Raw genomic sequence first — 55,651 nt, 5'->3', positions numbered from 1 at the left:
TGGAAGTCGATCGGCGGGGAGGCGAGCAGAACGCCCGTCAGACCGCCGAAGAGGAAGGTGACCAGGAAGCCGACCGTCCAGAGCATCGGCGTCTCGAAGCTCAGCGAGCCCTTCCACATGGTGCCGACCCAGTTGAAGAACTTCACACCGGTCGGGACCGCGATCAGGAAGGTCATGAAGGAGAAGAACGGCAACAGCACTTGGCCGGTGACGTACATGTGGTGCGCCCACACCGTCACGGACAGACCGGCGATCGCGATGGTGGCCGCGATCAGGCCGGAGTAGCCGAACATCGGCTTGCGGCTGAAGACCGGGATGATCTCGGACACGATGCCGAAGAACGGCAGCGCGATGATGTACACCTCGGGGTGGCCGAAGAACCAGAAGAGGTGTTGCCAGAGCAGCGCCCCGCCGTTGGCCGGATCGAAGACGTGTGCCCCGAACTTTCGGTCCGCCTCCAGGGCGAACAGCGCGGCGGCCAGGACCGGGAAGGCCAGCAGGATCAGCACGGCGGTCAGCAGGACGTTCCAGACGAAGATCGACATCCGGAACATCGTCATGCCGGGCGCGCGCATGCAGATGATCGTGGTGATGAAGTTGACCGCACCGAGGATCGTGCCGAAACCGGAGAAGGCCAGACCCATGATCCACATGTCGGCGCCGACGCCCGGCGAGCGGACCGCGTCCGACAGCGGGGAGTAGGCGAACCAGCCGAAGTCGGCCGCACCCTGCGGGGTGACGAAGCCGGCCACCGCGATGGTCGAGCCGAACAGGTACAGCCAGTAGGCGAACATGTTCAGACGCGGGAACGCCACGTCCGGGGCGCCGATCTGGAGCGGCATGATCCAGTTCGCGAAGCCGGCGAAGAGCGGCGTCGCGAACATCAGCAGCATGATCGTGCCGTGCATCGTGAACGCCTGGTTGAACTGCTCGTTCGACAGGATCTGGGTCCCGGGACGAGCCAGCTCGGCGCGCATGACCAGGGCGAGGATGCCACCGATCAGGAAGAAGGCGAACGACGTGCCCAGGTAGAGGGTGCCGATCGTCTTGTGGTCAGTGGTCGTCAGCCACTTGATGATGGTCGAACCCGGCTTCCGGGTCCGCTGCGCCCCGACCGTGACGGCCCCGGCGCCCCCGCCGGCCGCGGCGGGCTCGTTGAGGATGGTCACTTCTCTTCACTTCCCATGGTCGTGATGCCGGAGGGCACCGCGCCGGTCTGACCCTTGGCCCGGAGGTCCGCCAGGTGCTTGTCGTACTCGGCGCGGTCGACGACCTTGACGTTGAACAGCATGCGCGAGTGGTCGACGCCGCAGAGCTCGGCGCACTTGCCCATGTACTCGCCCTTGACGGTCGGGGTGACCTCGAACTTGTTCACCACGCCCGGGACGACATCCATCTTCATCATGAAGCTGATGGGCCAGAAGTCGTGGATGACGTCCCGCGAGGTGAGGCGGAACTGCACCGTCTCGTCGACCGGCAGGTACAGGGTCGGCACCTCCTTGGGGGTGCCCACGTCGTACGCGGCGTCCTTGTTGGCCGGGTCGGGGGTCTCGGTGTTCTCGTAGTTGAACGCCCAGCTCCACTGGAAGCCCACCACGTTGACGGTGTGCTGCGGCTTCTCGGAGACGGCGATCAGCTTCGTCTCGTCGCGGGCGACGAAGTAGAAGAGAACCGACACGATGATGATGGGGACCGCGGTGTAGAGCGCCTCGATGGGCACGTTGTACCGGGTCTGCGGGGGGACCTGCACGCCGGTGCGGCTGCGCCGGTGGAAGATCACGCTCCAGATGATCAGACCCCACATCAGTACGCCGACCACCAGCGCCGCGATCCAGGAACCCTGCCACATCTGGAGGACCATCGGTCCTTCCTTGGTGACGGGGCTCGGGAGGCCAAGCCTGGGGAGGTCGTTGGCCGAGCAGCCGGTGGCGGTCGCGATGACGAGGCCCAGTGCCAGCGCCTGAGGCAGCTTCCGCCGCATCGTGCGCCGCGGCGAGCGGTCGGAGCCGTTGGGACTCACGTAGCGCCTTCCCGAAGTCTCGCCCGCCTTCGCGTCGCCCCGCGGAGGTTTGTGAGCCTCCCCGGCGACCCGTCCACGGGCACGGTTTGAATGCTTATGCGGGCCAAACCCTACTCCAGCCTTATGCGCTGCTGACGGGCAGGTCCCGGTAACGCGCCGCCCGGCCACCCGATCAGGCCCCGCAAGGGCTGCGTCGCAGGTCATCGTAGGCATTAGGGGTCCGTACGCCCGATCGGGGGATGACCTCGGACAACGCGGGTGACGGTCCGTCGGAAGCGGACGAATCGGGCATTCGGGGTGATCGACTGACGGCCGTTAAGCGGCGGTGGGAGGCCGGAATGCGTTCGGGTGTGTCGTTAAATGTGACCGTGTACTTCGATGTGGCTTCCACCGCGCCGCTCCACCCCGTCGCGCGGCAGGCGTTGACCGCCGCTCTGGACGAGGGGTGGGCCGATCCGGCCCGGCTGTACCGGTCCGGGCGGCAGGCCCGGATGCTGCTGGACGCGGCCCGCGAGACGGTGGCCGGGGTGCTGGGCACCCGGGCCGACGAGATCGCGTTCACGACGAGCGGGACGCAGGCGGTGCACCTGGGCATGCTGGGCGCGCTGGCCGGGAACCGGCGGCGCGGCGGGCACCTGGTGCACTCGGCCGTGGAGCACTCCAGCGTGCTGCACACCGCCGAGCGATGGGCGCACCTCCAGCCTCCGGCCGGGGCGGCCGGCGGCCCGGTCTCGGTCGTCCCGGTGGACCGGTTCGGTCGGGTCTCGCCCGAGGGGTTCGCGGCGGCGCTGCGGCCGGACACCGCACTCGCCGTGCTGCAGTCCGCCAACCACGAGGTGGGGACGGTCCAGCCGGTGGCCGAGGCGGCCGAGGCCTGCGGGGACGTGCCGCTGCTGGTGGACGCCGCGCAGAGTGCCGGAAGGGTGGACGTCCCGGGCGGCTGGTCGCTGCTGACGGCCAGTGCGCACAAGTGGGGAGGCCCGGCCGGGGTCGGTGTGCTGGCCGTGCGCAAGGGCGTCCGGTACGTCTCGCCGCTGCCGGCCGACGAACGCGAGGGCGGCCGGGTGCCCGGCTACGTCAACGTGCCGGCGATCGTGGCCGCGGCGGCCTCGCTGCGGGCGGTACGGGCCGAGGCGGAGCGGGAGAACGCCCGGCTGCACACCCTGGTCGAGCGGATCCGGGCCCGGGTGCCGCAGCTGGTGCCGGAGGTCGAGGTGGTCGGCGACCCGGTGCGGCGGCTGCCGCACATCGTCACCTTCTCCTGCCTGTACGTGGACGGCGAGGTGCTGCTGACCGAGCTGGACCGGGCCGGCTTCGCCGTCTCCTCCGGTTCGTCCTGCACCTCCTCCACCCTGACGCCGAGCCATGTGCTGGCCGCGATGGGCGTCCTCACCGAGGGCAACGTCCGGGTCTCGCTGCCGTTCGGGGCGGCGGAGGCGGACGTCGAGCGCTTCCTGGCCGTCCTGCCCGGCCTGGTGGCCGGCGTCCGTGCCCCGCTCGGGCTGGACCTGCCGGCCCCGGCGGAGGCAGTGACGGCAGTGACGGCAGCGCAACCGGAGGCGAGTGGGCAGGTCACTCTTATCAACGCCCTGGGCAAGCGCTGTCCTCTGCCCGTGATCGAGCTGGCGAAGCGGATCGGCGAGGTGCCGGTGGGCGGGACGGTCGCGGTGCTGGCGGACGACGAGGCGGCGCGGCTGGACATCCCGGCCTGGTGCGAGATGCGCGGACAGGAGTACGCGGGCGAGGCCCCGGCCGCCGACTACGGCGGCGACCGGGGCTCGGCCTACCTGGTCCGGCGCACTACTTGAGCAGGTGCGCCCGGATGTCGGCGGTCGCCTCCGGACCGTAGGCGCCTTCGAAGCGCTGCAGGAACGCGGTCGGGCGCAGCTCGTACTCCTGGGTGCCGACGGTCTCGATCACCAGGGTGGCGAGCATGCAGCCGAGCTGGGCGGAGCGCTCCAGCTCCAGGTCCCAGGAGAGGCCCGCCAGGAAGCCGGCCCGGAAGGCGTCGCCGACGCCGGTCGGGTCGGTCTTGCTCTCCTCGGGGGCGCAGCCGACCACGATGGGGGCCTCGCCCTTGCGGTCGATCCGGACACCCTTGCTGCCGAGGGTGGTGATGCGGGTGCCGACCCGGGTGAGGATCTCGTCGGCGTCCCAGCCGGTCTTGCTCTCGATCAGCGCGGCCTCGTACTCGTTGGTGAACAGGTACGCGGCGCCGTCGACGATCTCGCGGATGTCGTCGCCCTCCAGGCGGGCCAGCTGCTGGGAGGGGTCGGCGGCGAAGGCGTAGCCGCGGGTACGGCACTCCTGGGTGTGGCGGACCATGCCCTGCGGGTCGTCGGCACCGATCAGTACGAGGTCCAGACCGCCGACCCGGTCGGCGATCGGCTTCAGCTCGATGTTGCGGGCCTCCGCCATGGCTCCGGTGTAGAACGAGGCGATCTGGTTGTGGTCCTCGTCCGTGGTGCACATGAACCGGGCGGTGTGCCGGGTCTCGGAGATGTGGACGGAGGTGCAGTCCACGTTGTTGCGCTCCAGCCAGCTGCGGTACTCGGCGAAGTCCGCGCCGGCCGCGCCGACCAGGATCGGGCGCAGTCCGAGGACGCCCATACCGAAGGCGATGTTCGGCGCGACACCGCCGCGGCGGATGTCGAGGGTGTCGACCAGGAAGGACAGCGACACGGTGTGCAGCTGCTCGGCGACCAGCTGGTCGGCGAACCGGCCGGGGAACGTCATCAGATGGTCGGTAGCGATCGAACCGGCGACGGCGATACGCACGGAAGGTCTCCTCAGGATGGCGGCATGGCCACGGAAAGCGGGCGGCGAACCCACTCACGGTACCGGGCAGAGGGCGGGCGACAGCAAGACCGCCTGAATTGGCACCGGTCGGCTCGAACGGGTACTACCTCCCGGTAGCTCTGGTGGCGGCCCGGCGGTCCGGCCTAGGGTCGCGGCAGGGGCCGGACCGGCCCTTCCAGGTCCGTGGCGGTGCGGCCACGGCACGGTGGATCGGAGCGATGGCCGATGATGCCCAGTCACCACCCCCTGCGGGTCCCTCCCGTCCCGCGGGGCGACGCGGACGGCGAGACGCTCGACGCGCTGGTTGACTCCTCCCGGCAACTGCGGCGGTTCTGGCCGCTGCTGGCCACCGGCCCGGAGCCCAGCGCCCCCGCCCACCCGGGCTTCCGCGTCCCGTCCGGGGCGCAGCGTGTGGTCGCCGGGATGGCCGACTACGGGATGTGAGCAGGCCTCGCGAGCGGCTCGGCGCGGGCACGGCGGGCGCGGGGGAACCGGAATCGTCCCGGGCACGTCGGATCCGCGCGGTGCGGCCGTGAAGGCGGCGCCGCTGAGCCCTCGGGAGGAAGTTCAGATGGATCTGGAGACGATGCCCCGGCGCCCCGGCGGTGCGCGTGCCGTCCGTCCGCGCGGACGGCGGATGGTGGCGCTGGCCGGTCTGGTGCTGGCGGCGGCGACCTCGGTGGCCGGGTGCGGCGGGGACAGCCGGGCCGCCTCGGACGCGGCCGCCGGATCGGCGCGGCCGTCGGCGAGCGCCCCGCCCACCGACGGGGCCGTGGCCCCGGCACCGGTGACGACCCCGCCGGCCGATCCCTCGGCGGACGCGCCCGAGCCCCGGCCGACCGGCCCCGCGCCGTCCTCCGTGCCGTCGGCACCGGCGCAGTCCCCGGCGCCCACTCCCCCGGGCAACGGCATCGCGGTCGGCGAGCCGGCGCCGAACGGTCCGGCGACGCACCCGGCGATCACCTACCGGGTGGACGGCGCCCGGCTGACGGTCTGGTTCTACGGCGGGATCTGCGAGAAGTACGCGCTCAAGGCGGACGAGTCCAGGCCCGGGCGGGTGGACGTGCGGGTGACGGTGGCGGCGCCGGTCCCCTCCGGGCAGGTCTGCGCCCAGGTGGCCAAGCGGCAGTCGGTGACCGCCGATCTGAAGCAGCCGCTGGCGGGCCGGGCGGTGACGGACCTCGCGACCGGCGAGGCGGTGCCGCTGGAGGCCGACCCGCACGTCGGCCCGGACCCGGCCGGGCCGGAGACCGGCGGCCGGTAGCGCGGGCCACGGACATGACGAAGGCGGCCCCGGGAGATTCCCGGGGCCGCCTTGGTGTTCACCGCCGAGCCGCTGCTCAGCTGAACGAGTCGCCACAGGCGCAGGACCCGGTGGCGTTCGGGTTGTCGATCGTGAAGCCCTGCTTCTCGATGGTGTCCACGAAGTCGACGGTGGCGCCGCCGAGGTACGGGGCGCTCATCCGGTCGGTGACGACCTTGACACCGTCGAAGTCCTTGAGCACGTCGCCGTCGAGCGAACGCTCGTCGAAGAACAGCTGGTAACGCAGGCCGGAGCAGCCACCGGGCTGGACGGCCACACGCAGTGCGAGGTCGTCGCGGCCCTCCTGCTCCAGCAGGCCCTTGACCTTGGCCGCGGCGGCATCGGTAAGGAGGATGCCACTCTCGACGGTGGTCTCGTCCTGGACGGTCATCTGCTTTCTCCCGGTCTTGACGACGGTCTGCCGCCAGTGCCAACCAGCAGCCGCCCGAATTCATTTCCGGGACGGCGGGTGGATTTCACAGGTCTCTGGCGGCGGAATTTCCGTGGGCCGGGTGTGCTACCCGCTCCCTACGTTCCCCATGCTCGCACAACCGGCGGGGCTCGGTCACCGCCCGAGGTGCCGATCCGGGCGAACGGGCCCCGCGCGAGAGGCCGGGCGGCCAGGATGGTGGGCATGATCCTGCGCCTGGTCCAGGACACCACCGCCGACGCGGAGGCCGTCCAGCACATCGCCCGCGCCTCGTTCGCCTCGCTCGCCGATGCCCCCGACGGCATGCCCGGCGCCCCGCCCTCACCGGTCTACCAGGCGGCCCGGACCAGACATCTGGTGCGCACCGACCCGCAGGGCTGCTGGCTGGCGGAGAGCGGCGGCGAACCGGTCGGCGCGGTGCTGTCGCTGCGGCGCGAGGGGCTGTGGATGCTCGCGCTGTTCGTGGTGCGGCCCGAGGCGCAGGGCAAGGGCGTCGGGCGGTTGCTGCTGGAGCGGGCCGCCGCGTACGGGCGGGGCTGTCTGCGCGGGATGCTCTGCGCTTCGCCGTCCCCCGCGGCCGCCCGCCGCTACCGGCTGGCCGGCTTCACGCTGCACCCGACGATGCGGCTGGCCGGCCGGGTGGACCGGTCCGGGCTGATCGACCCCGGGGACATCCCGGTGCACCGCGGCAACTCCACCCACCGGCATCTGCTGGACTCGGTGGACCGGCGGCTGCGCGGCGCCGCGCACGGACCGGACCACGAGCTGATGCTGGGCCACTTCGAGGAGCTGCTGGTCGCCGACGCGCTGGCGGGCAGCGGCTACTGCTACCGGGACGGCGCCGAGGTGAAGCTGCTGGCCGCGACCTCGAAGCGGATAGCCGTCCGGCTGCTGCGCGAGGCGCTGGCCCGGGTGCCGGACGGGGAGCAGGCCCGGGTGGAGTACCTGACCGCCGAGCAGGAGTGGGCGCTGGACGTCGGCCTGGAGCTGGGGCTCACGCCGCAGACCCGCGGCTATCTGGGCCTGCGCGGGATGCGCCCGCCGGCGCCGTACCTGCCGAACGGCGCCCTGTTGTAGCCGTCGTCCGCGGCCCGGACCCCCGACGCGTGAACCCCCGCCGGGCGGCCCGGCGGGGGTTCACGGAGCGGTCGGCCCGGAGGGGGCGGACCACAGCGGTCAGACCATGGTGTCCAGGATCTCCCGGACCATCTCCATCGTGGTGCCCGGGTGCAGGAAGGCGAAGCGGGCGACCGTCTCGCCGTCCCAGCCGGTGGGGGTGACGAAGCCGACCTGGTCCGCGAGCAGCTGCTGCGACCAGCGGTAGTAGTCGTCGTTGGTCCAGCCCTTGCGGCGGAAGCAGACGGCGGACAGCTGCGGGTCGATCAGCAGCTCCAGGTGTTCGCTGTCACGGATGACCTGGGCGGTGTCCCGGGCCAGCGTGAGGCCGGCCTCGATGGCGTCGGTGTACGCCTGGGTGCCGTGCACGGCGAGGGAGAACCAGAGCGGCAGGCCGCGGGCGCGCCGGGTCAGGTGGTAGGCGTAGTCGGTGGGGTTCCACTCGTCGCCCTCGGTGTGCAGCACGTCCAGGTAGGAGGCGTCCTGGGTGTGCACGGCGCGGGCGAGCTGCGGGTTGCGGTAGATCAGCGCGGCGCAGTCGAACGGGGCGAACAGCCACTTGTGCGGGTCCACCACGAACGAGTCGGCGTGCTCGATGCCGTTGTAGCGCTCGCGGACGGAGGGGGCGAAGAGGCCCGCGCCGCCGTAGGCACCGTCCACGTGGAACCAGAGGCCGCGCTCGCGGGTGACCTCGGAGAGGCCCTGGAGGTCGTCGACGATGCCCTCGTTGGTGGTGCCGGCGGTGCCGACGACTGCGATCACCGTCTCCGGGTGGGGGTCGGCGGCCAGGGCGGCGCGCAGCGCCTCACCGGTGAAGCGGCGGTCGACGGTGGGGACCTTGAACGCCTCGACACCGATGATGTTGAAGGTGTTCTTGACCGAGGAGTGCACCTGGTCGGCGACGGCGATCCGCAGCCGGGTCTCCGGCCCCACGCCCAGGCGGCGGCGGGCGGTGTCGCGGGCGACCACCAGGGCGGAGAGGTTGCCGGCCGAGCCGCCGGAGACGAAGGTGCCGCCGGCCGTGTCCGGCAGGCCGGCCCGGTCGGCGATCAGGCGCAGCACCTGGTTCTCGGCGGCGATGGCGCCGGCCGCCTCCAGCCAGGAGATGCCCTGGAGGGAGGCGCAGGAGACGACCATGTCGAAGAGGAGCGCGGCCTTGGTGGGGGCGCACGGGATGAACGAGAGGTAGCGCGGGCTGTCGGCGGAGATCACCGCGCGGGAGAGCTCGTGGTCGTAGAGCTTCAGCACGTCGGCCGGGCTGTTGCCGTCCGGGTTCAGCAGGCCGGCCAGCTGGGCGCGCAGGTGCTCGCCGTCGCCGGGGTGGTCGAGCGGGACGGGGTCGTACTGCAGCCGCTCCCGCATGTAGTCGAATACCAGGTCGACCAGCTCGTTGTCGGGCCGGTGCATGCGGTCGGGGGCTGCGGACACGGATGTCCCTCTCGGCTGTGGGGTGTCGGGGGAGGTCCGGTCGCGCGGGACGTTCCCACCGCGCCGCCGGACGTGATCAGCGTAGGCAGCCGGGGGCCTTCGCCGCGCGTCGGAACGCGGCTGGTCAGGCAGGTTTCGAGCGTCTTCGCCGACCCTCGCGCAGGTTTCCTGCGCGAGCGGTCGGGCGCCCTTCGCGGGCCGTTCTCCGGGCCGCTGCCCGGTCAGCCGATGAGCTGGGAGAGGACCACCGAGGATCGGCTGCGCTGGACGCCGGGCTCCTTGCGGATGCGCTCGATGACGGCCTCCAGGTGCCGCATGTCGGGGGCGCGCAGGTGTACCAGGGCGTCCGGGTCACCGGTGACCGTCCAGGCGGCGACCACCTCGGGGAACTGGCGCAGGCTGGCGAGGATCTCCTCGGGGGCGGTCCGCTCGCGGCAGTAGACCTCGACGAAGGCCTCGGTCTGCCAGCCGAGCACCGAGGGGTCGAGGACGACGGTGAAGCCGCGGACCACGCCGCGGGCCCGCAGCCGGTCGATCCGGCGGCGGACGGCGGTGGCGGAGAGGTTGACCTGCGCACCGATCTCGGCGTACGAGGCGCGGCCGTCGCTGCCCAGCCGGGCGAGCAGGAGGCGGTCGGTCTCGTCCAGGGCGGCCCCGACCGTCTCGTGCGCTGGGCTGCTGCTCATCGGTGCGGGGCTCCACTGGTCGTACGGGATCGGCGGGGCTGGGGCCGCCGAAACGGTTCGCCACCATTCTGGCGGATGACAGGAGTGAGTCCACCGCTGACAGATGACGGGCCGCGGTACGCCGCCGCTCAGCCCGTCAGGAGAACGATCTTGCCCCGGGTGCGGCCCTCGGCGCTGAGCGCCTGGGCGGAGGCGGCCTGGGCGAGCGGGAAGGTCGAGGCGACCGTGACGGTCAGCCGCCCGTCGTCGGCCAGGGCGGCGAGTTCGGCCAGGCCGGCGGCGTCGGGGCGGACCCAGACGTAGCGGCCGCCGCGCGCGACGACGCCGTAGTCGGCGACCGAGGCGATCCTGGCCGGGTCGGCGACCAGGCCGGCCGAGACCTCGACGGCGCCGCCGCCGACCAGGTCGAGGGCCGCGTCCACCCCGCCGGGGGCGAGCGCCCGGACCCGGTCGGCCAGGCCCTCGCCGTGGGCGACCGGCTCGGCGCCGAGCCCGCGCAGATAGTCGTGGTTGCGCTCGCCCGCCGTGCCGATCACCCGGGCGCCGAGCGCCCTGGCGATCTGGACGGCCAGGTGGCCGACGCCGCCGGCCGCGGCGTGCACCAGCACGGTGTCGCCCGCCGTGACCCGCAGCGCCTTCAGGCCCTGGAGGGCGGTGAGCCCGGCCAGCGGCAGGCCGCCGCTCTGCGCCCAGTCGAGCGCGGCGGGCCTGCGGGCCAGGGTGCGGACCGGGGCGGCGACCAGCTCGGCGTAGGTGCCGTGCTCGACGGCGTCCTTGCGGATGTAGCCGTAGACCTCGTCGCCGGGGGCGAACTCGGTGACCCCGCCGCCGACCGCGCGGACCACCCCGGCCGCGTCCCAGCCCATCACCAGCGGGAAGTGGACGTCCAGCAGCCCGTCCAGGTGCCCTTCGCGGATCTTCCAGTCCACCGGGTTCACACCGGCCGCCCTGACCTGCACCAGCACCGAGTCGGGCCCGACCTTGGGGTCGGGCAGATCGGTGTACTCGACCACCTCGGGGCCGCCGTAGCGGCTGATCGCGATTGCCTTCATGGCGACAGCCAACGCGATCGGGCCCGGATATCGATTCGGCCACGCCGGGAAGCGTCCGAACCGGCGAGCGGTTCTCGTCACATCGACAGGACGGCCATCGTCAGTCTGACGCTAACCGGTTATCATAGATAACGTCAGATAGACGAGAAGGCTGCACCGACCGATCGGCCGCACAGAAGGGCACCCGCCCGTGACCACCACCACCGAGACCTACGGCGTCGACCCCACTCCGACGCCGCTCGCTCTGCTGCTGCTCGGCCGTGAGGCCGATCCGAACAGCGAGCGCGGCGTCGAGTGCCCCGGCGACCTTCCCGCCGCCTCCGACCCGGACCTCGTCGAGCGCGCCCGCGTGGCCAAGGCCGCACTCGGTGACCGCGTCTTCATCCTCGGCCACCACTACCAGCGCGACGAGGTGATCGAGTTCGCCGATGTCACCGGTGACTCCTTCAAGCTCGCCCGCGACGCGGCCGCCCGCCCGGAGGCCGAGTACATCGTCTTCTGCGGCGTGCACTTCATGGCCGAGTCCGCGGACATCCTCACCGGCGACGCCCAGCAGGTCGTACTGCCCGACCTCGCGGCCGGCTGCTCGATGGCCGACATGGCCACCGCCGAGCAGGTCGCCGAGTGCTGGGACGTGCTCACCGACGCCGGCATAGCCGACGTGACCGTCCCGGTCTCGTACATGAACTCCTCCGCCGACATCAAGGCCTTCACCGGCCGGCACGGCGGCACCATCTGCACCTCGTCCAACGCCCAGCGGGCTCTGGAGTGGGCCTTCGAGCAGGGCGAGAAGGTGCTCTTCCTGCCCGACCAGCACCTCGGCCGCAACACCGCGGTGCGCGAGATGGGCTACTCGCTGGACGACTGCGTCCTCTACAACCCGCACAAGCCGAACGGCGGACTGACCACCGAGCAGCTGCGGAACGCCAAGATGATCCTCTGGCGCGGCCACTGCTCGGTGCACGGCCGGTTCTCGCTGGACTCGGTGAACGACGTCCGCGAGCGCATCCCGGGCGTCACCGTGCTGGTGCACCCGGAGTGCAGGCACGAGGTCGTCTCGGCCGCCGACATGGTGGGCTCGACCGAGTACATCATCAAGGCGCTGGACGCCGCCGAGCCGGGCTCCAAGTGGGCCATCGGCACCGAGCTGAACCTGGTCCGCCGGCTCGCCAAGGCGCACCCGGACAAGGAGGTCGTCTTCCTGGACCGGGCGGTCTGCTTCTGCTCCACCATGAACCGGATCGACCTGCCCCACCTGGTCTGGGCGCTGGAGTCGCTGGTCGAGGGCCGGGTGCCGAACGTGATCACCGTCGACCCGGAGACCGAGAAGTACGCCAAGGCGGCGCTGGACCGGATGCTGGCCCTGCCGTAGCCCCGGTACGGGCGAACGCGCGCCAAAGGGCGGGCCCCCTCCGTGACGGAGGGGGCCCGCCCTGTGTCTGGCGTCCGGCGCGAGACGGCAGCTACTCGGGGATGCCGGGGATCAGGCCGTCACCCTCGGCCCGCAGCAGCTGCCGGACCTCGTCGATCGTCGCGTCGGCATTCGGAAGGATCAGGTCGGACGGATCCAGCGAGTCCAGCGGCACCGGGGTGCCGAACTCCTTCACCGCGCCGAGCAGTTCTGCGAGCGCCCGCCGGAAGTGTTCCTCGTCCCCCGACTCCAGTGCGGCGAGAAGCTCCTCGTCGAGCTCGTTGAGCCGGTTCAGATGGTCGTCGCCGACCCTGAACTGCCCCTCACCCATGACCCTCATGATCATGCCGTGCGTCTCCCTGGTTCGTGGGGTGAAGCTCAGATCACTTGTTGTAGTTGATGCGCGGGGTGTCCTGCGGATGCGCGTCCTGCGGCTTGCCCTGCTCGATGGCCTGCGGACCGGCGGACGGCGAGCCGCCCGTCAGCTCGGCCTTCATCCGGGCCAGCTCCAGCTCGACGTCCGAGCCGCCGGCCACCCGCTCCAGCTCCGCCTCGATGTCGTCCTTGCGGCCGAGCCCGCTGGCGTCGTCGAGCGCGCCGGAGGCCAGCAGCTCGTCGATGGCGCCCGCACGGGCCTGCATCTGGGCCGTCTTGTCCTCGGCCCGCTGGATCGCCAGGCCGACGTCGCCCATCTCCTCCGAGATCCCCGAGAAGGACTCGGCGATCCTGGTCTGCGCCTGGGCGGCGGTGTAGGTGGCCTTGATGGTCTCCTTCTTGGTACGGAAGGCGTCCACCTTGGCCTGCAGCCGCTGGGAGGCGAGCGTGAGCTTCTCCTCCTCGGCCTGGAGCTGCTGGTACTGCGTCTCCAGGTCGGTGATCTGGGACTGCATGTTGGCCTTGCGGGTCAGCGCCTCGCGCGCGAGGTCCTCGCGGCCGAGCGACAGCGCCTTGCGACCCTGGTCCTCGTACTTCGCGGACTGCTGCTGAAGCTGGGTCAGCTGGAGTTCCAGGCGCTTGCGCGAGGTGGCTACGTCCGCGACGCCGCGACGTACCTTCTGCAGCAGCTCGAGCTGCTTCTGGTACGAATAGTCGAGCGTCTCACGCGGATCCTCCGCCCGGTCCAAGGCCTTGTTCGCCTTGGAGCGGAAGATCAGCCCCATACGCTTCATGATTCCGTCGCTCATGGGCCTCGGGTGCCCCCTTCTCCGGCCTGCGGTCTCTATCTCGTTACCAGACACGACGAGTGTATGTGCAGCGAGCCCTTCGCCGCAGTGCACCTGCCTGCAACAAGAGTGCTACAGCAATCCGCGCCACTGCCTCATCCCCGGGGTGGATCCGCCCCTCATTCCACCAACCGTCCATCGGAGTGATCCCCTACGGGAAGGCACCCTGAACCTCGCGTCGGACACGGGCCCCGGGGATCGATATGCGTTTGGGTCCAAGGGCACCGGAAGAAGCGCGCCCGCACCCCGTACGCTGGGGGTGTGTTCCGACGCCGTTCAGATGATGCCGCCGCCTCCGCCGCCGTGCTGGAGAAGCAGGACGAGACCACCCAGCCCCGCGACCCGCAGGCGAAGAAGGGCAGGCCCACGCCCAAGCGCAGTGAGGCCGAGGCTCACCGGCGTACCCGCGTGAGCGTGCCCAAGGACCGCAAGGAGGCCGCCCGCCAGTCGCGCGAGCGGATGCGGGCCGAGCGAGAGAAGCAGCGCACCGCGCTGCTGGAGGGTGACGAGCGCCACCTGCCGGCCCGTGACAAGGGCCCGGTGCGCAAGTTCGCCCGCGACTACGTGGACGCCCGCTGGTCGCTCGCCGAGTTCTTCCTGCCCGCGGCCGTGGTCATCCTGGTCCTCAGCATCGTGAAGGTGCCGGCCCTCCAACTGCTCTCCACCCTGCTCTTCCTGCTGTTCTTCGTCCTGGTGATCCTGGACTTCGTCCGCCTCGGCTTCGGTCTGCGCAAGCAGCTCGCCGAGCGTTTCGCCGGGCAGAACACCCGCGGCGCGGTCGCGTACGGCCTGATGCGCATCCTGCAGATGCGCAGGCTGCGGCTGCCCAAGCCGCAGGTGCGGCGCGGGGAGAAGCCCTGACCGCCGAGCCGGTGGACTCCGGCTGGGCCCCCCCGACCTGGGAGGGGCCCGGCCTGTACGCACTGCCGGGCCAGGGCGGCGGCGGCCACGACCGTCTCGGCGCCCACGACCGGCAGGCGCACGAGCGGCTGCCCTCGCGCAGCGGCTCCTTCGCCGGCGGCACCGGCCCCTGGCTGGAGCGACTCGGCGGCCTGCGCAACCTCGTCCGGCAGGAGCTGGTCGCCCGGCAGCTCACCGAGCAGCTGGCCGGCCGGACGACGCAGCGTGTTCTCGACATCGGCTGCGGCCAGGGCACCCAGGCACTGCGCCTGGCCCGGGCCGGCCACTTCGTCACCGGTATCGACTCCGACCCGGTCGCGCTCGGTGTCGCCCAGGGGGCGCTGGCCGAGGAGCCGCCCGAGGTGCGCGGCCGGATGCAGTTGCTCAGCGGTGACGGCCACCAGTGCGGACGCTGGTTCGGGCCGCGCAGTTTCGACGTGGTGCTCTGCCACGGCGTACTGATGTACCTGCCGGACCCCGATCCGATGATCGCCTCACTGGCCCGGCTGCTGGCGCCGGGCGGACTGCTCTCGCTGCTGGTCCGCAACCGCGACGCGCTGGCCCTGCGGCCCGCCGCCGCCGGGGACTGGCGGGCCGCCCTGCACGCCTTCGAGAGCGACCGCTACTACAACCGGCTCGGCCTGGCCGCCCGCGCCGACCGGCTCTCCGACCTCTCCGTCACCCTCTCCGAGGTGTCCGTCCCGCTGAAGCACTGGTACGGCGTGCGGGTCTTCACCGACAACGCGCCCGACGACGCGACGGCACCGGTGGACGGGCGGCAGCTGGCCCAGCTGCTGGAGGCCGAGGAGCGGGCCGGCCGCACCGACCCGTACCGGCAGGTCGCCGCGCTGCTGCACGTCCTCGGGGCGAAGTGAGCCGTTACGCCTCGTGCAGGCTCATCGCGTAGACCACCCGGTCGTCGTCGAGCAGCACGGCGGTGTCGACGCCGTCCTCGACCAGCTGCTTCCAGCTCTCCCCGATCCAGGTCTCGGCGTCGCCCTGGCCGGCGAACTCCTCCTGGCCCTCGCCCGGGGCCACCACGGTGCCGTCCGCCTTCTCGTACCGCCACGTCCAGACCATGACCGGTTCTCCTCACCCGACGACGCTACCGACGCTTGTGACGCTGTGTGCTGTGTGCTGTGTGCTGCGCACCTTAGCCTGCCCGGTCCGATCTTCCCTATGCCTCGGCGCGGTGCCGGCCGGGCGGCTCGGCGGCCGGCCGGACGGCGCGGTCGGGCAGGATGGGGCGCATGGCAGCCCACCCCGCACTCCCCCGCACCCTGATCCTCGGCGGCGCCCGCTCCGGCAAGTCCACCCGGGCCGAGCAGCTGCTCGCCGGCGACCCGGATGTCCTGTACGTGGCCACCGGCGGCACCCGGGACGGCGACGCCGAGTGGGCACAGCGGGTCGCCCTGCACCGCGAGCGGCGGCCGGGGAGCTGGCGCACGGCCGAGACCTGTGAGCTGGAGGCGGTCCTGGCGGACCGCGCCGACCCGGCACCGGTCCTGATCGACTGTCTGGCGCTCTGGCTGACCGCGGTGATGGACGAGTGCGGCGCCTGGGACGACGAGGTGTGGGCGGCCGGCGGCGAGGCCGCGGTCGGGCGGCGCTGCGAGGCGCTGGCGCAGGCCTGGGCGGCCACCGGTCGCCGGGTCGTGGCGGTCAGCAACGAGGTCGGCATGGGCGTCGTCCCGGCGACCGCCTCGGGCCGCCGCTTCCGCGACACCCTGGGCCGGCTGAACATGGCGGTGGCGGACGCCTCGGAGCGTGTGCTGCTGGTCGTGGCCGGGCAGGTTCTGACGGTCAAGCCCGCCGCAGACCGATGACCGGCTGCGTGTAGCCTTCCGACCGATGGACACGACCGTGGATCTCGATACGTTCTCCTCGCTCGTCGAGCGCCCCGACGAGAGCGCCCGGCGGGCCGCCGAGGAGCGCTGGCAGGCGCTGGACCGGCCGCGCGGCGGGCTCGGCAGGCTGGAGGAGCTGGGCAGCTGGCTGTCGTCCGTGCAGGGGCGCTCCCCGGTGCGGCCGCTGTCGGCGCCCAAGGTGGTGCTGTTCGCGGCCGACCACGGAGTGGCGGCCCTCGGGGTGTCCCGGCTGCCCGCCAAGGGCGGCACGGCCGCCCGGGTGCAGGCGGTGCTGGACGGCACCGCCCCCGTCGCCCTGCTCGCCCGGCGCTTCGGCGCCGAGGTGCGGGTGGTGGACGTGGCGGTGGACGCGGACCCGTCGGACTTCCCCGACGAGGTGGTCGCCCACCGGGTGCGGCGCGGCTCGGGCCGGATCGACGTCGAGGACGCGATGACGCCCGAAGAGACCGTCAGGGCGTTCCGGGCCGGCATGGCCGTCGCCGACGAGGAGGCCGACGCCGGCACCGACCTGGTGGTGCTGGGCGACCTCGGGGTCGGCGCGACCACGGTGGCGGCGGTGCTGGTCGGCGCGCTCTGCGGGACGGACGCCGCCGCGGTGACCGGGCGCGGCTCGGGCATCGACGACCGGGTGTGGATGGTCAAGTGCGCGACCGTCCGGGACTCGCTGCGGCGGGCCCGGCCGGTGCTCGGCGACCAGCTGGCGCTGCTCGGTGCCACCGGCGGCGCCGACTTCGCGGCGATCACCGGCTTCCTGCTCCAGGCCGCCGCGCGCAAGCTGCCGGTGGTGCTGGACGGCGTGGTCTCCTCGGCCTGCGCGCTGGTCGCGCAGCGGATCGCCTTCCGGGCGCCGGAGTGGTGGCGGGCCGGGCAGTCCAGCGGCGAGCCGGCCCAGGCCAAGGCGTACGACCGGCTCACCCTGACCCCCTTGCAGGAGCAGGGGATCATCATGGGCGAGGGCGTCGGCGCGCTGATGGCGCTGCCGCTGTTGCAGGCCGCGGCGGACACCCTGGCCGAGCAGACGCCCGTGCCGTTCGTCCCGGCGGCGCCGAAGGAACTGCCGAAGCTGCCCTCGGCGACCGAGCTGCTCGGCCGGCTCTGACCTCCGCCGCCACCCTGACGACGGTGCGGGGCAAGGCCGTTGACGGGGTGGTGGAAGACCGGGGCGCGCCCCGGCGAACGAACGGCCCCCGCGAGCGGGCGTAAGGAGCGGTGGGCGATGCCGGACAAGATGCCGGACAAGTCGCCGACGGCACCGGCCGGCTGGGGCGAGGGGCTGCGGTTCGCCTTCGGCACGCTGTCGGTGCTGCGGGTCCGGGTCGAGCGCTGGGACCGCCCGGCGGCGGCCCGGGCGATGGCGGCGGCCCCGGTGGTCGGGCTGGTGCTGGGGGCCTTGGCGGCGGCCGTGGGGGCGCCGGCCGCCTGGCGGGCCGGCGGGCCGCTCGGCGCGGTGGTCGCGGTGGGCGTACTGGCCGCGCTGACCCGGGGGTTGCACCTGGACGGCCTCGCCGACGTCGCCGACGGCCTGGGCAGCGGCAAACCCGCCGAGGACGCACTGCGCATCATGAAGCAGTCCGACATCGGGCCGTTCGGCGTACTGACACTCGTCCTGGTCCTGCTGGCCCAGATCGCCGCGCTGGCCGGACAGTTCGACGCCGGTGCGGCGCGCGGCGCGCTCGCGGTGCTCGCCTCGGCGACGGCCGCGCGATGCGCGCTCGCCTGGGGGTGCGCGCGGTCGGTGCCGGCCGCCCGGCCGGGCGGGCTCGGCGCGATGGTGGCGAGCACGGTGCCGCCCGCCACCGCCCTGCTGTCCTCGGCCGCCACGGCGCTGCTGCTGGCCGCTCTCGGCGCGCTTGACGGATGGTCAGTTCTCCGGCTGCCGACTGCCGTTGCGGTCGGCCTGGGCTGCGCCTGGCTGCTGCTGCGGCGCTGCGTCCGGCGGTTCGGCGGGGTCACCGGGGACGTCCTCGGGGCGATGGCGGAGACCGCCGCGACCGGCTGCCTGCTGACCCTGGCGCTGCTCGGCTGAGGCCGACGGCCGCACACCCTACCGAAAGGCGGGATACCGGGCGACGCGTGATCCCAGCATGCGGACTACCATGCGGGGAGCACCGCAGCCCTGCACCGTCGCAGGTCCTGCCCGCCCGGCGCGCGTTGAGGAGCCGGGGCCTCTGATGTGTGCGGCCGCCGCGACCGGCGGGCGCCCGCGCCAGGGGCCCCGGACCCGGCGCACGGCGGGCGGAACGACCCGCGCGGCGGCTCCGGGCTGTGCCGGTGCGTCAGCCGCGCCGTGACCGGCCGTGGACCGCGAAAGAACAGGACGCATTACGTGACTGCATTGTCTGTGAGCACCTCCTCCGCCGCCTCGCTGCGCGCGGACGCCCTGGTGATCGGTGTGGCGAAGGGCCCGAAGGGCATTGTGCTGGCCCCCGGCTCCGAGGCCGTGGCCGAGGCGTTCGAGGGCAAGCTGGCCGAGGTCCTCACCACCCTGGGCGCGACCGGCGCCGAGGGCGAGGCCGTCAAGGTGCCCTCCCCCGCCGGCCTGAAGGCCGCGCTCGTGCTCGCGGTCGGCCTCGGCGAGGCCGCCGACGGCGGCTACCCGGCCGAGGCGCTGCGCTGCGCCGCCGGTGTCGCCGCCCGCACCCTGGCCGGCGCCAAGAAGGCCGCGCTGGCACTGCCGGCCGAGTCCGCCGACGAGGTCGAGGCGGTCGCGCTGGGCGGCCTGCTCGGCGCGTACACGTTCGGCACCTACAAGAACAGCGGCGCCAAGGAGCCGGTCGGCGAGCTGGTCCTGCTCGTCGCCCGCAAGGGCAGCAAGGACGCCAAGGCCGCGGTCGAGCGCGCCCTGGCCGTCGGCGAGGAGATGAACCGCGCCCGCGACCTGGTCAACACCGCCCCGAACGACCTGAACCCGAAGGGCTTCGCCGCGATCGCCCAGGCCGCCGGCAAGGAGCACGGCCTCAAGGTCGAGGTGCTGGACGAGAAGGCGCTGCTCAAGGGCGGCTTCGGCGGCCTGCTGGGCGTCGGCAACGGCTCGGCCAACCCGCCCCGGCTGGTGAAGGTGGCGTACACCCACCCGAAGGCCAGGGCGAGCCTGGCGTTCGTCGGCAAGGGCATCACCTACGACTCGGGCGGCATCTCGCTGAAGCCGGCCGGCCACAACGAGACCATGAAGTGCGACATGGCGGGCGCCGCCGCGGTGTTCGCCGCCGTGGTCGCCGCCAAGCGCCTGGGCCTGGCCGTCAACGTCACCGGCTGGCTGGCGCTGGCGGAGAACATGCCGTCCGGCTCGGCCACCCGCCCGGGCGACGTGCTGAAGATGTACGGCGGCAAGACCGTCGAGGTGCTGAACACCGACGCCGAGGGCCGTCTGGTGCTGGCCGACGCGATCGTGCGGGCCGGCGAGGAGAACCCGGACGTCATCGTCGACGTGGCGACGCTGACCGGCGCGATGATGGTGGCTCTGGGCAACCGCACCTTCGGTGTGATGGCCAACAACGACGAGCTGCGCGAGACGCTGCACACCGTCGCGGGCGAGGCCGGCGAGCCGTCCTGGCCGATGCCGCTGCCGGCCGAGCTGCGCAAGGGCATGACCGAGTCGACCATCGCCGACCTGGCCAACATGGGCGACCGGATGGGCGGCGGCCTGGTGGCCGGCCTGTTCCTGCAGGAGTTCGTGGCCGAGGGCATCGACTGGGCCCACCTGGACATCGCCGGCCCGGCCTTCCACGAGGGCGCGCCGTTCGGCTACACCCCCAAGGGCGGCACCGCGACCGCGGTGCGCACCCTGGTCCGCTTCGCCGAGCAGACCGCGGCGGGCGCCAAGGCCTGATCCGAAGCCTGAGCGGACGGGGCCCGGCGCGGTTGCGCCGGGCCCCGTCGGCTTCCCACCCGCGGTTACCTGCGGGTAGGGAACGAACCCGCGGTGTGCACTCTTGTTCGCTACTGGCGAAACTTTGTTCCACAGTGCGGAACCCGCCACGCCCCGGCCCGCCGGGGGCGTCGGCACCACCGCCGTCAATACCGCCGTGAGCTGCGGTGATGTCCTTCCGTCGGGGGTATTCCCACCCCGGTGACCGCCCTGACGGACACCCCTGGAGCGGACCCGGACATCAGCCGCCGTGAACAAGTGCGAAGATGTATTTCCGGCACGACTGGGCGCCCCACAAGGGCTTCCCGACCCACCGGACCGTGACCGGCCCGGCGATCCACACCCCATTGCATGGAGGACGTGACGTGGCGAACGACGCCAGCACCGTTTTCGACGTAGTCATTCTCGGAGGCGGAAGCGGCGGTTACGCCGCGGCGCTCCGCGCCGCTCAGCTGGGCCAGAGTGTCGCCCTGGTCGAGAAGGGCGAGCTGGGCGGCACCTGCCTGCACCGAGGCTGCATCCCGACCAAGGCGCTGCTGCACGCCGCCGAGATCGCGGACGAGACGAAGGAGGCCGCCGAGTTCGGCGTGCTGGCCACCTTCCAGGGCATCGACATCAACGGCGTCCACAAGTACAAGGACGACGTCATCGCCGGCCTGTACAAGGGCCTGCAGGGCCTGGTGGCCTCCCGCAAGGTCACCTTCATCCAGGGCGAGGGCAAGCTCTCCTCGCAGACCTCGGTGGACGTCAACGGCCAGCGCATCGAGGGCCGCCACATCGTCCTGGCCACCGGCTCCGTGCCGAAGTCGCTCCCGGGCCTGACCATCGACGGCGACCGCGTGATCTCCTCCGACCACGCCCTCAAGCTCGACCGCATCCCGAAGTCGGCCGTCATCCTCGGCGGCGGCGTGATCGGCGTCGAGTTCGCCTCGGTCTGGAAGTCCTTCGGCGTCGACGTCACCATCGTCGAGGCGCTGCCGCACCTGGTCCCGCTGGAGGACGAGAACTCCTCCAAGCTGCTGGAGCGCGCCTTCCGCAAGCGCGGCATCAAGTTCGAGCTGAAGGCCCGCTTCTCCGGCGTCGAGTACACCGAGACCGGTGTGCGCGTCTCCACCGAGAACGGCAAGCAGATCGACGCCGACCTGCTGCTCGTCGCCATCGGCCGTGGCCCGGTCTCGGCCGGTCTCGGCTACGAGGAGAACGGCGTCGCGATGGACCGCGGCTACGTCCTCGTCGACGAGTACATGCGCACCAACGTGCCCACCATCTCGGCCGTCGGCGACCTCGCACCGACCCTGCAGCTGGCCCACGTCGGCTTCGCCGAGGGCATCCTGGTCGCCGAGCGCCTGGCCGGCCTGAAGGCCGTGCCGATCGACTACGACGGCGTCCCGCGCGTGACCTACTCCAACCCCGAGGTCGCCTCCGTCGGCATCTCCGAGGCCAAGGCCGTGGAGCTGTACGGCAAGGAGAAGGTCGTCACCCTCAAGTACAACCTGGCCGGCAACGGCAAGAGCAAGATCCTGAAGACCGCCGGCGAGATCAAGCTCGTCCAGGTCAAGGACGGCGCCGTGGTCGGCGTCCACATGGTCGGCGCCCGCATGGGCGAGCAGGTCGGCGAGGCCCAGCTGATCTACAACTGGGAGGCACTGCCGGCCGAGGTCGCGCAGCTCATCCACGCCCACCCGACCCAGTCCGAGGCCCTGGGCGAGGCGCACCTGGCGCTGGCCGGCAAGCCGCTGCACGCGCACGACTGATCGCGCTCCCCAATCCCCCATTCCAGTACGCAAGACTTGATAGGAGTCGCTGAAACCATGGCGGTCTCAGTAACACTGCCCGCGCTGGGCGAGAGCGTTTCCGAGGGAACCGTCACCCGTTGGCTGAAGGCCGAGGGTGAGCGCGTGGAGGTCGACGAGCCGCTGCTCGAGGTCTCCACCGACAAGGTCGACACCGAGATCCCGGCCCCGGCTTCGGGCATCCTGGCCTCGATCAAGGTCGGCGAGGACGAGACCGTCGAGGTCGGCGCCGAGCTGGCGATCATCGACGACGGCACCGGCGCCCCGGTCGCGGCCCCCGCGCCGGCCGCCGAGGCCGCGCCCGCCGCCGCTCCGGCTCCGGTCGCCCCGGTTGCCGCTCCGGCCCCGGCCGCGCCGGTCGCCGAGGCCCCGGCCGCGGCCGCCCCGGCCGCCGACGCCACCCCGGTCCTGCTGCCCGCGCTGGGCGAGTCGGTCACCGAGGGCACCGTCACCCGCTGGCTGAAGGCCGAGGGTGAGACGGTCGAGATCGACGAGCCGCTGCTCGAGGTCTCCACCGACAAGGTCGACACCGAGATCCCGTCGCCGGTCGCCGGCGTCGTCGTGAAGATCCTGGTCGGCGAGGACGAGACCGCCGAGGTCGGCGCCCAGCTGGCGCTGATCGGTGCCGCCGGTGCCGCCGCTCCGGCTCCGGCCCCGGTTGCCGCTCCGGCTCCGGTCGCCGCCCCCGCTCCGGTTGCCCCGGCCGCCCCGGTGGCCGCTGCTCCGGCTCCGGTCGCCGCCCCGGCTCCGGTCGCCCCGGCCGCCCCGGCTCCGGTCGCCCCGGCCGCCCCGGCCCCGGTCGCCCCGGCCCCCGTCGCCGCTCCGGCCGCCCCGGTGGCCGACGCCGGTGATGCCTACGTCACCCCGCTGGTGCGCAAGCTCGCCGCCGAGCAGGGCGTCGCCCTGACCGCCGTCACCGGCACCGGTGTCGGCGGCCGTATCCGCAAGCAGGACGTCATCGCCGCCGCCGAGGCCGCGAAGGCCGTACCGGCCCCCGTCGCCGCCGCTCCGGCCGCCGCGCCGAAGGCCGCCGCCGCGCCGTCCCCGCTGCGGGGCCAGACCGTCAAGATGACCCGCATGCGCAAGGTCATCGGCGACAACATGATGAAGGCCCTGCACGAGCAGGCCCAGCTGACCAGCGTGGTCGAGGTGGACCTCACCAAGATCATGTCGCTGCGCGGCAAGGCCAAGGACGCCTTCCTCGCCCGTGAGGGCGTGAAGCTGTCCCCGATGCCGTTCTTCGTCAAGGCCGCCGCCCAGGCGCTGAAGAGCCACCCGGTCATCAACGCCCGGATCAACGACGCCGAGGGCACCATCACCTACTTCGACTCCGAGAACATCGGTATCGCGGTGGACTCCGAGAAGGGTCTGATGACCCCGGTCATCAAGGGTGCGGGCGACCTCAACATCGCCGGCATCTCCAAGAAGACCGCGGAGCTGGCCGGCAAGGTGCGCGACAGCAAGATCACCCCGGACGAGCTGTCCGGCGCCACCTTCACCATCAGCAACACCGGCTCGCGCGGTGCGCTGTTCGACACCGTCATCGTCCCGCCGAACCAGGCCGCCATCCTGGGCATCGGCGCGACCGTCAAGCGCCCGGTCGTCATCGAGGCCGACGGCGGCACCGCCATCGGCATCCGCGACATGACCTACCTGTCGCTCTCCTACGACCACCGCCTGGTGGACGGCGCCGACGCCGCCCGCTACCTGGTGGCCGTCAAGGAGATCCTGGAGGCCGGCGAGTTCGAGGTCGAGCTCGGCCTGTAAGGCACCAGCGAGCACGGCAGTCCCCGGAGCCCCGCGTCGTCCCCGGACGGCGCGGGGCTCCGCGTTTTCGTGGCCCCCCGTCTCCGGGGGTTTCCGCGTTTCGTGAGCCCATCGCATGCGGTTGCGCGGGTGAACGGGGATGCTGGAGCGGTGATGGACGAGACCGACTTCTGGCAGATCATCGACGAGACCCGGGAGGCCGCCGAGGGCGACCCGGACGAGCAGGCGGAGCGCCTGGTGGAGCGGCTCGTCCAGCTGACCCCGGACGACGTCATCGACTTCGCGCGGCTCTTCGAGGCCCGCTTCCAGCGCGCCTACCGCATCGACCTCTGGGGAGCGGCCTACCTGCTGCTGGACGGTGCCTCCGAGGACACCTTCGACTTCTTCCGCTGCTGGCTGATCGGTCAGGGCCGGGAGGTGTTCGAGGGCGGGCTGTACGATCCGGACGACCTGGCGGAGCTGCTGCCCGGCTTCGACGAGGAGGAGGACGGCGAGGCCGAGGATCTCGGCTACGCCGCCGACGAGGCGTACGAGCAGTTGACCGGGCTGCCGCTGCCCGAGGTGGGCGGGCGGCAGCCCGCGCGGCCGGCCGGTGCGGCCCTGGACTTCGACGATCCGGACACCATGGCGAAGCGTTTCCCCAAGCTCTGGGAGCGCTACGGGGACTGACACACGCCTCCCGCCGGGCGACCGGAGCGGGCCCCGGGGGTGGCTCGCGGGAGACGCCCCCGGCGGGCGTCAGGTGGTGGAGCCGGTGGCGGTGCCGTCCTGCTTGATGCCCTTGAGGATCTGGTCGAGCACGGTCGGGTCGGGTGCGCTCGGGTCGTCGTCCACCCCGCCCTCGAAGGCGACGTAGCCGCCGCCCTTGGCCGGGACGGCCGCCAGCAGGACGTAGCCCCGGGTGCCGTCGGTGGTCTTGATGCGCCAGCGCACGGCGTACCCCGGGACGCCCGCCACCGTGGTGGCGAAGGAGCCCGCGTCGGTGTGCGAGGCGATGCCGGTGAAGATCGCCGCCGCGTAGGCGGGCATCGCCGCCTCGGCCGCCGCGCGGGCGCTGGCGCCCGCGATGGTCTCCTTCTCGACCGAGAACTGGCCGCGGATGCACGAGCCGCCGCCCGGGCACGTGTACCGGCCGGTGCCCAGGAAGACCGTCGAGTGCGCGCTGTCGGTCTGGGCGTCCCAGTCCTCGAAGACCGGCACGATGATGGCGTGCCGGCTGTCGGAGACGGTGTCCTTGACGATCGGCGCGGGGAGCGGGGTCGTCGTCGGGGTGGGCGTGCGCGGGGTCGGGGTCGGGCTGGGGCTCGAGCTGTCCGAGACGGTGACCGTGGGCGTCGGCGCCGGGCCCGCCTGCGGCTTGTCGCTGTTGTTGAGCGCGATCCCGGCCACCACACCGACCACGGCCAGCACCGCGAGGACGACGGCGACGGCCACGCCCGGCTTCATCCGGCCCGGCCGCGGTGGGGGCGGGTAGCCGCCCTGGGGGTAGCCGTAGGCCTGCGCGGCCTGGCCCGGGTAGCCGTAGCCGGGGGCGCCCTGCTGCGGGGCTCCGTAGCCGTATGCGGGTGGCGGGGCGGAGACCGGCTGCTGCGGGGGCTGCCAGGTCTGGGTCGGGGCGTCGGCGAGCTGGGCACCGCCCGCCTGGACGGGACGGACGTCACTGGTCCAGGCGTTGCCGTCCCACCAGCGCTCATGACCGGCTGCGCCGTCCGCACCCGGTACCGGGTACCACCCGGGAGGCGTCGAATTGCTCACGGCCGTACGGTACCCGGCGCGGCAGCACCCCAGACAGGTGCGGATTGTCACGACTCTGCACCACCCACGCCAGCGATCTGACGATTCGTCAGACGGATGGGGCGGGTGGTGCAGGTGATCCGGTCAAGCGGCCAGGGCGGCTCAGGCGGTCAGCGACCGGGCCATCCAGATGTCGTCCACGTACTGGCCGTCGATCAGGAACTCCTCGGCGAGCGAGCCCTCGACGACGAAGCCGCAGCTCTCGTAGAGCCGCCGGGCCGGGGCGTTGTGGCCGAGCACGCGCAGGGTCATCCGGCGGGCGCCCTGTTCCTTGGCGGCCTCGCAGGCGGCCTCGACCAGCGACCGCCCGATGCCCCGGCCGCGGACCGAGGAGTCGACGGCCAGGCCCTGGATCTGACGGACGTGCTGGTTGCTGGCCAGCGGGGTGGGCGGGACCGGGCGGACGTAGCCGACGATCCGGCCGCCGAGCAGGGCGAGCAGGAACTGGTCCGGGAGGTGACGCTCGTCGAAGACGCCGTCCTCCTCCGCGGGCCGCGGGGAGACCTCGGAAAGGGTGGACCAGGTGGCGCGGTTGAGGGTGGCGAGCTCCTGTTCGTCCTCGGGCTGCGCGGAACGGATGATCAGATCGTCGTCGGACATGCGCGTCATGCTAATCAGCCGCGTCCCGAAGGCATACGGATTTTGAGCTGCGAGGATGGGCCCATGCGCATCGCGGTCACAGGCTCCACGGGATTGATCGGCTCGGCACTCGTCCACTCGCTGCTGGCGGACGGCCACGAGGTGGTCCGGCTGGTCCGGCACCGCTCCAGGACGGGCCCACAGGCCGACGGGACGACGGCGATCGGCTGGAACCCCCAGCTGGGCCAGGTCGACCGGGACGGGCTGGCCGGCGTCGAGGCGGTGGTGCACCTGGCCGGCGCCGGGGTCGGCGACGGCCGCTGGACGGACTCCTACAAGCGGGAGATCCGGGAGAGCCGGGTGCTCGGCACCGAGACGCTGGCCGTCGCGCTGGCGAACCTGAAGGAGCCGCCCCGGGTGCTGGTCAGCGCCTCCGCGGTCGGCCTGTACGGACAGACCGGCGACCGGGTGATCGACGAGGACTCCCCCGCCGGGGACGACTTCCTGGCCGAGGTCTGCGTCGAGTGGGAGGCCGCCGCCCGGCCCGCCGAGCGGGCCGGCATCCGGGTGGTCCACCCGCGCACCGGACTGGTGCTCTCCGCCGCCGGCGGGGCCGGTGGGCGGCTGTTCCCGCTCTTCCGGCTGGGGCTCGGCGGGCGGCTCGGCGACGGGCGCCAGTACTGGAGCTACATCTCGCTGGCCGACGAGGTCGCCGCGCTGCGGTTCCTGATCGACCGGGACGACCTCGCCGGCGCCTTCAACCTCACCGCGCCGGAGCCGGTGACCAACGCCGAGCTGACGGCGGCACTCGGGCGGGCGCTGAAGCGGCCGACGCCGTTCCCGGTGCCGGAGGCGGTGCTGAAGGCCGTGCTGGGCGAGCTGGCGATCGAGGTGGTCGGCAGCCACCGGGTGGTGCCCCGGCGGCTGCTGGAGGCCGGATTCCGGTTCGAACACCCGGACGTGGACTCGGCGGTGCGGGCGGCGCTGTAGGCGCGCTCCGGGTTCGGCGGTACGTCGGCGTTGCGTCGGCGCATGTCGGTGTTGCGTCGGCGCTGCGGTCGTCGCGGTGCCGTTGGTGGTGTCGCCGATGGTGTCGTTGGTGCGGTTGTCGCACCGGGACGGCCGCCCCGGCCCGTCCACTCTCGTCCGCGTACGCCCGCTACGGCGTTTGCCCTGGCCAGGGGCATATGCCGGGCGGGGAACCGACGGGGCTCCCGGGAGGGGCGCACGGGAGCACACGGCGGGCGCGTCGCACGCCCCCGGTGACCGTGCGCGCCCGTAGCCCCCGAACCCGGCCCCTTGGGCGCACAGTCCGTGACCGCGCCCCCGCCGGATGCCGCCGAGCCCTTTCCGGGCCCGGGATACGGCCCGGTACGACGGTCTGACGCTCACATTGACTGGGCATCACATCGTCGGACCGTGTCCCGGCACCCCGCTGCCTGCGTCGGCCGAAGCTCCGGGACCAGGGAGGGAGCACGCCAGTGCCCACGTACGACTTCACTCGCCGCGCTCGCCGGCAGTCCGACCCGGACGTCATCGTGGTGGGCGCCGGCCTCGCGGGCCTGGCCGCCGCCCGCGCGCTCACCGGCCATGGCCTGTCCGTCCAGGTCCTGGAGACCACGGACCGGATCGGCGGCCGGATGGCCACCCGCGAGCTGGACGGATTCCGGCTCGACCACGGCAGCCACCTGCTGAACACCGCCTTCCCCGAACTCCGCCGCACACTCGACCTCGACCGCCTCGATCTGCGGCCCCTCGCCCCCGGCGTGCTGGTCCACAGCGGCGGCCGCCGCTACCGCGCCGGGGACCCGCAGCTGACCGCCGCCCGGCAGGCCACCACCCGGGCACCGCTGGGCAGTCCGCTGGACAAGGCCCGGCTGGGCAACTGGCTCAGCCGGCTCGCCGCCACCCCGGCCGGGCGGCTGCAGGCCCGGCCGGAGACCACCGCCGCCCGCGCGCTCGCCGAACGCGGCCCGGCCCCCCGCACCGTCGACGGCTTCCTGCGGCCGCTGCTGAGCGCCCTGCTCAGCGACCCGGACCTGGGCACCAGCAGCCGGATCGCCGACCTGGTGCTGCGCTCCTACGCGCGCGGACGGCTCTGTCTGCCCGCCGCCGGAATCGCGGCCGTGCCGGCCCAGCTCGCCGCCGCCCTGCCCGCCGGCACCGTGCGGACCGGGGTGCAGGTCACCTCCATCACGGCCGACGGTGTGGAGACCGCCGGGCACGGACGGATCGGTGCGCAGGCCGTCGTGGTGGCCACCGACGGACAGTCCGCCACCGGGCTGCTGCCGGGGCTGCGGCTGCCCGACTTCCACCCCGTGACCACCTTCTACCACGCGGCCCACCGGCCCCCGGTCGGCGAGGCCGTCCTGCTGCTCGACGGCGACCGGCCCGGCGGCCACCCGCCGCTGGTCTCGCACTCGCTGGTACTCAGCGAGCTGCACCCCTCGTACGCCCCGGCCGGACAGGCGTTGATCGCGACCACCGTGCTCGGGCGGCGTTCCTTCGACGCCGGCGGGCCCGCCGCACTCGAACCGGCGGTGCGCGGGCGGCTGGCGGAGCTGTACGGGACACCGACCAAGGGCTGGCACTTCCTGAGCGTGCGGCACCTGCCCGACGCCCTGCCGGCCATGCCGCCGCCGCACAACAGCCGGCGCCCGGTCCGGGTGCTGGCCGGGCTGTACGTCTGCGGCGACCACCGGGACACCAGCAGCGTCCAGGGTGCGCTGGTCTCGGGGCGGCGGGCGGCACAGGCCGTGGTGCGCGACCTCGGCCTGCCGACCGCGCCCCGGGCGGTGGAGGCGGCGGCCTAGGCGTGTCTACGGCGGCGCGGGCCGCTCTCCCGTGGCGGCAGGGGGTGGCACCCGCGGTGGCGTGAACACGTGACCGGGCTGCGATGGCGGCAACCGACGACATGCCAGTATGCCGATATGACCGCTAATCGGATGGCATTCCCCTCTCGGCCGGTTGCGCGGTGAGCGCCGGAGTCCAGGTCCAGCCCCTGGCGCTGATCCTGATCCCGGCCGCCGCCGTGGCCGCGCCGCTGCTCGCCGACCGGCTGCTGCGGTGGATCGCCGTGCCGACCGTGGTGTTCGAGATCGTGCTCGGCGTCCTGATCGGCCCGGACGTCCTGGACTGGGCGCACGTCGGCGGCCTGGTCGACGCGTTCTCGCGGTTCGGCCTGGCCATGCTGATGTTCCTGGCCGGCTACGAGATCGACTTCGCCAGGCTGCGCGGCGGCCCGCTCAGACGGGCGGGCGCCGCGTGGCTGACGACCCTGGCGGTGGCGCTGGGGGTGGGCGCGATGGTCAACCGCGACCCGCTGAACGGCGCCTTCGCCGGGCTGGCGCTCACCACCACCGCGCTCGGCACCATCCTGCCGATCCTCCGCGACGCCGGTGAACTGCCCACCCCGTTCGGCTCGTTGGTGATGGCCACCGGCGCGGTCGGCGAGTTCGGGCCGATCATCGCGATCGCGGCGCTGCTCAGCGGCAACACCCCGGCCAGGGCCGCCGTCATCCTTGGCGCCTTCGCGGTGATCACGGTGGTCGCGGTGAGCTGCGCCCGCCGGCCCCGGCCGGCGTGGATGACCCGGCTGATCCGGCACACCCTGCGCACCTCCGGGCAGTTCGCGATCCGCACGGTGATGCTGGTGCTCGCGGCGATGGTGGCCGCCGCACTCTGGCTCGACCTGGACATGCTGCTCGGCGCCTTCACCGCCGGCGTCGTCTCCCATCTGCTGCTATCCGACGTGCCGGAGGCCGAGGAGGCGGTGATCGAGGCCAAGCTGGAGGGCATCGGCTTCGGCTTTCTCGTCCCGGTGTTCTTCGTCGTCAGCGGGATGAAGTTCGACCTGGACGCGCTGCTGAACGAACCCGGCACGATGCTGCTCGTCCCGGTGTTCCTGCTGCTGCTCCTGGTGGTGCGCGGGCTGCCCGCCGCGCTGCTCGCGCCGATCGGGCTCGGGCGGCGCGACCGCGCGGCGCTCGGGCTGTACGGCGCGACGGCGCTGCCGCTGGTCGTGGTGATCACCACGATCGAGGTGAACGCGGATCACCTGCCGTCCTCCACGGCGGCCGCGCTGGTCGGTGCGGGCATGCTCTCCGTCCTGCTCTTCCCGCTGCTGGCCCAGCAGTTGCGCGGCGGCGCGCGCCCGCCGGCGGAGCAGGGCCGGCCCCGGGTACGCGCCGAGAGCTGGTGAGCCCCGCCGGCCGGCCCTCGCCCGGGCGGGCGGCGGCCGGCCATGCGGCGGTCGGGCAAGCGGCGGTCGGACGGCGGGCGTCAGATCACCCCCGTCTGACGGGCCGTCTCCTCGAACGCCCGGGCCACCGGGCTGCCCCGGTAGGGGGCGAGCCGGCGGTGGAAGTCCCGCACGTACTCCAGCGAGCGGGCCGAGCGCATCTCCCCGGCCGCCCGCAGCGCGTCGGTGGCCATGGTGCACGCCTCGTCGAGGTCCCCCATGCCCAGCCGGGCCGTGGCCAGCACCAGCCGGCAGAAGATCCGGCTGCGGGCGTAGGCGGGCGAGCGCAGCCGCAACGACTTCTCCGCGTGCTGGGCGGACGTCCGCCACTGCTGGAGGTCCCGGTAGCAGTGCGCGAACTCGTCGGCCAGCTGCGCCTCGTCGAAGTACCGTGCCCAGGTGGGCAGTTCGTCGACGGGACGGGCCGCGGCGAGGGACCGCTCGGCGCGTACCAGGGCGGTGGTGCAGGACCGGACGTCCCCCAGCAGGCCGTGCCCGCGCGCCTCGGCCGCGTGCAGCAGCGACTGCACGACGGGCGGCACGGCGGTGCCCACGCCCTGCTGGGCGACCCGGGCCAGCTGGACGGCCTCCCGACCGTGCCCGAGGTGCACCGCCTGCTGGCTCATCGTCACCAGGACGTACCCGCCGAGCACGCGGTCCCCCGCCGCCTGGGAGAGCCGCAGCGCCTGGACGAAGTAGCGCTGGGCCAGACCGTGCGCGGCGATGTCGAAGGACGTCCAGCCGGCCAGCCTGGTCAGGTCGGCGACCGCGGCGAACAGCGCCCGCCCGATCTGCTCGCCGTAGCGGCCGCGCAGCATCGGCTCGGCCTCGCTCTCCAGGTAGCGGACCAGCGCCTGCCGGGCGTGGCCGCCGCCGTACGCGTGGTCCAGCGCGCGGAAGAGGTCCCCGACGGCGCGGATGGCGGCGATGTCGCCCCGGCCGACCCGCAGCGCCGGGCGCTGCTCGCGGGCCGGGTCGCTGTAGGGGGGCTCGACGGCCAGCGGCGGGCGCCGGCTCTGGACCGGTACCCGGCCGAGCGCCGTGGAGGCGGCGGCGCCCGGGACGCCCGCCCTGGCCGGCGCCGCGCCCGGCGCCCCGGGGGCGGGGCCGCGCACCGGGGGTACCGGGGACCCGCCGGGCGCGGGCGCTCCGGCGGGCGGCGCGCCCGCGGCGGGGTCGGGGCGGGCCAGCGTGGAGCCGTCCCGGGCGACCCGCTCGTCGGTGCGGCCGATCAGCCAGTCCCGGCTGGGCACCACCAGCCCGGCCGGGGTGAACGCGATCCGCCGCAGCTCGGACTGCGGGCCGTTGTCCTTGCGCCACATGCTCGCCACGATGTCCACCGCCTCCTGCGGCGTCTCGGCGAACTCCAGCCCGGCGTAGACCGGGGCGCAGGCGTCCAGGCCGAGGTCCTGGGCGGTGAGGCGGCGGCCGAGGCGGCGGGTGAAGACCTCGGCGATCAGCGCCGGGGTGGCGCCGCGCGGCTGCTGGCCGCGGAGCCAGCGGGTGACCGAGGTCTTGTCGTAGCGCAGGTCCAGGCCGTGCTCCAGGCCCAGCTGGTCGACCCGGCGGGCCAGACCGGCGTGCGAGAAGCCGGCCTCCTCGATCAGCGCGGCCAGCTGGCCGTTCTGCGGGGCCGGGCCGGAGTGGCCGGCGACGGGCGGGGCCGGGGCGGCGGTCGTCCCGTCCGGGGGCGCGAGGGGCGCCGGGTGCCGGTCGGGGGTGGCCTGCTCGGGCAGCCGCCGTTCGTCGGCGGTCGGGGCGTCGGGGGCGTCCGGAAGGGCCCGGCCGACCGGCCCCCGGTGCTGGTCGAGCGGGTCGAGCGGTCCGTACGCCGGGCTGTCGGTTGCAGGCCGTTGGGGCATAGTCAGTCAACACCTCTCAGACGCCGTACCGGCTCCACCAGCACTTCGGCTGCCTGTGGCGGCGCCCCTGTCGGGAATCGGCGTGAATGTAGCGAGCATTCGGGCGCTATGGGCGGTTCTGACCGAGCAATCCTCCGAACGGGTGAAGCATCCGCGCCCATTGTGGGGAAGTCCGGACAGAGTGGGTTTGGCTTTGGCCGACCGAACCGCCGATCGACCGTCATAGCGGTGAACGCCACACTCTCCCGGGGTGCTGTAGTTCCCCACGACATAGGAGACGGGCCGCCGGATTCCTACCGTTCTCGGCCATGGACACCACTTCAGCCCGCCCGCTCGACGGTCGTACGGCCCTGGTCACCGGAGCCGCCTCGGGCATCGGCCGGGCCTGCGCCGAGGCCTTCGCCGAGGCCGGCGCCCGGGTCTACGTCGTCGACCTCGCGGCCGGTCCGGCCCAGGAGCTCGCCGCGCGGATCGGCGGCGTCGCGCACGTCGCCGACCTCTCCGACCCGGAGGCGGTGGAAGCCCTGCCGGACGACGCCGACATCGTGGTCAACAACGCCGGCCTCCAGCACGTCGCCCCCGTGCACGAGTTCCCGCTCGACCGCTTCACGCTGATCCAGCGGGTGATGGTCGAGGCCCCGTTCCGCATCCTGCGCCGCACCCTGCCGCACATGTACGAGCGGGACTGGGGGCGGGTGGTCAACATCTCCTCCGTCCACGGCCTGCGCGCCAGCGCCTTCAAGTCCGCCTATGTCACGGCCAAGCACGCGCTGGAGGGCCTGAGCAAGACGGTCGCGCTGGAGGGCGCCCCGTACGGCGTCACCAGCAACTGCATCAACCCGGGGTACGTACGGACCCCGCTGGTGGAGAAGCAGATCGCCGGACAGGCGCTGGCGCACGGCATCCACGAGGACGAGGTGGTGGAGCGGATCATGCTCGACCGCACCGCCGTGAAGCGGTTGATCGAGCCCGACGAGGTGGCGCAGCTGGCCCTCTGGCTCTGCTCGCCGCACGCCTCCTACATCACCGGCGCCAGCCTGCCCGTGGACGGCGGCTGGACCGCGCACTGACGCCCGCGCGGGCCCCCGGCCGGGCACCGGCCCGATGGCGCCACCGCGCGGCCCGGCTCCGTACCGGCCCCGCGGTGGCCGCCGCCCACTACCGCACGGGCGCCGGCCACCCGGTCCACCCGCACGAGTGGGCGGCTGAGCAGCTACGATCGCGCTTCCGTCCCTGGGGCCAGAGACCCACTGCCGATTGGCGGCCGTACCGTGAACGACCCCCACCCCCGGACCAGCTCGGCGCCCGCGCTGCGGCGGCTGCTCGACCTGCTCGCCTCCGGTGCCGCGACCGAGGACTTCGCCGAGGTGCTGGCCGCCGCGCGTCGTCAGGGGGCGCCGGCCGCCGTACTGAGCGAGATCGACGACGCCACCTGGCAGGCCCTGCGGGTGCACCGGACCCTGCGTCAGCACCGCCGCCGCGAGGCCGAGCTGACCGCGCTGTTCGACACCGCCGGGGACCTGGCCGGCTCCCGGGACCTGGACACCGTGCTGCAGGCGATCGTGCGCCGGGCCCGGCTGCTGCTCGGCACCGACACCGCCTATCTCACCCTCCCGGACCGGGCCGCCGGCGACACCTACATGCGGGTCACCGACGGTTCGGTGTCCGTCCTCTTCCAGACCCTGCGGCTGAGCCTCGGCGACGGCCTCGGCGGCCTGGTCGCCCAGACCGCCCGGCCGTACGCCACCCCCGACTACCGCACCGACGAGCGCTTCCACCACACCGGCACGATCGACGCGGGCGTCCTGGACGAGGGGCTGGTGGCGATCATCGGGGTACCGCTGCTGCTCGGCGGGCAGGTGATCGGCGTGCTGTTCGCCGCCGACCGCTCGCCGCGCGCCTTCTCCCCCGACGAGGTCGCGCTGCTCTGTTCGCTGGCCGCGCACGCCGCGATCGCGCTGGACACCGCCAAGTCACTGGCCGACACCCGGGCCGCGCTGGCCGAGCTGAACAGCGCGAACGAGCTGATCCGGGCCCACTCCGCCGCCGTGCAGCGCGCCGAGCAGGGCCACGACCGGCTCACCGACCTGGTGCTGCGCGGCGCCGAGGTGCCGGACGTGGCCGCCGCGGTGGCGGCGCTGCTGGACGGCGAGATAACGGTCCTGGACACCGAGGGCGAACCGCTGGCGGGCCGGTCCGCGCCCGCCGACGGGCTGGCCGCGGCGGTCGCCGCCTCCCGGGCCGAGGGCCGGTCGGTGCGGCACGGCGACGCCTGGGTCTGCGCGGTGCTGGCCGGCCAGGAGCCGCTGGGCACCCTGGTCCTGCGCGGCCGGCCCGGCCTGGACGACGCCGACCGGCGGCTGTTCGAGCGGGCGGGCGTGGTGACCGCGCTGGTCCTGCTGCTGCGCCGCTCGGTCGCCGAGACCGAGAACCGGGTCCGCGGCGAACTGCTCGCCGATCTGCTCACCAGCCCCGACCGCGACCCGGCCGGACTGACCGCGCGCGGCCGCCGGCTCGGTGTGGACCTCGGCCGCCCGCACCTGGTGCTGGTCGCCGAGCCGGCCGGTGCCCCGGGCACCGCCGCCGTCGACCGCGGCCGACTGGCCGGCGCCGCCGGACGCTACCTGTTCGGCTCGCGGGGCATCAGCGCGGAGCACGGCGAGGCGGTGGTGCTGCTGGTGCCGGACGACGGCACCGACGGCCCGGCCGGATCCGGCGGACCCACCGGGCCGGACGGCGCCCTGCGGGCGGCCGAGCGGGCCGCCGAACGGCTCGCCCGGCTGGCCGGCTTCCCGGTCACCGTGGGCGCCGGACGCCCGGCCGCCGGGCCGCCGGCGCTGGCCGCCTCGTACGCCGAGGGGCTGCGCTGCGTCCGGGCGCTGCGGGTGCTCGGCCGGGCCGGGGACGGCGCCTCGGCCCGGGCGCTCGGCTTCCTCGGGGTGCTGCTCGGCGACGGCCACGACGTGGACGGGTTCGTCGGCGCGACGCTCGGCCCGCTGCTGGAGTACGACGCCAGGCGCGGCACCGAGCTGGTGCGCACCCTGCGCGCCTACTTCGACTGCGGCGGCAGCCTGACCCGGGCCAAGGACGAACTGCACGTCCACGTGAACACGGTCGTGCAGCGGCTGGACCGGGTCGAGATCCTGCTCGGCCGGGACTGGAACCACCCCGAGCGCTCGCTGGAACTCCAGCTGGCGCTCCGCCTCCAGCTGCTCTCGGGCGCCTGAACACCCGGTTCGCGCCGGGGCGTACAGTGGCGAGGTTGGTCTCGAACCCCTGGCAAGGAGCAGTGGTGAGCGAGCGGAGCATCGCAGGGTGCGCGTCTCGCGAGGCGGCCACCGAGCGCGGGAAGGTGGACGCATGAGCGAGAACGTGCGGTTCGTACGCATGGGCATAGGCGCGGGGGCGATCCCCTACCCGGAGGCCTGGGAGGAGCAGCAGCGGCTGCACGCGCTGCGCGTCGCGGACGAGATCCCCGACACCGTGCTGCTGCTGGAGCACCAGCCCGTGTACACGATGGGCAAGCGGACCAACCCGGCCGACCTGCCGCTGGACGGCACACCGGTGGTCGAGGTCAACCGCGGCGGCGAGATCACCTGGCACGGCCCCGGCCAGCTGGTCGGCTACCCGATCGTCAAGCTGCCCGAGCCGATGGACGTCGTCGCGTACGTGCGGCGGCTGGAGGAGGCGCTGATCCGCTCCTGCGGCGAGTTCGGCGTGGAGACCTCCCGGGTCGAGGGCCGCAGCGGGGTCTGGGTCCTGGGCGAGACCATCCCGGACGCGGTGGTGGACCCGTCGCAGGTGGTGGACATCGGCAAGCTGACCCTGCGGATGGGCCTGCCGCTGGGCATCGACCCGCGGCTGGCCGGCCCCGAGTACGCGCCGTCCAACGCCGGCCAGCGCGGCGACGACCGCAAGCTCGCCGCGATCGGCGTCCGGGTCGCGCGCGGTGTCACCATGCACGGCTTCGCGCTGAACTGCGACCCGGACATGACCTGGTTCGACCGGATCGTGCCCTGTGGCATCCGCGACGCGGGCGTCGGCTCGGTCTCCTCGGAGCTGGCCCGCGACTTCACCGTCGGCGAGGCGCTGCCCGTGGTGGAGAAGCACCTGGCGGCCGTGTTCGCCGAACTGCCCGAGCCCGCACCCGGCCGCTGAACGCCGGGCCGAGGGAATCTACCCGCCGGTAGCGCTGTTGCCCTGCGATTGCGGGCCACGGGCCCGGCCAAGGCCGTACAAGCACAGGCGTACCCTGGGGGTACCCCGTCTAGTTCTAGGAGTCGCACGTGTCCGCTGTCGCACCCGACGGCAGGAAGCTGCTCCGCCTGGAGGTCCGCAACAGCGAGACCCCCATCGAGCGGAAGCCCGAGTGGATCAAGACCCGCGCGAAGATGGGCCCGGAGTACAACGCCCTCCAGTCGCTGGTGAAGAAGGAGGGGCTGCACACCGTCTGCCAGGAGGCCGGCTGCCCCAACATCTTCGAGTGCTGGGAGGACCGCGAGGCGACCTTCCTCATCGGCGGTGACCAGTGCACCCGCCGCTGCGACTTCTGTCAGATCGACACCGGCAAGCCCGCCGAGTTCGACCGCGACGAGCCGCGCCGGGTCGCCGAGTCCATCGTCACCATGGACCTCAACTACGCCACCATCACCGGCGTCGCCCGCGACGACCTGGCCGACGGCGGTTCCTGGCTGTACGCGGAGACGGTGCGCCAGGTGCACGCGCTGACCGCAGGCCGCGAGGCCGGGCGCACCGGCGTCGAGCTGCTGATCCCCGACTTCAACGCGGTGCCCGAGCAGCTGGCCGAGGTCTTCTCCTCCCGCCCCGAGGTGCTGGCGCACAACGTCGAGACGGTGCCGCGGATCTTCAAGCGGATCCGGCCCGCGTTCCGCTACGAGCGCTCGCTGGACGTCATCACCCAGGCCCGCGCGGCTGGGCTGGTGACCAAGTCCAACCTGATCCTGGGCATGGGCGAGACCCGCGAGGAGGTCAGCCAGGCGCTGGCCGACCTGGTCGGCGCCGGCTGCGAGCTGATCACCATCACCCAGTACCTGCGCCCCTCGCTGCGCCACCACCCGGTGGAGCGCTGGGTCAAGCCGCAGGAGTTCGTCGAGCTGCAGCAGGAGGCCGAGGAGCTCGGCTTCGCCGGGGTCATGTCGGGCCCGCTGGTGCGTTCGTCGTACCGGGCCGGGCGGCTGTACCGGCAGGCGCTGGAGCGCCGCGCGCAGGCGTCGGCGGTCTGACGGCGGCGGTCCGGCCACGGCGGCCCGGGCGGCGGCGGTCCGACCACGGCGGTCCGACGGCGGCGGTCAGGGCGGGCGGCTGATTTCGGCCAACCGGCGTGAACCACCCGAGGGGCGGGGCTTCGGCCCCGCCCCTTTCGGTTCATCGCGCTTTGACTGCCTGGTCACGGGCTGGTAACACGGGGTGGTGACGATGGAAGCGTTGCCGCTGACGAGGCCCTCGCGGGCGCGGTCGGTGGATTGTTCTCAGCCACGAGGGGAGCTGTTCGACATGCAGGTCGACATGCAGGTCGGCATCCGGTCGGTGGGCAGCGCACTGCGGCTCGCGGAGAGCGTGCTGCTGGCGGGCGGCCAGCGGCAGGCCCGGCGCAACGCCTGGGCGGCCGTCTGCGAGAACCGCCGGTACGCGGCGGACCGGGAGCGCGACGCGCCGCAGGCCGGTCCGGTGCCGGGGTCCGGGCGCCGGTAGGGCTTGCAGGGCCGGTCCGGCGAGCCCCGGAACAGGCCGTCCCCGCCGGTCAGGGCGGGTGCGGCGGCCGAACGGCGGTGGGCGCCGGGCCGGCCTCGGCGTGTCGGCGTGCGGGCCTCCGGGTCACGGTTCGGGGCGAACGGGTACCCGGGCTTGGATATCCCGTACCCACGCCACGTACCATGAGCGTTATGGCGAGGGAAACATCCGAAAACCCCGGGCGGCTGAAGCAGATCCGCACGGCGTACACCATGACCAAGAAGGTCGACACCAAGATCGGCCTGATCATCGCCGGCGTCGGCCTGCTGACCTTCGGCGTGTTCCTCGCCATCGGCTTCGCGATCGACCACCCCGTCTACCTGGGCATCCTGGGCTTCATCGTGGCTTTCCTGGCCATGGCGATCGTCTTCGGGCGCCGGGCCGAGCGCGCGGCGTTCGGACAGATGGAGGGGCAGCCGGGGGCCGTCGCGGCGGTGCTGAACAACATCCGGCGTGGCTGGAGCGCGAGTTCGACCCCGGTCGCGGTCACCCGCAACCAGGACGCGGTCTACCGCGCCGTGGGCCGGGCCGGCATCGCGCTGATCGGCGAGGGCAACCCGAACCGGGTGCGCCAGCTGCTGGCCTCCGAGAAGAAGAAGATGGCCCGTGTGGTCGGCGACGTGCCGGTGCACGACATCGTGGTGGGCAACGGCGAGGGCGAGGTCCCGCTGAAGAAGCTGCAGATCCACCTGATGCGGCTGCCCCGCGCCATCACCCCCTCCCAGGTCACCGAGACCAACGACCGGCTGCGCGCGCTGGGCGACCTGCTCTCCAAGGCGCCGATCCCCAAGGGCCCGATGCCCAAGGGCGCCCGGATGCCCAAGGGCGGCCAGGTACGCTGACCCCCTCCCCCGTTGACATGAGACGGCCCCGCCACGGAACTTCCGCGGCGGGGCCGTTCGACGTTCTCCGGCCGGACCGGATCCGGTCCTCCGGGCTACATCCGGACCTCGACCGTGCCGACCGCCTTGTCGTGCAGACCGCGGGTGTCCCGGTCCCAGACCAGCGCCGGCACCAGCAGGCAGAGCAGCAGGGTGCGCAGCAGCACCTGCGGGATGGTGGCGCGGCCGCCGTCGAGCCGGACCACCCGCAGACCGAACAGCCGCTTGCCGACGGTCGTTCCCGCGGTGGCGAGCAGCAGCACGGTGACCGCGAAGAACAGCGGGGTGGTCCAGAGGTTGGCCGAGGCCGCGGTGCCCTTGCCGATCAGCCCGTAGGCGACCAGGGAGACCAGCCAGCCGTCGACGAACAGCGCGCCGATCCGGCGGCCGGGGCCGGCGATCGAGCCGGGACCCTCCTGGGGGAGTCCGAGGCGCTCACCGCGGTAGCCGAAGTCGGCTCCCATCTTCTCGGCGGCCGCCTTCGGGCCGTCGATCCACGATCCCAACGCTTCTCTGGTGTCCACGAATCCACACTAACCGGGCGGGCCCGCCGGGCCGCCACCGGCTCCCCCGGAGGGTGAATCGCGTCGCCCGGGCTTCCCGCGTGGTCCAGACCACTCAAGGGGCCCGGCCCGGGCCGCTCAAGCGTTTTGCCCCGGAGCGTACGTCTTTGCCGCCCGCTCAACGACGGCGGTTAACATTCAGGAAACGACCGGGTCACCGGTTGGAAACGGGCCATTCCTAGGGTGAGCCCCATTCGCACGCCGAGGAGGATGGATGTTCAACAACGCCGCCGAAGTGAAGCAGTTCATTCAGGACAACGACGTGAAGTTCATCGATGTCCGGTTCTGCGATCTCCCGGGCGTCCTGCAGCACTTCTCCGTGCCTGCGGCGACCTTCGACCCCTCCGAGATCCTGATGTTCGACGGTTCGTCGATCCGGGGCTTCCAGGCCATCCACGAGTCGGACATGGCCCTGGTCGCGGACCTGGCCACGGCCCGCCTGGACCCGTTCCGCAAGGAAAAGCACCTCAACATCAACTTCTTCATCCAGGACCCGGTGACGGGCGAGGCGTACAGCCGCGACCCCCGCAACGTCGCCAAGAAGGCCGAGGCCTACCTCGCCTCCTCCGGCATCGCCGACACCGCGTTCTTCGGCCCCGAGGCCGAGTTCTACGTATTCGACTCGGTGCGGTTCGAGACCAGCGCCAACGCGTCGTACTACCACATCGACTCCGAGGCCGGCGCCTGGAACAGCGGCTCCGCCGAGGGCGACGCGCGCGGCTACAAGGTGAAGTACAAGGGCGGCTACTTCCCCGTCCCGCCGGTGGACCACTTCGCCGACCTGCGCGCCGAGATGTCGCTGGAGCTGGCCGCGGCCGGCCTGGAGGTCGAGCGCCAGCACCACGAGGTCGGCACCGCCGGCCAGGCCGAGATCAACTACAAGTTCAACACCCTGCTGCACGCCGCCGACGACCTGATGCTGTTCAAGTACATCATCAAGAACGTCGCCTGGCGCAACGGCAAGACCGCCACCTTCATGCCCAAGCCGATCTTCGGCGACAACGGCTCCGGGATGCACGTCCACCAGTCGCTGTGGACCGAGGGCTCGCCGCTCTTCTACGACGAGCAGGGCTACGCCGGGCTCTCCGACACCGCGCGCTACTACATCGGCGGCCTGCTCAAGCACGCCGCCTCGCTGCTGGCGTTCACCAACCCCTCGGTGAACTCCTACCACCGCCTGGTGCCGGGCTTCGAGGCACCGGTCAACCTGGTGTACTCGCAGCGCAACCGCTCCGCCGCGATCCGCATCCCGATCACCGGCTCCAACGCCAAGGCCAAGCGCATCGAGTTCCGCGCACCGGACCCGTCGTCCAACCCGTACCTGGCCTTCGCCGCCATGCTGATGGCCGGCCTCGACGGCATCAAGAACAAGATCGAGCCGCTACAGCCGGTCGACAAGGACCTCTACGAGCTGGCGCCCGAGGAGCACGCCAACGTGCCGCAGGTGCCGTCCTCGCTGCCGGCCGTGCTGGAGGCCCTGGAGGCCGACCACGAGTACCTGCTCGCGGGCAACGTCTTCACCCCCGACCTCATCGAGACCTGGATCGACTTCAAGCGCACCAACGAGATCGCCCCGATCGCGCTGCGGCCGCACCCGCACGAGTTCGAGCTGTACTACGACCTGTAAGAGGCGGGGCAAGGTGGGGTATTGCGGGCAGCCGACAGTGCCCCCAGAAAAAGGGCTCTTCGTTCCCTTCTGCGGGTCCTGACGGGCGTTGGTCAGGTGCGTCCGGGTAGGGGCCGGGCGTAACCGGCCAAGCAGAGCAGGATCATGGCGCGGAGGGCCGCGACGATGCGGAAGCCGCAGGCGGATCTTCGCGTTCCGACCTGATACGAGATCTGCCGAACGATCGCTCCGAAGCCCCGTCTCCTGCTGTAGCCGGAGACGGGGCTTAGTCGTTTCCGGACTCCGCGCCGATCGGAGCGAGGTTGAGTCACGTGAGCGCGGCCCTCGGCGATGGTCAAGTGGCTACCATCTGCATGGACTACCGGAACCGATTCATCACCGACCAGGCCGGCTGGAGCGAGGACTACCTGTCGGAGGAACGCGCCGCGAAGCTGGACGGGCGCGGGTTCTCCGTCCGCCAGCCGTTCGAGACCGGCCGGGGCCTCCTCAACGAAGTCTTCTTCCTGGAACCCGAAGCCATCTGCGCCGCCGTCCGCGTCCCCGTCCTCATCGTCCACGGCACGAAGGACACGTTCGTGCCTGTTGAGCTTTCCCGCCGGTACGGGCCGCTGTTCGGCGCCGGGGCGGAGCTGTACGAACTCGAAGGCGCGCAGCACGGTTTCGCGGTCCACGATGACCCCACGTACGCGCACCCGCAGTCGCAGGCGTGGCAGCGCGAGGTCATCGCCAAGGTGAGTGACTTCCTGGCCGCCCAAGGACCTGTGCTGGCCCCCACCGGAGAGGCCGCGGTGGGACGCCATCTGCGCTCCGGGTTCAAGGAGCGCAGATGGCACGGATGACCGAGGTGGAGATGTTCGCCGCGATCCGGCGGGACACGCGGCTTGAGGGTACGAGTGTCCGGGCGCTCGGCCGGAGGTTCGGAATCCGTCGCCGGGCGGTGCGGGAGGCACCGCAGCGCCCTGACAGGTCGGGGCGGTTCTTCGTCCTGGGCAAAACGGGGACAGAAGGAGGACGCGTTCGCGGCTCCTCAGTCGAGGCAGAACTCGTTGCCCTCGATGTCCTGCATCACGATGCACGACTCATTGACGCCATCGGCACGCAGTAGCTGCACGCGCACCGCACCGAGCGCGACCAGTCGCGCGCACTCGGCCTCGAGTGTGGCGAGGCGCTCTTCGCCCACGAGCCCGGTGCCGACCCGCACGTCGAGATGCAGCCGATTCTTGACGGCCTTGCCTTCGGGAACGCGCTGGAAGTACATTCGCGGGCCCACACCTGAGGGATCCATGCAGACAAACGCTGAACCCTGGCGCTCAGGCGGCAGCGAGCGATTGAAATCGTCCCACGTGGCGAACCCCTCCGGTGGCGGCGGTACGACGTACCCCAGCACCTCGCACCAGAAACGGGCGACGCGCTCAGGTTCCGCGCAGTCGAAGGTGACTTGGAACTGCTTGATCGATGACATCCGTCCTCCGTAACGCGTGCTGTTCACCGAGACCCCGGATGTCATCGCCTCGTGGAGAGCGGACGCGCCGCCAGGGATGCATCGATGTCCACCTCGTCGTCGTGCGACTTGGTGATCTCGGTCACGGCGGGCAAGCCTGCCACCTGGCCACCCGAGGCTCAACCAATTTTCCGTCTGCGCACCGGGACCGTGCCTGACATGCCTGAGAGCAGCCGTGCCGTCCGACGCGGACAGCGGCCAGGAGCTGCGATTCGTTCCCCTGGCCGGGCGGGGGCTTCGCGGTGTGCGAGCCCCTCATGAGCGCGGAGGGCGGGCGGCCGGGGCGGGGGTGAGGGCGAGGACGGCGAGGTCGTCGGCGAGCAGGCGGGCGTAGTCGTGGACGTCCTGGGCGAGGAAGGAGACCAGGACGTCCGGGGCGGTGCTGCCGAGGAGGGCCAGCCGGCGGGCCAGCGGGTAGAAGGCGCCGACGGCGTCGCGGGCCTCGCTGACGCCGTCGGTGTAGAGCAGCAGGGTGTGGCCCGGTGGCAGGGCCACGGCCGTGGGCTTGGGGGGCGGGTCCATGGAGCGGAGGTGGCCGAGGCCGAGCGGCAGTTCGTCCGGGCAGACGACCGGGGCGATGGTGCGGCCGGAGAGCAGCAGCGGGGCGACATGGCCCCGGTTGATGATCTCCACGCAGTCGGAGCCGGGCCGGTACTGGACCAGGACGGCCGTCACGAACAGCTCGTCGTCCCCGCGGTCGGCGGCGTCGCGCAGCACCGCGCGGTCCAGCTGCTCGGCGAGTTCGACCAGGTCGGCGGTGTCGTGCGCGGTCGCGCGGAAGGCGCCGAGCACGTCCGCCACCGTCCGGACCGCGCCCAGGCCCTTGCCCCGGACGTCGCCGAGCAGGACCCGGACCCCGAAGCGGGTGTCGCACACCTCGTACAGGTCCCCGCCGACCAGCACCTCGGCCTGGGCCGGGCGGTAGAGACCCGCCACCCGCAGGCCGCCGGCCCGCTCGGGGACCGGGCGCAGCACCGTGCGCTGGAGCGTCTCGGCGACCGTGCGGACGCGCAGCAGATGGCGGTTCTGCCGGATCCGCTGCCAGGACAGGGCGGTGCCCATCACCCCGGCCAGCAGCGTGGAGATGTAGACCCAGACGTGGTGCTGCTCGTCGAGGTGCCCGGCCCGCATGGCCAGCGCGATCTGGAGCACCAGGGCGCCGCCGGTCGCCGAGGCGGTCATGACCGGCCCGTAGCTGAACGCCACCACCACCGGCAGCGCGGTCAGCAGGAAGCCGGCCGCGACCGCGTCCGGGACGATCGCCTCCGCCACCAGGTCGAGCACCAGCAGCACGAAGGGCAGCCAGAGGACCCAGCGCGGCACACTCGGTTCCACGGGCGCCGACCGGGGCGGGCGAGGCGCTGCGGGCACGGCGGGGACCTCCTCGCGAACCGGTCCGGGATGACCGGTTTCGTCCCTCCATGTTCCCTTACCGACGGCCCTGTGACCCCATGCTTTGGTCCCGGCCCCTTGGGCCGAACGCCCCCGGTCAGGGGCGGTCAGCGGACGGTGACCGGCAGGGTGTCGAAGCCGCGCAGCAGCAGGCGGTCCCGCCGGGTGGCGACGCCGCCGGGGGCGAGCCGGGGGAAGCGGTCGAGCAGGGCCCGCACGGCGACCTCGGCCTCCAGCCGGGCCAGCTGGGCGCCCAGGCAGTAGTGCGGCCCGCCGCCGAAGCTGAGCGGCCGGCTGTCGGGGCGGCCCGGGTCGAAGACCTCCGGGCGGTGGTGACGGGCCGGGTCGTGGTTGGCCGCGGCGAGCAGGACGACCACCAGGGTGCCGGGCGGCGCGGCCAGCCCCTCGACGGTCAGGCCCTCGGTGCGGGCGATCCGCGAGGTGAGCTGGACCGGGGAGTCGTAGCGCAGCACCTCGTCCGTGAAGGCGGCCGGGGTGACCGCTCCGGTGCGCAGGCCGTCCGCCACCCCGGGGTGGCGGAAGAGCTGGGCGAGCCCGTTGCCCAGCAGGTTGGTGGTGGTCTCGAAGCCGGCCACCAGCAGCAGCACCAGGTTGGCCAGCAGTTCCTGGCCGGAGAGCCGGTCCGGGTCGTCGACGGAGATCCGGACGAGGTCGCTGACCAGGTCGTCCTGGGGGCGGGCGAGCCGCTCGGCGGCGAGTGCGGTGAAGTAGCCGGCCAGTTCACCGGCGGCCTCGTCGGCGGCGGCCAGCTCGGCGAAGTCCTGGATGAACTCCAGGGCGACGGTGAGGTCCGAGGCCAGGCCCCGGAAGCGGTAGCGGTCCCGCTCGGGGACGCCGAGCAGTTCGCATATCACTCCGACCGGCAGCCGGAAGGCGAAGGCGTCCATGAAGTCGACGGGCGAGCCGTCGGCGCCCTGCTCGGCCATCTCGTCGAGCAGCCGGCCGACCGCCGCCTCGACGGCCGGCCGCAGTGCGGCGACCCGGCGGGCGGTGAAGACCGAGGCGATCAGCGAGCGGACCCGGGCGTGGTCGGGCGCGTTGCGTTCCAGGATCGAGCGGCCGAACAGGGCCAGCGACGGGTGCCGGGCGTACTCGGCGTCCAGGTCCTCCCGCGGCTCGGCGCCGGTGACGCCGAAACCGGGGTCGCGCAGCACCGCGTCGACCGCCGCGTGCCCGATCGCCAGGACGGTGCCCGGCCCGGCGGGCACCGCGGCGCCGAGCTCGTGCGCCCTCGCGTACAGCGGGTACGGGTCCGCCCTGCCCTCCCGCGTCAGCAACTGCTCGATGATCGCCGCGCCGTCCATCCGGTGCTCCCTCCCCAGGCTCTGCCCCCGCCCGGATAAACCTCCGGTGGAGGCGCCGGAGTTCCCCGGCCGCCCGGGTTCGCCGCCTGGCAGGGCCGCCGCCGTCCGGGTTCGCCGCCGGGCGGGGCCGCGGTCGGTACCCTGACCGCATGGAGATCTGGATCAACCCGCGCTGCGGGAAGTGTCGGGCGGCGCTCGGCGAGCTGACGGCCGTCGGCGCCGAGTTCACCGTGCGGCGCTACCTGGAGGACCCGCCCAGCGCCGCCGAGCTGGAGCAGGTGCTGGAGCGGCTGGGGCTGGAGCCGTGGGACATCACCCGGCTCGACGAGCAGGCCGCCAAGGACCTGGGCATGAAGCAGTGGACCAGGGAGCCGGGCGACCGGGCGCGGTGGATCGCCGCGATGGCCGAGCACCCGATCCTGCTCCAGCGCCCGATCATCACCGCGGACGACGGTCACGCCGTCGTGGCCCGGACCCCCGAGGCCGTCAAGTCCGTCCTGCCGTAGGGCCGGTCCTGTGGAACTCCGCCGGGCCCGCTGATCCGACGGGCTCCACGGCACCGGCCCCCGCGCACGCCGGGAGCCGCCGCACGGGCTCCGCCCGGGTGCCAGGACGTGATCCACAGGTGGCCGTCGCCCACGGTCGTGTGCACCACCTGTTCCAGCTCCAGCCGGAAGGCGTGGAACGGGCTGGGCGGCGGCTCCGCCGGATCCGCCGGACAGGCGGGCGGACGGCGGTGAAGCGGACGGCCCGGGCAGGTGGCATGGGCGGACCGCGGCGGGCAGGCGCGGACGGCGGCGTTGTCGGTGCCCGCTGCCAGACTGGCCGGGTGACCACCACGACCACGTACATCGCGTTCCTGCGGGCGATCAACGTCGGCGGGCGGACGGTGACCATGGAGCGGTTGCGGGCGCTCTTCGCCGAGCTCGGCCTCGGCGGCGTCCGTTCGTACATCCAGAGCGGCAACGTCTTCTTCAGCACCGACGAGCCGGACCGTGCCGCGCTGACCCGGCGGATCGAGGAGCACCTGGCCGACGCGCTCGGCTACCCCGTCCCGGTGCTGCTGCGCACCGTCGAGGAGGTGGCGGCCCTGCTCGACGCCGAGCCGTTCGCGGGCATCGAGGCCACCCCGGACGTCCGGCTGATGGTGGTCTTCCTCTCCGAGCCGCTGCCCGTGGACCTCACCGTCCCGTTCACCTCGCCGAAGGGCGACTACGAGGTCGTCGGCGCCGATCCCGGTACCGCCTACGTGGTGATCCACCTGCGGGGCGGCCGGATGAACACCAACCCCGGCACGCTCTTCGGCCCGTCCTACCCGGGGCTGAGCACCTCCCGTTTTCTGCACACCACCGCCAAGATCCTGGCAGCGGCCAGGAAGACCTGACACCCGGCCCCTGGAGATCCTCTTGCCCCGGTCCGGCCCCGGTCGGGCGCGGGCCCGGGAGCCTGAGCCTGGGCACCGGGTTCACGGTGTCCCGGCGGTCCCGGGAATCTGGACAGGTGGGTGCGGCTGAGCCGACAATCGGGCCATGACGTCTCCTGAGATCCGGACACATGTGGTCCGGCCGTCCGAGGCCGAGCGGGAGCAGGCTCTGGGGGTCCTGCGGGACGGCGCGGGCAGCGGACGGCTGTCGCACGACACCTTCCTCGGGAGGATGGAGATCGTGCTGCACGCCGGCAGCCGGGCCGAGCTTGACGCGGCGGTGGCGGGCCTGCCGGCCGGGAACCCGGTCGGGCGGTTCGTGCTGCGGACGGTGGGCTGGATCTCCTCGTTCGGGGCGCGGCTGCGCGGAGCCTGGCGGCTGGAGCGGCTGCCGGGGCTGAGTCTGCCGCAGGCCGGGGCGCGGCAGCTGACGATCGGCCGGATCCCCGGCTCGGGACTGCGGCTGCTCGACGCCTCGGTGTCCCGGCAGCACGCCGAGCTGCGGCACGAGGGCGGTGGCTGGGTGCTGTACGACCTCGGCTCCACCAACGGCACGCATGTGAACGGCCTTCGGATCGCGGGCGGGGTACGGGTGCGGCCGGGTGACCAGGTGCGGTTCGGGAACCTGGAGTTCCGGCTCGCGGCGGGCTGAGACCGGCGCGGCCTGAACGGTGATTCCGGTGAGCGGTCAGTGCGGCCGGCGTGGCCGGCGCGGTCAGTGCGGGAACTGGCGGGGCGGCCGCTGGGCCGGCAGGCCGTCGCGGAACTCCTCGATGACGGAGCTGATCTGACGCATCAGCACGGTGTGCTCGATCAGGTCCAGATAGCGGTGCTCGGCGGCCAGGGCCTCGACGGTGACGCCGAAGTAGAGCGTCATCAGCGGATTGACGAAGAGCGGGCTCCGCCCGGTCCGGTCGGTGAACCGGACATCGCCGAACTCGCCGCGCAGGGCGGCCGCCACCGAGCCGTTGACGATGCTGGGGTGTTCGGGGAAGGCGGCCCGGGCGTGCTCGACCGCGTCCAGGTAGAGCGCGCCCTCCCGGCTGTCCCGCGGGATCGAGAAGGCGCCGAGATAGCCGCCCGCGCGATCGAGAGCGGCGAGGTTCTCCAGCACCAGTGCGTGGTTGACCCCGTGGAAGGCATCGATGCCGAAGCCCAGACAGGCGACCAGCCGCTCGGGTATCCCGTCGAGCCCGGCGACCGCACCGAGGCTCGCCATGTCCTCCTCGGGAGTGCCGAGCCCCGACTCGTCGCCGCGCATCAGGATGTCGGTGCCGCCGTCGACCAGCAGGATCGCGTCGACGCCGAGGTGGCCGGCGAGCGCCCGGTAGGCGTCCCGCAGGGGCTTGACCCCGACCGCGGCGAACGCCCAGACGCTGTCGGGCATGCCGTGCCGGTGCAGCCAGCGCGCCAGGGTGCGCTCCGGGAAGTACCCCTCGGGGGCAGCGGTGTCGGGGCGGATCCGGGCCACGTCGGGCTCCAGCCAGACGTCGGTGGGCAGTCCGTAGAGGTGGCTGAAGGAGAGGTTGGCGAGGTGCACCTCCTTGCCGGCCGCGCGCAGGGCGAGGGCGATCGGCAGTCCCGCGTACACGTCGAAGCCGCCTCCGGCACCGGCGATCAGAATGCGCTCGGCGGCCAGCAGACGGGTGATCAGCGGGGGTTCGAGCAGAGCGGTCACCGAGGGAGGGTAGCAGCGGCCCCCGGCCGGCGCGGTTGTCAGTGCCGGGTGCGAGGATGCGGGCATGAAGCAGGAGACGGCTCTCACCCCCGATGTGCTGCGCGACGCCGAGGAGCGTGCCCGCGAGTTGATCCGGTGCGGCTTCCAGGAACCGGACGAGATAGCCGAGTCCCTGGTCGATGAACTCGACGACCAGGGGGTGACCCAGGAGGAGGCGGAGCGGATCGTCGCTCCGCTGTGGCAGGAGCGGCTGGCCGAGCAGGCGTCCTGGCCGGAGACCACGGACGTGGACCGGCTGGAGGAGGCCTTCGACGCGCTGGAGGAGCAGGGCATCGTCGCGGCGATGGACTTCACCTGCTGCGGGAGCTGCGGGTACGAGGAGATCGGCGGCGAGGCCGACGAGGACTCGCGCGGGTTCGTCTTCTTCCACCAGCAGGACACCGAGGCGGCGGCCGCCGGGCACGGGCTGACGCTGCGGTACGGCGGGTTCCGTACCACCGAGGAGCCGACCGCGCTGTCGGAGCGCCGGACGGCGGAGATCGGCCGGGAGGTGGTGGCGGCGCTGGAGGCCGTGGGCCTGCCGGTGGAGTGGGACGGTTCACCGAGCAACGCGATCACCGTCACCCCGCTGGCCTGGCTCAACCGCCTGCCCGAGTAGGGCCGGCACCCTCAGCGGGCACCACCGGTCAGCGGCTGACGTGGAGTTCGGCGTAGTGGTCGCCCGCGTTGGCATTGCGGAGTACGACCTTCGCCTTGCCGATGGCCGTCTCGGTGTCCTCGGTGACGGTCTTGCTCTCGTCGCCGAGCTTCACCTCGGCCGATGTGTCGGTGATGTGACTGACCGTCAGCTTGACGGTCTTGTCGCCGCCGAAGACCTCGACGGTGTGGGTGGAGTCGCCACCCTCGGTGCGGACGACGACATCGCAGCTGTTGTCGTTGGTGCAGAGTGAGGCGGACGCCTTGCAGGCGGTGAGTCCGGTGCCGATCAGCAGGACGGCACCGACCGCGAGAGCGGCCGAACGGATCCGGGCGGGGCGCGGAGTGGTCGCGGTGGTCATGGCTTCGACGGTAGGCGGCGGGCCGTACGGCGCCATCGGTCGCCGGCGGTACGCGCCCCCTGGCCGGGCCCGGAGTGGCCGGACGGCCGTGACCCCGAGGCGAGTGGGTCGAATCCCCTAGGGGGTACGGGAGTTGGAGCTCACCACAGGCTCTGCGCGGAGCTCCGCCACAGGACTGCGACACAGGACTGCGGCATAGGCCACGGGCACCGCGCCGAGGCATGTGCCACGCGCGTAGATCAAGGGCCCGCGAAAGAGCCCCCGGTCACTCGAAGGCGGCGCCCCAACCGTCGACCGGGCCCCAGAGCGGAGCGGTGCAGCGCTGGTAGGTGGCCTGCCAGTGCGGCCAGTTGCGGGCCACGTCGTCGTCGCAGTCGGCCAGCAGACGCTCGACCAGCGACGGCTCGACCTCGTCCAGCAGCCAGGCCAGCGCGTCGGCGGTACCCGGGCCGTCGGCCGCGCAGAGCAGCTCCAGGAACTCGGGCAGGCCGCCGACCCGGGAGGAGACGGGGAACACCCGCTCCATCCCCGGCAGCAGCTGACGCTCCTCGATCCGCAGATGCGTCTCCAGCCGGGCCGCCAGGTCCTCCATCGCGTAGGCGACCGGCCAGACGCTGCCCGCGTCCCGGCTGGCGATCCGCACCAGGGTGGTGACCCGGGTGAAGGAGTGGTCGAGGTTGTGGTGGTCGGCCTCCAGCCAGTTGAGCAGCAGCCGCAGTTCAGGGGCGAAGCGGCGCGCGATCGGCCAGATCCGGGTGTCCTGCTGCTCGTGGTGGCAGGTCAGCATCGCGGTGACGAAGTTCCAGTGCCGTAGTAGCGCCGCCCCCTTGTCGTCCTCGCCGGGCTGGAGCAGCCGCAGCGCGTTGGGCAGCCGGGCCAGGTCACGGCGGAGCGCGCTGTGGACCAGCCGCAGCCCGGCGAACCGCACGGTTTCCGGCTCCTCGGCGGCCCGCTCGTGCTGCGGACCCGCCTGGGCGGGAACGGACGGGGAGGCGACGGGCAGCAGGTAGCTCGGCATGGCACTCTCTTCACGACTTGGCACGGTTGGAGGAACGCGGTCCCACCACAGTGGTCACAGTCGATCAGAGGCGAATCAATGTCCGATTGACGTGCAGGTCAACGGCCTTCCGGAAGCCCGCCGCGGCCGGCCCGCAGACGGCCCGCAATCGCCCGCGGAGGGCCCGCCGGCCGGTGACGACCGGCCGGCGGGCCCCGTCCCGGCGGTCAGTCGGCGGCCGGGCCGGCCAGGTTCCTGGTCAGCCACTGCAGCATGTCCGGGATCATCTTCTTGAAGTCGCTGGTGAGGTGCTTGCCGCCCGCCTGCTCGTAGTACTCGACGGACAGCGGCGCGGCGGCCTTGGCGACCCAGGCCTTGACCAGCTTCGTCTCGTAGGCGTTGGCGCCGCCCGCGGTGGCGAGCATCTTCACGTCGGCCTTGCCCTGGGCGACCAGCACGTCGGGGCTGTTGGCCAGCCGCTCGGCGTCGTGGCCCTTCCAGAGCGGCGAGTCCGGGTTGAAGTAGCCGTCGATCGGCACGGCGGCCTTGAACGTGTCCGGGTGCTGGAGGGCGAGCTTGGCGCTGCAGAACGCACCGGTGGAGGCGCCCATCAGGCCCCAGCCGTCGCGGCCCTTGACCGTACGGAAGTTGGCGCGGACGAAGTCCGGGATGTCCTCGGCCATCCAGGTGCCCATCTTGGGCTGCCCGGGGATGTCGGCGCACTCCAGGGCCTTCTTCTCGTCGGCCTCGAGGTTCTGGACCGGCATGATCATGATGAACGGGTGCGCCTTGCCGGCCTTGGACAGCTCGGCGTCGATCTCCTGGATCGGCAGCTGGTTGTCGGTCCAGGTGTTGTAGCCGTTGCTCTGGCCGCCCGCGTAGAGGGTGAGGACGGGGAAACCGGTCCTGGCGAACTTCGGGTCGTTGTACTCGGGCGGCAGCCAGACCCAGACCCGGCCGGAGACGCCCGACTTGGGGCCGTTCAGCGTGGTCACCATGATCTGGCCGGCGCCGGTGTCGCGGGCCTTCGAGAGGGCGGCGGACGGTCCGGTGGGCATCAGCACCTTGCTCGGGGCGGCCGGGGCGGCACTGGTGGGCGCGGCGGAGGTGCTGCCTCCGGCCGGGGTGCCCGGGGCGGCCGTCCCGCTCGCGCCCGCCTTGCCCTCGGCCTTGACGCCGTCCCCTTTCCCACTGCCGTCCGTACTGCCACAGGCGGCCAGCGAGGCGGCCAGGGTGAAGGCGGCGGCACCGGTCAGAACGGCGCGGAAACGGGTGGACTGCGGCTGCACGGTGAGAACTCTCCGACCAGTGTCACGCCCGCTCCGTCGGGAGCCGGGCGGCGGCCCCCGGGTGGGGCCGGACAGGCCCGGGGCGCGGCATCGTACAGCGGTCCCCGGAACGGCGGCGCGCCGTCCCTCGCGGTGGTGCGCCGTCCTGCGATCTTATGACGTGGGCCGGGGCGGGCCGGTTGCGCCAGGGCCAGCGTCGATCCAATGTTTGTCCCCGATCGGGTAAAGGCCCGCGGCCGCCCCTGCCGGACGGCGGGGGTCGCCCCCCGCCGTCCGGGGGGGCACGGCCGGGGAAAGCCCGGCCGGGGAGAACGGGCCGGGCCCCCGGGCCCTTCCAGCAGTGACACGGAGCCCGGGATCGGGAACGATCGGGGCAGCCGCCCGAGACCCGTGGAGCCCACCATGCCCCAGCAGATCGCCGTCGTCACCGGAGCCGGCAGCGGGGTGGGCCGCGCCGTGGCGCTGGAGCTGGCCGCCGCCGGCTGGCAGCTGGTGCTCGCCGGGCGGAGGTCCGAACCGCTGCGCGGAACGGCCCGGCTGAGCGGCACCGCCGCCGCCGTGGTGCCGACCGACGTCACCGACCCGGCGGCGGTGGACGCCCTCTTCGACGAGACCGCCGGGCGCTTCGGCCGGCTCGACCTGCTGTTCAACAACGCCGGCACCTTCGGCGCGCCCGCGCCGGTCGACGAACTGGACATCGCCGAGTGGCGGGCCGTGGTCGACCTCAATCTGACCGGGGCCTTCCTCTGCGCGCGGGCCGCGTTCCGGCTCATGAAGGCCCAGGACCCGCAGGGCGGCCGGATCATCAACAACGGTTCGGTCTCGGCGCACGCGCCGCGCCCGCAGTCGATCGCCTACACCGCGACCAAGCACGCCGTCACCGGGCTGACCAAGTCGCTGTCGCTGGACGGCCGCCCGTACCGGATCGCCTGCGGGCAGATCGACATCGGCAACGCCGCCACCGACATGACGGCGGCGATGAGCGTGGGGGTACGGCAGGCGGACGGCCGGATCGCGGTCGAGCCGACCATGGACGTCGCCGATGTGGCCCGGACGGTACGGCACATGGCCGGGCTGCCGCTGGAGGCGAACGTGCAGTTCGCCACGGTGATGGCGACGGCCATGCCGTACATCGGCCGGGGCTGAGCACGGGCCGGCGGCCGTCCTGCCCGGGGGTGGAGCGGCCGCCGGCCCGGCCCTACGGCCGCCAGGTGTCGTTCAGGGTCACCCGCCCCGAGGCCGGCACCGTCGCGGCGCGGTTGGCCCCGGACTCCCAGGTCACGGCGCCGGCGGCGTCCTTGCGGAGGTACTTGTACTCGAAGGCGGTGCCGACGGGCAGCGCCACGTCCAGCTTCCAGACCGGGTAGGCGGCCGAGGAGAGCGGCAGCGCCCGGCCGGTGTCCCAGCCGCCGAGCGCGGCGTTGCCGCCGACCACGTAGAGGTTCTGGCCGTAGCCGGTGGTGGCGTTGACCGCGAAGGACGCGCCGCCGCCCACCGGGGTGCTGCCGCCGCCCGCGCCGACGTACAGCGCGACGGCGTCGCCCGCGCCGACCGTGGCGGTGAACCTGCCGTCCGCGCCGACCTGGTAGGAGGGGCCGGTGCAGCCGCCCGCGACCGGGTCGCCGTGCTGGACGTCGCAGTACGAGCCGGCCGGCAGCGAGGTCTGGAAGGTCTGGGTGACCGGGCCGGACTCGCGGTTGATCACCACGAAGCCCTTGCCGCCCCGGCCGAAGGCGATCGCGTTGTTGCCGTTGGACCACCAGTTGGTGATGCCGGTGCCCGCGACCGCGGTACGGAAGCCCACCATGTTGGCGACCTGCCGCCAGGCGTGGACGCAGTTCCAGCCGTCGGCGTAGCAGGCGTTGACGGTGCCGCCGTTCGGCGGGCCGTCGTCGTGACCGGAGAAGGCGTAGCCGGAGTAGACGTTGGGCGAGCCGTACGGGTGGGCCAGCAGGAAGACGTTGGCCAGGGTGTAGGTGCTGCCGTCCTTGTACGTCAGGGTGGAGCCGTTGCGCTCGGTGTCCCAGTTGTCGACGAAGGTGCGGGCCTTGTCGCCGGGCAGCAGGCCGGTGCCCCAGCCGGCGAGGTCGGCGATCCGGCCGCCCTGGAAGGCGCTCTTCAGCCACGTCCCGGAGCGGAACTCGTCCACGTCGCCGGTGCCGGTGTACTCGGACGGCTGGATCGGCTCGCCCGCGCCGTAGATGACCTCCTGCACCCAGTACGCGCCGGGGCGGGCCGTCCGGGCCTTGATCGCGGCGAGGTCGGCGGCGGCGATGTGCTTGGCCGCGTCGATCCGGTAGCCGTCGACGCCGAGCGAGGCGAGGTCGTCGAGGTAGCGGGCGATGGTCTGCTGGACGTACGGGGAGCCGGTGTCGAGGTCGGAGAGGTTGACCAGCTCGCAGTTCTGCACGTTGGAGCGGTCGGCGTAGTTGCTGATCGCGGTGCGGCAGGAGTGGAAGTCCCAGTCCTGGTAGTACCCGGGGTAGGTGTACTTGGTGTAGTTCGTGCCGCCGGTGCCGGTGCCGGACCCGGCCGACATGTGGTTGATCACCGAGTCGGCGATCACCTTGACGCCGGCCGCGTGGCAGGTGTCGATCATGCTCTTGAAGGCCGTCCGGTCGCCGAGGCGCCCGGCTATCCGGTAGCTGACGGGCTGGTAGGAGGTCCACCACTGGCCGCCCTGGATGTGTTCCTGGGGCGGCGAGACCTCGACGAAGCCGTACCCCTTCGGGCCGAGCGTGTCGGTACAGGCCTTGGCGACGGAGTCGAAGCGCCACTCGAAGAGCGTCGCCGTGACGTCCTTGCCGCCGGGCGGGGCGGCCTGGGCGGCGGGGGCGGCACCGAAGGCCGCGGTGAGTGAGAGCGCGAGCGCCGCGGCGGCGGTGAGCGCGCCGGCCGCGCGGGCGGGCCGGCGGGTGGGGGCGGAGGGGACCACGATGTCTCCTGGGGGCTGAGGTGGGGCAGCCGGGGGTCAATCTGCAGAGAGTTTCTGAAACTTGCCGAAACTTGCAGCGCTGAACCTAGGGCGGGCGGAACGGACCGTCAAGAGCCCTGGCGGAACGTTTCCGCAGCCCCGGCCCGGATCGCCTACGACCTCCCGGCCCACGACGGCCACCGCTTACCCGGAGTCCGCCGCCGAACAACCACCCGAACAGCCGCCCGGACAACCGCCCGGACAGCCGGAACGCGGACGCGGCGACCACGACGACGGGGCCCCGGGCCGACGACGAATTCGTCGGCCCGGGGCCCCGCTCCGAACGGCCTCAGGGCCCCGAACGGCCCTACACCGCGTCCGGACCGCGCTCACCGGTACGGACGCGGATGATGTCCTCCACCGGCATCGCCCACACCTTGCCGTCGCCGATCTTCCCCGTACGGGCGGCCCGGACGATCTCCTCGATCACCCGCTCGGCGTCCGCGTCCGCCACCACCACCTCGATCCGGGCCTTCGGCACCAGGTCGATCCGGTACTCCGCCCCCCGGTACACCTCGGTGTGGCCGTGCTGGCGACCGTACCCGCTGACCTCGCTGATGGTCAGTCCGTGCACACCAATGACCTGCAGTGCGTTCTTGACGTCGTCCAGCTTGAACGGCTTGACGATCGCGGTGATCAGCTTCATGCGAAGGGGCCCTGTCGGACGAGTGCGTGAGCACGGTGGTGGTGGCGTGGGCGGTCGCGCCGCGGCCCAGGACGCCGTGATCGTACGCGGTCCCCGCGTGCGCGGCGAGGCCCGAAGGGGTGAGTTGGCCGTTCCTCGCCCGGACGGAAGCCCGCCGCCCGGTCGATCGCCCGGCCCGGCCCCGTACTCCACGACGGCGGAGCACCCCGCGGAACGGCGGCGGAGCGCCCCGCGGACGACCGCAGGGCCCGGCAGCCGTGGCTGCCGGGCCCTGCCCCTGTCTTACCTGGTTCTACTGACCGCGGGTCAGCCGGTGGTGATCGCGGTGTCGTCGATCACGAAGCTGGTCTGCAGCGAGACGTCCTCGGTGCCGGCGAACTTCAGGGTGACCGTCTGGCCCGCGTAGG

53 protein-coding genes (1 of these 53 cut by a window edge) are annotated in these 55,651 nt (G+C 72.9%); 30 read left to right on the top strand and 23 right to left on the bottom strand.

The genetic code is table 11. The annotated features are described in order from the left end of the window. Nucleotides 1-1,169, bottom strand: the 5' portion of a protein-coding gene (ctaD, locus tag ACIO5D_RS37030; RefSeq protein WP_400658994.1) for a cytochrome c oxidase subunit I. The gene continues 607 nt to the left of window position 1, outside the view; only the first 1,169 of its 1,776 coding nucleotides appear in the window; its start codon is at nt 1,167-1,169; its stop codon lies beyond the left edge, outside the window. After that, a complete protein-coding gene (gene coxB / locus ACIO5D_RS37025; protein WP_363611373.1) occupies nt 1,166-2,020 on the bottom strand; it encodes a cytochrome c oxidase subunit II in 855 nt (284 codons plus the stop codon). The genes ctaD and coxB overlap by 4 nt, the downstream gene beginning before the upstream one ends. Nucleotides 2,021-2,358: 338 nt before the next feature. On the opposite strand from coxB, the gene ACIO5D_RS37020 reads away from it, so the two are divergent. Continuing rightward, complete coding sequence (locus ACIO5D_RS37020; protein ID WP_400800619.1) at nt 2,359-3,828, top strand: cysteine desulfurase/sulfurtransferase TusA family protein; 1,470 nt, start codon at nt 2,359-2,361, stop codon at nt 3,826-3,828. Here ACIO5D_RS37020 and ACIO5D_RS37015 read toward each other — a convergent pair. Then, entirely contained in the window at nt 3,821-4,798 is a 978-nt protein-coding gene (locus ACIO5D_RS37015) for a carbohydrate kinase family protein (RefSeq protein WP_363611377.1), read from the bottom strand. The genes ACIO5D_RS37020 and ACIO5D_RS37015 overlap by 8 nt on opposite strands. 246 nt (nt 4,799-5,044) lie before the next feature. On the opposite strand from ACIO5D_RS37015, the gene ACIO5D_RS37010 reads away from it, so the two are divergent. Then, nucleotides 5,045-5,263, top strand: a complete 219-nt coding sequence (locus tag ACIO5D_RS37010; RefSeq protein WP_363611379.1) for a hypothetical protein — start codon at nt 5,045-5,047, stop codon at nt 5,261-5,263. Between the two features lie 127 nt (nt 5,264-5,390). After that, nucleotides 5,391-6,083 (top strand): hypothetical protein, encoded by a 693-nt coding sequence (locus ACIO5D_RS37005; protein ID WP_363611381.1) that lies wholly within the window; start codon nt 5,391-5,393, stop codon nt 6,081-6,083. Nucleotides 6,084-6,159: 76 nt separating this feature from the next. Here ACIO5D_RS37005 and erpA read toward each other — a convergent pair whose 3' ends face one another. Continuing rightward, nucleotides 6,160-6,513, bottom strand: coding sequence for an iron-sulfur cluster insertion protein ErpA (erpA, locus tag ACIO5D_RS37000; protein WP_030391519.1), 354 nt, complete (start codon nt 6,511-6,513; stop codon nt 6,160-6,162). A 243-nt stretch (nt 6,514-6,756) separates the two neighbouring features. Between erpA and ACIO5D_RS36995 the strand changes: the two genes are divergently transcribed. Next, nucleotides 6,757-7,629, top strand: a complete 873-nt coding sequence (locus ACIO5D_RS36995; RefSeq protein ID WP_363611383.1) for a GNAT family N-acetyltransferase — start codon at nt 6,757-6,759, stop codon at nt 7,627-7,629. Between the two features lie 99 nt (nt 7,630-7,728). Here ACIO5D_RS36995 and ACIO5D_RS36990 read toward each other — a convergent pair whose 3' ends face one another. From ACIO5D_RS36990 to ACIO5D_RS36980, 3 genes are all read right to left on the bottom strand, one after another. Further along, complete coding sequence (locus ACIO5D_RS36990; protein ID WP_363611385.1) at nt 7,729-9,096, bottom strand: pyridoxal-dependent decarboxylase; 1,368 nt, start codon at nt 9,094-9,096, stop codon at nt 7,729-7,731. A gap of 221 nt (nt 9,097-9,317) precedes the next feature. Continuing rightward, complete coding sequence (locus ACIO5D_RS36985; protein ID WP_363611387.1) at nt 9,318-9,782, bottom strand: Lrp/AsnC family transcriptional regulator; 465 nt, start codon at nt 9,780-9,782, stop codon at nt 9,318-9,320. Nucleotides 9,783-9,910: 128 nt separating this feature from the next. Next, a complete protein-coding gene (locus tag ACIO5D_RS36980) occupies nt 9,911-10,834 on the bottom strand; it encodes an NADP-dependent oxidoreductase (RefSeq protein ID WP_400659001.1) in 924 nt (307 codons plus the stop codon). A 190-nt stretch (nt 10,835-11,024) separates the two neighbouring features. Here ACIO5D_RS36980 and nadA point away from each other — a divergent pair, with 190 nt between their 5' ends. After that, nucleotides 11,025-12,206, top strand: a complete 1,182-nt coding sequence (gene nadA / locus ACIO5D_RS36975; protein WP_363611389.1) for a quinolinate synthase NadA — start codon at nt 11,025-11,027, stop codon at nt 12,204-12,206. A 91-nt stretch (nt 12,207-12,297) separates the two neighbouring features. Here nadA and ACIO5D_RS36970 read toward each other — a convergent pair whose 3' ends face one another. Together ACIO5D_RS36970 and ACIO5D_RS36965 are read right to left on the bottom strand one after the other, a co-directional pair. Further along, nucleotides 12,298-12,591 carry a hypothetical protein gene (locus tag ACIO5D_RS36970; protein WP_363611391.1) on the bottom strand — a complete coding sequence of 98 codons (294 nt, stop codon included), beginning with the start codon at nt 12,589-12,591 and terminating at the stop codon, nt 12,298-12,300. Nucleotides 12,592-12,628: 37 nt separating this feature from the next. Next, nucleotides 12,629-13,429 (bottom strand): PspA/IM30 family protein, encoded by an 801-nt coding sequence (locus tag ACIO5D_RS36965; RefSeq protein WP_363611393.1) that lies wholly within the window; start codon nt 13,427-13,429, stop codon nt 12,629-12,631. A gap of 300 nt (nt 13,430-13,729) precedes the next feature. Between ACIO5D_RS36965 and ACIO5D_RS36960 the strand changes: the two genes are divergently transcribed. Both ACIO5D_RS36960 and ACIO5D_RS36955 read left to right on the top strand, forming a co-directional pair. After that, nucleotides 13,730-14,329, top strand: coding sequence for a DUF3043 domain-containing protein (locus ACIO5D_RS36960; RefSeq protein ID WP_363611395.1), 600 nt, complete (start codon nt 13,730-13,732; stop codon nt 14,327-14,329). Between the two features lie 173 nt (nt 14,330-14,502). Continuing rightward, complete coding sequence (locus tag ACIO5D_RS36955; RefSeq protein ID WP_363611483.1) at nt 14,503-15,243, top strand: methyltransferase domain-containing protein; 741 nt, start codon at nt 14,503-14,505, stop codon at nt 15,241-15,243. 4 nt (nt 15,244-15,247) lie between these two features. Here ACIO5D_RS36955 and ACIO5D_RS36950 read toward each other — a convergent pair whose 3' ends face one another. Continuing rightward, nucleotides 15,248-15,448 (bottom strand): hypothetical protein, encoded by a 201-nt coding sequence (locus tag ACIO5D_RS36950; protein WP_363611397.1) that lies wholly within the window; start codon nt 15,446-15,448, stop codon nt 15,248-15,250. 170 nt (nt 15,449-15,618) lie between these two features. Here ACIO5D_RS36950 and cobU point away from each other — a divergent pair, with 170 nt between their 5' ends. The 7 genes from cobU (at nt 15,619) to ACIO5D_RS36915 (ending at nt 24,333) form a co-directional block, all read left to right on the top strand. Then, nucleotides 15,619-16,194: a bifunctional adenosylcobinamide kinase/adenosylcobinamide-phosphate guanylyltransferase gene (gene cobU / locus ACIO5D_RS36945; protein ID WP_400800616.1), complete on the top strand. Its 576-nt coding sequence runs from the start codon at nt 15,619-15,621 to the stop codon at nt 16,192-16,194. Nucleotides 16,195-16,219: 25 nt separating this feature from the next. Further along, nucleotides 16,220-17,335 (top strand): nicotinate-nucleotide--dimethylbenzimidazole phosphoribosyltransferase, encoded by a 1,116-nt coding sequence (gene cobT / locus ACIO5D_RS36940; RefSeq protein WP_363611399.1) that lies wholly within the window; start codon nt 16,220-16,222, stop codon nt 17,333-17,335. A gap of 117 nt (nt 17,336-17,452) precedes the next feature. Then, nucleotides 17,453-18,262: an adenosylcobinamide-GDP ribazoletransferase gene (locus ACIO5D_RS36935; RefSeq protein ID WP_400800613.1), complete on the top strand. Its 810-nt coding sequence runs from the start codon at nt 17,453-17,455 to the stop codon at nt 18,260-18,262. A 300-nt stretch (nt 18,263-18,562) separates the two neighbouring features. Further along, nucleotides 18,563-20,065, top strand: coding sequence for a leucyl aminopeptidase (locus ACIO5D_RS36930; RefSeq protein ID WP_363611403.1), 1,503 nt, complete (start codon nt 18,563-18,565; stop codon nt 20,063-20,065). Nucleotides 20,066-20,469: 404 nt separating this feature from the next. Beyond that, complete coding sequence (gene lpdA / locus ACIO5D_RS36925) at nt 20,470-21,858, top strand: dihydrolipoyl dehydrogenase (RefSeq protein WP_363611405.1); 1,389 nt, start codon at nt 20,470-20,472, stop codon at nt 21,856-21,858. A 57-nt stretch (nt 21,859-21,915) separates the two neighbouring features. Then, entirely contained in the window at nt 21,916-23,664 is a 1,749-nt protein-coding gene (gene sucB / locus ACIO5D_RS36920; RefSeq protein ID WP_400800610.1) for a 2-oxoglutarate dehydrogenase, E2 component, dihydrolipoamide succinyltransferase, read from the top strand. 153 nt (nt 23,665-23,817) lie between these two features. Beyond that, nucleotides 23,818-24,333 carry a DUF4240 domain-containing protein gene (locus ACIO5D_RS36915; protein WP_363611409.1) on the top strand — a complete coding sequence of 172 codons (516 nt, stop codon included), beginning with the start codon at nt 23,818-23,820 and terminating at the stop codon, nt 24,331-24,333. Nucleotides 24,334-24,402: 69 nt separating this feature from the next. On the opposite strand, the gene ACIO5D_RS36910 is transcribed toward ACIO5D_RS36915, so the two are convergent. Together ACIO5D_RS36910 and ACIO5D_RS36905 are read right to left on the bottom strand one after the other, a co-directional pair. Then, the gene (locus tag ACIO5D_RS36910; protein ID WP_400800607.1) at nt 24,403-25,419 is read right to left on the bottom strand and encodes a DUF2510 domain-containing protein; all 1,017 of its coding nucleotides are present in this window, start codon (nt 25,417-25,419) and stop codon (nt 24,403-24,405) included. 141 nt (nt 25,420-25,560) lie between these two features. Then, nucleotides 25,561-26,058, bottom strand: coding sequence for a GNAT family N-acetyltransferase (locus ACIO5D_RS36905; RefSeq protein ID WP_363611413.1), 498 nt, complete (start codon nt 26,056-26,058; stop codon nt 25,561-25,563). Between the two features lie 63 nt (nt 26,059-26,121). Here ACIO5D_RS36905 and ACIO5D_RS36900 point away from each other — a divergent pair, with 63 nt between their 5' ends. The 3 genes from ACIO5D_RS36900 to ACIO5D_RS36890 all read left to right on the top strand — a co-directional run bounded on the left by ACIO5D_RS36900 (nt 26,122) and on the right by ACIO5D_RS36890 (nt 30,238). Next, the gene (locus ACIO5D_RS36900) at nt 26,122-27,027 is read left to right on the top strand and encodes a TIGR01777 family oxidoreductase (protein ID WP_363611415.1); all 906 of its coding nucleotides are present in this window, start codon (nt 26,122-26,124) and stop codon (nt 27,025-27,027) included. Nucleotides 27,028-27,518: 491 nt separating this feature from the next. Then, nucleotides 27,519-28,850, top strand: a complete 1,332-nt coding sequence (locus ACIO5D_RS36895) for an FAD-dependent oxidoreductase (protein WP_363611417.1) — start codon at nt 27,519-27,521, stop codon at nt 28,848-28,850. Nucleotides 28,851-29,011: 161 nt separating this feature from the next. Beyond that, nucleotides 29,012-30,238 carry a cation:proton antiporter gene (locus tag ACIO5D_RS36890; protein WP_400659014.1) on the top strand — a complete coding sequence of 409 codons (1,227 nt, stop codon included), beginning with the start codon at nt 29,012-29,014 and terminating at the stop codon, nt 30,236-30,238. A gap of 80 nt (nt 30,239-30,318) precedes the next feature. Here the strand turns inward: ACIO5D_RS36890 and ACIO5D_RS36885 are convergent, their stop codons facing one another. Then, nucleotides 30,319-32,139: a regulator gene (locus ACIO5D_RS36885; protein ID WP_400659016.1), complete on the bottom strand. Its 1,821-nt coding sequence runs from the start codon at nt 32,137-32,139 to the stop codon at nt 30,319-30,321. A gap of 308 nt (nt 32,140-32,447) precedes the next feature. On the opposite strand from ACIO5D_RS36885, the gene ACIO5D_RS36880 reads away from it, so the two are divergent. From ACIO5D_RS36880 to ACIO5D_RS36855, 6 genes are all read left to right on the top strand, one after another. Continuing rightward, nucleotides 32,448-33,209: a 3-hydroxybutyrate dehydrogenase gene (locus ACIO5D_RS36880; RefSeq protein ID WP_363611425.1), complete on the top strand. Its 762-nt coding sequence runs from the start codon at nt 32,448-32,450 to the stop codon at nt 33,207-33,209. 201 nt (nt 33,210-33,410) lie between these two features. Beyond that, complete coding sequence (locus ACIO5D_RS36875; protein ID WP_400800604.1) at nt 33,411-35,366, top strand: helix-turn-helix domain-containing protein; 1,956 nt, start codon at nt 33,411-33,413, stop codon at nt 35,364-35,366. 133 nt (nt 35,367-35,499) lie between these two features. After that, nucleotides 35,500-36,297, top strand: coding sequence for a lipoyl(octanoyl) transferase LipB (gene lipB / locus ACIO5D_RS36870; protein ID WP_400800602.1), 798 nt, complete (start codon nt 35,500-35,502; stop codon nt 36,295-36,297). Nucleotides 36,298-36,425: 128 nt separating this feature from the next. Further along, a complete protein-coding gene (locus ACIO5D_RS36865) occupies nt 36,426-37,382 on the top strand; it encodes a lipoyl synthase (protein ID WP_363611431.1) in 957 nt (318 codons plus the stop codon). A 271-nt stretch (nt 37,383-37,653) separates the two neighbouring features. Further along, nucleotides 37,654-37,851 carry a hypothetical protein gene (locus ACIO5D_RS36860; RefSeq protein ID WP_400800599.1) on the top strand — a complete coding sequence of 66 codons (198 nt, stop codon included), beginning with the start codon at nt 37,654-37,656 and terminating at the stop codon, nt 37,849-37,851. 182 nt (nt 37,852-38,033) lie between these two features. Then, nucleotides 38,034-38,732, top strand: a complete 699-nt coding sequence (locus ACIO5D_RS36855) for a DUF4191 domain-containing protein (RefSeq protein WP_400659022.1) — start codon at nt 38,034-38,036, stop codon at nt 38,730-38,732. Nucleotides 38,733-38,827: 95 nt separating this feature from the next. On the opposite strand, the gene ACIO5D_RS36850 is transcribed toward ACIO5D_RS36855, so the two are convergent. Further along, entirely contained in the window at nt 38,828-39,295 is a 468-nt protein-coding gene (locus ACIO5D_RS36850; protein WP_363611437.1) for an RDD family protein, read from the bottom strand. 253 nt (nt 39,296-39,548) lie between these two features. Here ACIO5D_RS36850 and glnA point away from each other — a divergent pair, with 253 nt between their 5' ends. Further along, entirely contained in the window at nt 39,549-40,961 is a 1,413-nt protein-coding gene (glnA, locus tag ACIO5D_RS36845) for a type I glutamate--ammonia ligase (RefSeq protein ID WP_363611439.1), read from the top strand. Between the two features lie 353 nt (nt 40,962-41,314). Next, complete coding sequence (locus tag ACIO5D_RS36840; protein WP_400800597.1) at nt 41,315-41,800, top strand: alpha/beta hydrolase; 486 nt, start codon at nt 41,315-41,317, stop codon at nt 41,798-41,800. Nucleotides 41,801-41,988: 188 nt separating this feature from the next. On the opposite strand, the gene ACIO5D_RS36835 is transcribed toward ACIO5D_RS36840, so the two are convergent. From ACIO5D_RS36835 to ACIO5D_RS36825, 3 genes are all read right to left on the bottom strand, one after another. Continuing rightward, complete coding sequence (locus ACIO5D_RS36835; protein WP_400800594.1) at nt 41,989-42,423, bottom strand: VOC family protein; 435 nt, start codon at nt 42,421-42,423, stop codon at nt 41,989-41,991. Between the two features lie 294 nt (nt 42,424-42,717). Further along, on the bottom strand, nt 42,718-43,785 hold the full coding sequence (locus ACIO5D_RS36830) for a PP2C family protein-serine/threonine phosphatase (RefSeq protein ID WP_363611455.1): 1,068 nt from the start codon (nt 43,783-43,785) through the stop codon (nt 42,718-42,720). Between the two features lie 176 nt (nt 43,786-43,961). Beyond that, the gene (locus tag ACIO5D_RS36825; RefSeq protein WP_400659045.1) at nt 43,962-45,179 is read right to left on the bottom strand and encodes a cytochrome P450; all 1,218 of its coding nucleotides are present in this window, start codon (nt 45,177-45,179) and stop codon (nt 43,962-43,964) included. A gap of 149 nt (nt 45,180-45,328) precedes the next feature. On the opposite strand from ACIO5D_RS36825, the gene ACIO5D_RS36820 reads away from it, so the two are divergent. The 3 genes from ACIO5D_RS36820 (at nt 45,329) to ACIO5D_RS36810 (ending at nt 47,254) form a co-directional block, all read left to right on the top strand. Continuing rightward, nucleotides 45,329-45,685, top strand: a complete 357-nt coding sequence (locus ACIO5D_RS36820; RefSeq protein WP_400800591.1) for an arsenate reductase family protein — start codon at nt 45,329-45,331, stop codon at nt 45,683-45,685. 323 nt (nt 45,686-46,008) lie between these two features. Next, complete coding sequence (locus tag ACIO5D_RS36815; RefSeq protein WP_363611460.1) at nt 46,009-46,563, top strand: DUF1697 domain-containing protein; 555 nt, start codon at nt 46,009-46,011, stop codon at nt 46,561-46,563. A 145-nt stretch (nt 46,564-46,708) separates the two neighbouring features. Next, nucleotides 46,709-47,254, top strand: a complete 546-nt coding sequence (locus ACIO5D_RS36810) for a DUF1707 and FHA domain-containing protein (protein ID WP_363611464.1) — start codon at nt 46,709-46,711, stop codon at nt 47,252-47,254. Between the two features lie 63 nt (nt 47,255-47,317). Here ACIO5D_RS36810 and ACIO5D_RS36805 read toward each other — a convergent pair whose 3' ends face one another. Then, nucleotides 47,318-48,280 (bottom strand): DUF1152 domain-containing protein, encoded by a 963-nt coding sequence (locus ACIO5D_RS36805; protein WP_400800588.1) that lies wholly within the window; start codon nt 48,278-48,280, stop codon nt 47,318-47,320. A 64-nt stretch (nt 48,281-48,344) separates the two neighbouring features. On the opposite strand from ACIO5D_RS36805, the gene ACIO5D_RS36800 reads away from it, so the two are divergent. Then, nucleotides 48,345-48,938: a DUF6891 domain-containing protein gene (locus tag ACIO5D_RS36800; protein WP_400659050.1), complete on the top strand. Its 594-nt coding sequence runs from the start codon at nt 48,345-48,347 to the stop codon at nt 48,936-48,938. A gap of 28 nt (nt 48,939-48,966) precedes the next feature. Here the strand turns inward: ACIO5D_RS36800 and ACIO5D_RS36795 are convergent, their stop codons facing one another. The 3 genes from ACIO5D_RS36795 to ACIO5D_RS36785 all read right to left on the bottom strand — a co-directional run bounded on the left by ACIO5D_RS36795 (nt 48,967) and on the right by ACIO5D_RS36785 (nt 51,624). After that, nucleotides 48,967-49,338 carry a hypothetical protein gene (locus ACIO5D_RS36795; RefSeq protein ID WP_363611470.1) on the bottom strand — a complete coding sequence of 124 codons (372 nt, stop codon included), beginning with the start codon at nt 49,336-49,338 and terminating at the stop codon, nt 48,967-48,969. Between the two features lie 265 nt (nt 49,339-49,603). Beyond that, nucleotides 49,604-50,356, bottom strand: a complete 753-nt coding sequence (locus ACIO5D_RS36790) for a hemerythrin domain-containing protein (protein WP_363611472.1) — start codon at nt 50,354-50,356, stop codon at nt 49,604-49,606. Nucleotides 50,357-50,562: 206 nt separating this feature from the next. After that, on the bottom strand, nt 50,563-51,624 hold the full coding sequence (locus ACIO5D_RS36785; RefSeq protein WP_400800586.1) for an alpha/beta hydrolase: 1,062 nt from the start codon (nt 51,622-51,624) through the stop codon (nt 50,563-50,565). A gap of 402 nt (nt 51,625-52,026) precedes the next feature. Here ACIO5D_RS36785 and ACIO5D_RS36780 point away from each other — a divergent pair, with 402 nt between their 5' ends. Further along, nucleotides 52,027-52,770, top strand: a complete 744-nt coding sequence (locus ACIO5D_RS36780; RefSeq protein WP_363611476.1) for an SDR family oxidoreductase — start codon at nt 52,027-52,029, stop codon at nt 52,768-52,770. A gap of 52 nt (nt 52,771-52,822) precedes the next feature. Here ACIO5D_RS36780 and ACIO5D_RS36775 read toward each other — a convergent pair whose 3' ends face one another. Both ACIO5D_RS36775 and ACIO5D_RS36770 read right to left on the bottom strand, forming a co-directional pair. Next, nucleotides 52,823-54,559, bottom strand: coding sequence for a carbohydrate-binding module family 20 domain-containing protein (locus ACIO5D_RS36775; protein WP_400762443.1), 1,737 nt, complete (start codon nt 54,557-54,559; stop codon nt 52,823-52,825). Nucleotides 54,560-54,905: 346 nt separating this feature from the next. Beyond that, nucleotides 54,906-55,244 (bottom strand): P-II family nitrogen regulator, encoded by a 339-nt coding sequence (locus ACIO5D_RS36770; protein WP_363611478.1) that lies wholly within the window; start codon nt 55,242-55,244, stop codon nt 54,906-54,908. Nucleotides 55,245-55,651 lie beyond the last annotated feature (407 nt).

Origin of the sequence: Kitasatospora sp. NPDC087315, from assembly GCF_044744345.1 — a bacterium.
Lineage (GTDB): Bacteria > Actinomycetota > Actinomycetes > Streptomycetales > Streptomycetaceae > Kitasatospora.
The sequence above is the reverse complement of the archived record's forward strand: the minus strand, read 5'-3'. Positions and strand labels throughout refer to the sequence as shown.

What these genes read in the sequence shown, in the direction of transcription:
- ACIO5D_RS37020 (WP_400800619.1), top strand. Translation starts at nt 2,359, where the DNA reads ATGCGTTCGGGTGTGTCGTTAAATGTGACCGTGTACTTCGATGTGGCT.
- ACIO5D_RS37010 (WP_363611379.1), top strand. Translation starts at nt 5,045, where the DNA reads ATGATGCCCAGTCACCACCCCCTGCGGGTCCCTCCCGTCCCGCGGGGC.
- ACIO5D_RS37005 (WP_363611381.1), top strand. Translation starts at nt 5,391, where the DNA reads ATGGATCTGGAGACGATGCCCCGGCGCCCCGGCGGTGCGCGTGCCGTC.
- erpA (WP_030391519.1), bottom strand. Translation starts at nt 6,513, where the DNA reads ATGACCGTCCAGGACGAGACCACCGTCGAGAGTGGCATCCTCCTTACC.
- ACIO5D_RS36995 (WP_363611383.1), top strand. Translation starts at nt 6,757, where the DNA reads ATGATCCTGCGCCTGGTCCAGGACACCACCGCCGACGCGGAGGCCGTC.
- ACIO5D_RS36985 (WP_363611387.1), bottom strand. Translation starts at nt 9,782, where the DNA reads ATGAGCAGCAGCCCAGCGCACGAGACGGTCGGGGCCGCCCTGGACGAG.
- ACIO5D_RS36980 (WP_400659001.1), bottom strand. Translation starts at nt 10,834, where the DNA reads ATGAAGGCAATCGCGATCAGCCGCTACGGCGGCCCCGAGGTGGTCGAG.
- ACIO5D_RS36970 (WP_363611391.1), bottom strand. Translation starts at nt 12,591, where the DNA reads ATGATCATGAGGGTCATGGGTGAGGGGCAGTTCAGGGTCGGCGACGAC.
- ACIO5D_RS36965 (WP_363611393.1), bottom strand. Translation starts at nt 13,429, where the DNA reads ATGAGCGACGGAATCATGAAGCGTATGGGGCTGATCTTCCGCTCCAAG.
- ACIO5D_RS36950 (WP_363611397.1), bottom strand. Translation starts at nt 15,448, where the DNA reads ATGGTCTGGACGTGGCGGTACGAGAAGGCGGACGGCACCGTGGTGGCC.
- cobU (WP_400800616.1), top strand. Translation starts at nt 15,619, where the DNA reads ATGGCAGCCCACCCCGCACTCCCCCGCACCCTGATCCTCGGCGGCGCC.
- cobT (WP_363611399.1), top strand. Translation starts at nt 16,220, where the DNA reads ATGGACACGACCGTGGATCTCGATACGTTCTCCTCGCTCGTCGAGCGC.
- ACIO5D_RS36935 (WP_400800613.1), top strand. Translation starts at nt 17,453, where the DNA reads ATGCCGGACAAGATGCCGGACAAGTCGCCGACGGCACCGGCCGGCTGG.
- sucB (WP_400800610.1), top strand. Translation starts at nt 21,916, where the DNA reads ATGGCGGTCTCAGTAACACTGCCCGCGCTGGGCGAGAGCGTTTCCGAG.
- ACIO5D_RS36915 (WP_363611409.1), top strand. Translation starts at nt 23,818, where the DNA reads ATGGACGAGACCGACTTCTGGCAGATCATCGACGAGACCCGGGAGGCC.
- ACIO5D_RS36905 (WP_363611413.1), bottom strand. Translation starts at nt 26,058, where the DNA reads ATGTCCGACGACGATCTGATCATCCGTTCCGCGCAGCCCGAGGACGAA.
- ACIO5D_RS36900 (WP_363611415.1), top strand. Translation starts at nt 26,122, where the DNA reads ATGCGCATCGCGGTCACAGGCTCCACGGGATTGATCGGCTCGGCACTC.
- ACIO5D_RS36885 (WP_400659016.1), bottom strand. Translation starts at nt 32,139, where the DNA reads ATGCCCCAACGGCCTGCAACCGACAGCCCGGCGTACGGACCGCTCGAC.
- ACIO5D_RS36880 (WP_363611425.1), top strand. Translation starts at nt 32,448, where the DNA reads ATGGACACCACTTCAGCCCGCCCGCTCGACGGTCGTACGGCCCTGGTC.
- lipB (WP_400800602.1), top strand. Translation starts at nt 35,500, where the DNA reads ATGAGCGAGAACGTGCGGTTCGTACGCATGGGCATAGGCGCGGGGGCG.
- ACIO5D_RS36860 (WP_400800599.1), top strand. Translation starts at nt 37,654, where the DNA reads ATGCAGGTCGACATGCAGGTCGGCATCCGGTCGGTGGGCAGCGCACTG.
- ACIO5D_RS36855 (WP_400659022.1), top strand. Translation starts at nt 38,034, where the DNA reads ATGAGCGTTATGGCGAGGGAAACATCCGAAAACCCCGGGCGGCTGAAG.
- glnA (WP_363611439.1), top strand. Translation starts at nt 39,549, where the DNA reads ATGTTCAACAACGCCGCCGAAGTGAAGCAGTTCATTCAGGACAACGAC.
- ACIO5D_RS36840 (WP_400800597.1), top strand. Translation starts at nt 41,315, where the DNA reads ATGGACTACCGGAACCGATTCATCACCGACCAGGCCGGCTGGAGCGAG.
- ACIO5D_RS36835 (WP_400800594.1), bottom strand. Translation starts at nt 42,423, where the DNA reads ATGTCATCGATCAAGCAGTTCCAAGTCACCTTCGACTGCGCGGAACCT.
- ACIO5D_RS36825 (WP_400659045.1), bottom strand. Translation starts at nt 45,179, where the DNA reads ATGGACGGCGCGGCGATCATCGAGCAGTTGCTGACGCGGGAGGGCAGG.
- ACIO5D_RS36820 (WP_400800591.1), top strand. Translation starts at nt 45,329, where the DNA reads ATGGAGATCTGGATCAACCCGCGCTGCGGGAAGTGTCGGGCGGCGCTC.
- ACIO5D_RS36810 (WP_363611464.1), top strand. Translation starts at nt 46,709, where the DNA reads ATGACGTCTCCTGAGATCCGGACACATGTGGTCCGGCCGTCCGAGGCC.
- ACIO5D_RS36800 (WP_400659050.1), top strand. Translation starts at nt 48,345, where the DNA reads ATGAAGCAGGAGACGGCTCTCACCCCCGATGTGCTGCGCGACGCCGAG.
- ACIO5D_RS36795 (WP_363611470.1), bottom strand. Translation starts at nt 49,338, where the DNA reads ATGACCACCGCGACCACTCCGCGCCCCGCCCGGATCCGTTCGGCCGCT.
- ACIO5D_RS36790 (WP_363611472.1), bottom strand. Translation starts at nt 50,356, where the DNA reads ATGCCGAGCTACCTGCTGCCCGTCGCCTCCCCGTCCGTTCCCGCCCAG.
- ACIO5D_RS36780 (WP_363611476.1), top strand. Translation starts at nt 52,027, where the DNA reads ATGCCCCAGCAGATCGCCGTCGTCACCGGAGCCGGCAGCGGGGTGGGC.
- ACIO5D_RS36770 (WP_363611478.1), bottom strand. Translation starts at nt 55,244, where the DNA reads ATGAAGCTGATCACCGCGATCGTCAAGCCGTTCAAGCTGGACGACGTC.